Raw genomic sequence first — 55326 nt, forward strand, 5'->3', positions numbered from 1 at the left:
CCGTGGGCCTGCGCGATCTGGTCTACCGGCTGTACGAGCGCCGGTTGGAGGCCAAGCTGTCAGCTGACAGCGACAACTTCCCCCGCCATGTCGGGGTCATCATCGACGGCAACCGCCGTTGGGCGCGCGCGATGGGCATGCGCGACGTCAGCAAGGGGCACAGGAAGGGCGCCGACAAGATCTCCGAGCTGCTCACGTGGTGTCGTGAGGCGGGCGTGGAGGTCGTCACCGTCTGGATGCTGTCCAGCGACAACCTCAACAGGCCCAAGGAGGAGCTCGAACAGCTCCTGAAGATCATCGAGGACGTCACGCAGGAGCTCGTGGACGAGGGCTGGCGCATCAGCCCCGTCGGCGCGCTGGATCTCCTCCCAGCCAGGACGGCGAATGTCCTGAAAAACGCAAAAGAAGTCACATCACACCGTCCAGGGCTGATTGTGAACGTTGCGGTTGGGTATGGAGGAAGACGTGAGATTGCCGATGCGGTGCGCTCACTCCTTCAGGAGCACGCCAGCAAGGGGGCGAGCATCGAGGACCTGGTCGAGGTTCTCGATGTGGAGCACATCGCGGAGCATCTCTACACTCGCGGCCAGCCCGATCCCGACCTCCTCATCAGGACGTCGGGCGAGCAGCGACTGTCAGGCTTCATGCTCTGGCAGAGCGCCCACTCCGAGTTCTACTTCTGCGAGGCCTACTGGCCTGACTTCCGCAGGGTCGATTTCCTGCGGGCGCTGCGCGACTACGCCGCGAGACACCGACGTTACGGGTCCTGAGACAAGTTCACGAACAGCTCGTGAACAGACGCTTGGCCGCTTCGGTGGCGGGTATTCAGGACCTAACGTTGCAAGTGGCCGACCACAGGCCGGTCACTCCGGAGAGGGCCCGCCTTTGCGCATAGACCTGCCGAGGGGGGCCGGTACCCGGCGCCTCTCGCGGGTGCGGGTCCGGTCCGAATTCCCGCCTCGTCTGCAGGGCGCCCATTCCATGGGGCGCCCGGGGGAGAACGTGTGGCAGTGTCCTCGAGCAACTACCCCACCACCAAGCGCACCTACGTGCTGGACACGTCGGTCCTGCTCGCCGACCCGGCGGCGATGACCCGCTTCGCCGAGCATGAGATCGTCCTTCCGATCGTCGTGATCACGGAGCTGGAGGCCAAGCGGCACCATCCCGAGCTCGGCTACTTCGCACGCAAGGCACTGCGCTACCTCGATGACCTGCGGGTGAAGCACGGCAGGCTCGACGAGCCGATGCCGGCGGGCGAGGGCACGATCAGGGTCGAGCTGAACCACAGCGACCCGTCGATCCTGCCGGTCGGGTTCAGGCTCGGCGACAACGACACCCGCATCCTCACCGTGGCGCGCACGCTCGCGGCCGAGGGCAAGGACGTCGTGCTGGTGTCCAAGGACCTGCCGCTGCGGATCAAGGCCGCCTCGGTCGGCCTGTCGGCGGAGGAGTACCGCGCCGAACTGGTCGCCGAGTCGGGCTGGACCGGCATGGCCGAGATCCAGGTCACCGCCGATGACGTCGGGGCGCTCTTCGAGCACGGCACGGCCGACCTGGAGGAGGCGCGGGAGCTGCCCACGCACACCGGCCTGAGGCTGCTGTCCAGCAGGGGCTCGGCGCTCGGCAGGGTGCTGCCCGACAAGTCCGTACGGCTGGTCCGCGGCGACAGGGAGGCGTTCGGCCTGCACGGTCGCTCGGCCGAGCAGCGCATCGCCCTGGACCTCCTCATGGACCCCGAGGTGGGCATCGTGTCCCTCGGCGGAAGGGCGGGCACCGGCAAGTCGGCTCTGGCGCTCTGCGCGGGCCTCGAGGCCGTTCTGGAGCGCCGCCAGCACCGCAAGGTCGTGGTGTTCCGCCCGCTCTACGCGGTCGGCGGCCAGGAGCTCGGCTACCTGCCAGGCACCGAGGGCGAGAAGATGGGCCCGTGGGCGCAGGCCGTCTACGACACGCTGGGCGCGGTGACCACGCCCGAGGTGATCGAGGAGGTCCTCGACAGAGGCATGCTGGAGGTCCTGCCGCTCACCCACATCCGCGGACGCTCGCTCCACGACGCCTTCGTGATCGTGGACGAGGCGCAGTCGCTGGAACGCGGGGTGCTGCTGACGGTGCTGAGCCGGATCGGGGCCAACTCCCGGGTCGTGCTCACCCATGACATCGCCCAGCGCGACAACCTCAGGGTCGGCAGGCACGACGGCGTGGTGGCGGTGGTGGAGAAGCTCAAGGGCCACCCGCTGTTCGCGCATGTGACGCTGACCAGGTCCGAGCGCTCGCCGATCGCCGCGCTGGTGACGGAGATGCTGGAGGACATCACCCTGTAGACGGGCTCAGGAGGGCGCGCCCGCGGGGACCAGGTCGTGGAACTCCCCGCAGGTGCGCCTTCCCGTCGTCGACGACGGTGAGACGCTCCTGGTGATGTTCACCTGCACCTTGGCGACCTCGGGGCGCATCCGCGCCGTGCACACGATCTGGGCGAGCGCCACGCGGCTCAGCTCCCTCTCGCCCTGCAGGGTGACGTAGAGGACGAGGCTCTTGTTCTCCGGGTCCATGCGCTGCGTCCGCTGGCCCATGGGCTCGGAGTCGACGTCCTGGTAGCGCATGCCGTACAGGTCGGTGTCCTGGCCGGACTCCACAGGGTGGTTGGCGAGGTCCATCAGCGTGCGCATGAGGTCCTCGGTGGTCTTGCTCGCCACCCTGACCTCCTGCAGCGCCAGGCGGCCCTTCTTGATCAGGTAGATCTTGGCCCAGATCGGCTCGGTGCTGATCACGGGCGCCGACGTGAGGGTGGCGACCGGGCTGGGCGTGATGCCGCACCCGGGGAGCAGCAGCAGGGCGGCCAGAAGGAACGGCAGGCGTCTCATGGGTGGGGCAGCCAGACCGTGAAGAGGGTGCCGGGCTTCTGCGACCGCACCGAGATCGTGCCGCCGTGCAGGTGGGCGTTGGCCCGCGCGATGGACAGGCCGAGGCCGCTGCCCTGGCTGCGGACGCGGCCGGTGCCCGCCTTGAAGAACCGGTCGAAGACGTGCGGCAGCGCGTCCGCGGGGATGCCGTCGCCGTGGTCGCGCACCTTCACCTCCAGTCCGTTGGGCGTGCTGCGGGCGGTGACCAGGACGGGCGGGCCGCCGTGCTTGAGCGCGTTGCCGACCAGGTTGGCCACGATGACGTCGAACCTGCGGGGGTCGACGTTGACGACGACACCCGTGGGCGCCTGCACCCTGACGTCCTCGCCCCAGCCGCGCACCTCCAGGCTGTCGCTGATGGCGTCGGCGACGTCGACGGATTCCAGCGCCAGCGTGGCCGTGCCCGCGTCGAACCTGCTGACCTCGATGAGGTGCTCCACCAGCTCTCTCAGCCGCTCCACCTCCGACAGCACCAGCCTGACCGCCTGGGCGGGCTGCTCGGGCAGCCGGTCGGCCTCCTCGGACAGCATGTCGGCCACCGCGGTCATCGCGGTGAGCGGGGTGCGCAGCTCGTGGGAGACGTCGGCGACGAACCTGCGCGACATGGCCTCCAGCGCGCGCAGTTCGGAGACGCTCAGTTCGAGCGCGGCGGCGGCGTCGTTGAAATGCGCGGTGAGCTCGGACAGCTCGTCCTTGCCGTGGACGGGCAGCCGCGTGTCCAGCCTGCCGCGGCCGAGCGCCTGGGCGGCGGCGCTGAGCCTGCCGACGGGAAGGAGCACGTGCCTGGCCGACACCAGCGCCACCGTCAGCGCGATGAGCAGGGTGATGGCGCCCGCCTGCGCGAAGGCCTCCCTGAGGTTGGACAGCGTCCGCTGCTCCTCGCTCAACGACACGTACTCGAACACCAGCAGCCCCGTGGGCCTGGGGACGTCGTCGATGCCGGAGCGGTAGACCTGCGTGCCCAGCACGAGCCACAGCTCGCCGTCGATGATCCTGCGCTGGCTGACGAGCTTGCGGAGCGCCTGGCCGCGCAGCTCTCCCGTGACGTCGTCGGGGCCGAACGCGCCCGCCTCGTCGCGGTAGTAGAGACCCCGGTACTCCAGGAGCGCGTGCCTGTCGGGCCCGGACAACGAGTTGGCGAGGTTGTTCAGCTCCTCGCCGCTCGGCGGCACCTCGCCGGGGCGCAGCGCCCCGACGGCGAAGTCGATGCGACGCAGGTCCTTGGTGAGGTTGTCGACCGCGTCCCTGGTGGTCCTGTCGATCAGCGCGCCCTTGGCCAGTTCGAAGCCGATGCCGGCGACCAGGGCGGAGGCCGCCACGGCGACCACGGTGAAGGTGATGACGAGTCGGCCGCGCAGGCCGGTGAGGAACGCGATCACGGGGGGCTGAACCGGTAGCCGAAGCCGCGCACCGTGTGGATGAACGTCGGCTCGGCCGGCCTGGGCTCGATCTTCGCGCGCACCCGCTGGACGCAGGCGTCGACCAGGCGGGAGTCGGCCACGTGGGTGTGGTCCCAGACCACGCGCAGCAGGTAGCGCCGGTTGAGCACCTGGCCGGGATGGCGGACCAGTTCCAGCAGCAGGCGTAGCTCGGTGGGGGTGAGGTGGATCTCCTTACCCGCCAGGCTGACCTTCAACGCGCCCCTGTCGATGACCAGGTCGCCGAAGGTGATGCGGTCGGAGGTGCTCGACTCGGCCCTGCGCAGGATCGCCCTGATGCGCGCGTCGAGCACGCGGGGCTCGACCGGCTTGACCACGTAGTCGTCGGCGCCCGCCTCCAGGCCGACGACCACGTCGAGGTCGTCGCCCCTGGCGGTGAGGAGGATGACGGGCAACTGGTCGAGCCTGCGGATGCGCCTGCAGACCTCGACGCCGTCGATGCCGGGCAGCATGACGTCCAGGATGGCGATCTCGGGCCTGCGCGATCTGACGTGGTCGAGGGCCTCCTCGCCGGTCGCGTAGGAGGTGACGGAGTGACCTTGACGGGTCAGGGCCAGCTCGAGCGCGGTCCGGACGGACGGGTCGTCTTCGACGAGGAGGATTCCTGCCACCCGCACATTATTCTTCCAACCTGGGCACATACGTTCCGTGTCATGAAACTGTGACATGTCAGGCACAAGACCACAAAGAACACCGGGCAGCCTGAGGGGAGTCCTCCCCTCGGTGCGGGGGTTCGAGGGGCGGACCGCTTCTCCGCTGTGACGAAAATCACATGATCTGAAAAGCCCTGGTTGGTCAAGGGAAGTCCAACCGAATGCCATGTTTGGGTTGCGAACCACCCCCCAAGTCAGGGCAAGCTCATAGGTCGTGAACCCAGGTCCGCAGTTGAGTGAGCGCTCCGCACCCGAGGTGCCCCGCGGCCGGCGGCGCCCGGCCCGTTCCTCCAGGCTGTCAGCCAAGCGGGTTCTGATCATCGGCCTGACCCTCGTGGTCGTCTTCGGCGGCGGCGGCTTCGTCGCCTACACCGCCTACCAGAACGCCTCGTCCCCGCCCCCGCAGCAGCTCAGCCTCGCGGAGATGAACGGCCTGCTCGGCGGCGACCCCTTCGCCACCGACCCCAGCGCCGACGTGCTCAAGTCCGCCGCGGTCGACGCGATGCGCAAGGACCAGCTCGCCGCCAGCCGCAAGGGCAAGCCCAAGCTGAACCCGATCGAGGTCGTCGACCAGGGACCGGGCGGCGACGGCATCCCCGCCGCCAACTTCCCTCCCGGCAGCAACCCCTCGCCCGGCAGCAACAAGGCCGTGGCCAAGGGCATGCTGTCGAGCTTCGGCTTCGGCGACGACCAGTGGGGCTGCCTGGAGAAGCTCTGGCAGAAGGAGTCCGGCTGGAACGAGCGGGCCATGAACCGCTACTCCGGCGCCTACGGCATCCCGCAGTCGCTGCCGGGCAGCAAGATGGCCAGCGCGGGCGGCGACTGGCAGACCAATGCGACCACCCAGATCAAGTGGGGCCTGGGTTATATCAAGGGTCGTTACGGTACGCCTTGTGGCGCGTGGGGCCATTCCACGGCAACGGGCTGGTACTGACACCCCCAGTGATGGGCAAGTCCACTCGCCGACGGTGACGGGACGGCTCACGCTGGCCATGTGAAGGTCAGCGTGATCGTGAATGTTCACAATCCCGGCGACACCGCCGACGAGTGCATCCGCTCCGTGCTGGAGCAGACGCTGCCGCCGGACGAGTACGAAGTGATCTTCGTGGACGACGGTTCCACGGACGGGATCGCCGAGCGGCTCGACACCGTCGCGTCCGTCAGGCGCAACGTGCGGGTGCTGCACCTGCCGTACACCGGCACGCCCCTGCGCGGTCGCAACGTGGGCATCGCCAGCGCCAGGGGCGACTACGTCTACCTGCTCGACCAGGGCGACAGGCTGGAGCGGGGGGCGCTCGCCCTGATGCACGGGCGGGCCGTGGAGACGGAGGCCGACGTGCTCGTCGGCAGGCTCGTACGCGACGCGGGGCCGCCGATGGTCGCCTTCGAGGCCAACAGCGAGCGCGCCGACATCCTGCGCGACCGGCTGCTCACGCTGCTCACGCCGCACAAGCTCTACCGGCGGGCCTTCCTCGAGCAGGAGCGGCTCGGCTTCGCCGTGTCTGGGGGGAAGGTGGCGGAGCAGGCGTTCTCGCTCTGCGCCTACCTGAGGGCGAAGATCATCGCCGTACTCGCCGACGAGGTGTGCTGCCACCTGGGCGAGCAGGAGGAACGGGTCGACGAGCCCGCGGTCGTGGTCACCGAACTGCGCGCGCTGCTCGACGTCGTCGACGGCGGCACGGAGGAGGGGCGCCAGCGCGACCGGATCTACGCGTTCTGGTACCGCTCGATGGTGCTGCGCCCGTTCCTGACCCCCAGGTTCGCGGGGTCGTCGGTCGACAGGGGCCTCACCTTCACCATCTTCAGGGAGCTGGTGCTCGAGCGCTTCCCCGAGCGCCTGGACCGCTACCTGCCCGTCCACCTGCGCGCCGTCGCGTCCATGATGCGCGCGGGCCGCCTGGACCAGCTCGTCAGCTTCGCCAACGAGTCCCGGCGCGGCGAGCTGAGGGCCGAGCTGAGCGATGTGCGCTGGTCGGGGGAGGTGCTGGAGCTGGGCCTCGCGGTGGAGATCCACACCTCCGCGGGCGAGCCGGCCAGGTTCCGCGAGGAGGAGGACAGGCTGTACTGGCGTCCGCCGGGGTCGGTCGACCAGACGCTGCTGCCCGACGCGGTCACGGACGTCACCGACGCCGTCGCCAAGGCCCGCATCGAGGTCTACGTCAGGCAGGAGGAGACAGGCGACGTCTACTTCGTCCCCGTGGTCTGCGACATCGTGCGCATCAGGGAAGGCGGCAGGGTCAGGGTCCAGGTGCACGGGCAGGCGCGGATCGACGTCACCACCGCCGCGCTCGGCGAGGCGCTGCCGTCGGGCCTCTGGGCGGTCCACGTCAGGATGTACGGCGGAGCGCACCGCGCCGCCACCACGGTCAGGCACTCCGAAGGGCCGTTCACCTGCCTGGGCGTGCTGGCCGAACGGCCGAGGCGGCGCCTGGTCGTGCCGTGCTGGAGCGACGACGGGGAGCTCAGCCTGTGCATCGAGCCCAGGTCGTTCTCCCACTCGATCGCGCTCGTCTCCCGCGGAACGACCGTCACCAGGCAGAAGCGCCACATCTACGTGGTGGTGCCGGTGCCGTACGTGCCGCCGAGCGGCGGTCCCGCCATCGAGCTGGTGCTGCGCCACACCACCCGGCACCGGGAGATCAGCGCTCCCGCGCTGGTCGAGCCGGGGCTGCCCGGCAGGACCGCGGGGCAGCTGGTCGCCAAGGTGCCCGTCGCCCGGCTGCTGCCGGGCAAGGACCAGCTCGGTCCTGGCTCGTGGGCGTCGTCGCTGCGCACCGACGAGTCGGAGACGGGGCTGCGATTCGCGCTGGAGATGCGCGGCGGCAGGATCGAGATCGTGCCGATCACGGCGGTCGACCCCGAGCACGACCCGATGGGCCGCGACACCCCGCTGCGCAGGCTGGCCCGTCGCGTGCCAGGCGCACGGTTCGTCCTGCGGCTGGCACGCGCGGGCAGGCATCGCTACCTGCGCGACTGAAGGTGCTCCACGAGCAGCCTGCGGAACTCCTCGGGGTGTTCGAGGTGCGGGCTGTGTCCGCACTCGGCCAGCACGGCCTCGCGGTAGTGGCCGTAGCGCTCCAGCGCCGCCCTGGTCTGGGTGACCATGGGCTGCGCCTGGGTGCCGGGCGAGCCGGGCACGACGCCGAGAACGCCCAGGTGGGCGAGGTCGAACAGCGAGGTGTCGGAGACGATGACGTCGTCGGCGCCCCTGATCCACAGGATCGGCGGCCTGGGGTCGATCGTGTGGAGGTCGTCGACGCGGAAGTGGTTCGGCGCCATGGCGTTCAGGACGCCGCGGGTGCCGGGACGCACGCCGGGCCAGGCCTCGGACGTGGCGGCGTCGCCGGGGTAGTGGTCCTCGCCGACCTTCGTGGTCAGCATCGCGGCCACGTAGAAGTCCTCGTCGGCGACGGGCTTGGCGACGTAGGAGGAGCGGAAGACGCTGCGGGGGGACGTGGGCGCCTCCTCAGACAGGTCGCCCTTGGCGAGCCTGTCGAGGAAGTCGGGGTTCACGGCGCCCGCGCCCGACCCGGTGCCGTCGGCGTGGGTGAGGACGCCGTCGGCGCCCTCCGTGCCGCCGTAGCCGTACGGGGAGACGGGGTTGACGAGAGTGAGCGAGCGGACCAGGCCGGGCCTGTCACGCAGGAGCTGGGTGATGACGCCGCCGCCCATGCTCCAGCCCACCAGGTGGACAGGGCCCAGCTCCATGGCCTCGACCAGGGCGATCAGGTCGTCGGAGAAGTCGCGCAGGCCGCGCGTGGCGTCCACGGGGGCGGGGTCGCTGTCGCCGAAGCCGCGCAGGTCCACCGCGAGCGCCCGGTACGGCTCGGGCAGCGCGGCCAGGGTGTCGCGCCAGAACGCGGCCGACGACACGTTGCCGTGGACGAACAGCACGGGCTCGCCCTCGTCGCGTGGCCCGCTCAGGACGTTGTGGGTGAGCCTGGTGGTGGTGACCTTCATGCGCTGACCTTCCCTTCCGCGAGGTCGCTGCCCTGCGTCTCGCGGGCAGCGTAGACCGCGATGAGCGTGAGCGCCGCCGCCACCGCCAGGTAGACGGAGATCGGCACCCAGGTGCCGAAGTCCTGCAGGAGCTTGACCGCGATGATCGGAGCCAGCGCGCCCGCCACGATGGCCGACAGCTGGGCGCCGATCGACACGCCCGTGTAGCGCATCCGGGTGCCGAACAGCTCGGAGAAGAAGGCGGCCTGCGGGCCGTACATCATGCCGTGGAAGAGCAGGCCCACCGTCACGGCCAGCGTGATGGCCAGGAAGCCGCCGGTGTTGATGAGCGGGAAGAAAGCGAAGATCCACACGCCGATTCCCGCCGCGCCCGCCAGGTAGATCGGCCGGCGGCCGACGCGGTCGGACAGCGCGCCCCACAGCGGGATCGTGATGAAGTGGATCGCCGAGGCGATGAGCACCGCGTTCAGGACGGTCGGCTTGTCCAGCTTCACGACGGTCGTGCCGTAGGTGATGACGAACACGGTGATCAGGTAGAAGGAGATGTTCTCGGCCATGCGAGCGCCGATGGCGATCAGCACGTCGCGCCAGTGGTGCCGGAGGACGCCCGCGATCGGCGTCTTGTCCTCGAGGGGAGGGGCCTGCTGGAAGACCGGCGACTCGGTGATGGACAGGCGGATCCACAGCCCGATCAGCACCAGCACGCCCGACAGCAGGAACGGCACCCGCCATCCCCACGACAGGAACGTCTCGTCGGACTGGAAGGCGGCCAGCAGGGCGAGCACGCCCGTGGCGAGCAGGTTGCCGCCAGGAGCGCCCGCCTGCGGCCACGAGGCCCAGAAGCCGCGCCTGCCGGCATCGCCGTGCTCGGAGACGATGAGGACCGCGCCGCCCCACTCCCCGCCGAGCGCGAAGCCCTGCACCAGCCGCAGCGCGGTCAGCAGCAGCGGCGCGCCCGCGCCGATAGCGGCGTGGGTGGGCAGGCAGCCGATGAGGAAGGTCGCGACACCCATCATGAGCAGGCTGATGACGAGCAGCGTCTTGCGGCCGAGCCGGTCGCCGAAGTGGCCGAAGACGAGGCCGCCGAGGGGGCGGGCGACGAAGCCGACGGCGTAGGTGAGGAAGGCCAGCAGCGTGCCGGTCAGCGGGTCGGAGTCGGGGAAGAACAGCTTGTTGAACACGAGTGCGGCCGCCGAGCCGTACAGGAAGAAGTCGTACCACTCGATGGTCGTGCCGATCAGGCTCGCGGCCACGATCTTTTTGATGCTCATGCGCTTTCGCCTGTCTGATGGAGTGGGGGGTTGCGCCCACGGTAAAGAGTGACCGGTGTCACTCATATGGGCGCACACCCCACACTCGGGGGCGGTGATATGTGGGTCAGCCGCTGAGCCGGTGCAGGCGGAGCGCCAGCTGGATCTCCAGGGCGCGTTCGGGCTCCTGCCAGCCGTCGCCGAGCAACTGGGCGACGCGGTCGAGCCGCTGGGTGACGGTGTTGACGTGGATGTGCATGACCTCGGCGGTGCGTGAGGGCGAGGAGCCGGAGCCGAAGTAGGCGGCCAGCGTCTTGAGAAGCGCGGTGCCCCTGCGCTCGTCGTAGCCGATCACGGGGCCCAGCGTGCCGGTGACGAAGGCGCTCACGTCGCGGCCCTCGCCGATCAGCAGCCCGACGAAACCGAGCTCGGTCGCGCTCGCGCCCTCACCCGCCCGGCCGAGCGCCAGGAGCGACTCGGCGCAGCGCAGCGCCTCCTTGTGCGCCCGCGGGACGTGCGTGGGGTCGGTGATCGGGCCCGTCGCGCCCGCCGTGGCGGGGGAGCCGAGCGAGATGGTCAGCTCGGCGGCCACACGCTGGGCCGCCGCGCCGGGGTCGGCGCCGGGCAGCAGCAGCACCGCCTCCTGTCCGCGGGCGGCGGCCAGGCCGCCGGAGAGCGTGGCCTGCGAGGAGGCCCAGAAGGCGGCCCGCTCTCGCTGGCCCTCGTGCCTGGCCACCACGACCACGTGCGGGGCGGTCAGGTCGACCCCGAGCCTGCGGGCGCGGTCGGTGAGGCCCTGCGGGTCATCGGCCGCGCGGGAGATGAGGTCGTCGAGCAGTTCGCCGCGCACCCTGCCCTCGGCCTCGGCCACGCTCCTGCGGAACAGCAGCAGCAGCGCGCAGACCAGCGCCGCCCGCTCCAGGATCCGCTCGTCCGCGGCGTCCCTTCTGTGCGGGTCGCTCCTCAGCACCAGCGTGCACAGCGGGGCGCTCGCCGTGATCATGAGATCGCCCCTGCGGACGGTCCTGCCCGGCACGGCCGCGTCGAGGACGCCCGGCTCCACCTCGCCGACCAGTGGCCTTCCCGTCTCGTCGAGCACGGCCAGCGTGCCGCCGAGCACCTCGGTCACCACGGCGGCCACGTCCTCGATGCCGCCTCCGCGCAGCACCAGCGAGGTCATCCTGTCGTGGGCGAGCGCCGCGCGCTCCACCGCGTCGCTGTGCTCCCTCGCGATCCTGTGCGCGTGCGAGAGCTCCTCCAGGGCGTTGCGCGTCTCCTGCAGCAGCCTGGCGTTGTCGATCGCGACCGCCGCGTGCGCCGCCAGGCTGGCCAGCAGCGCCACCTCCTCCTGAGCGAACGGCCGCGCGCTGCGGTTGGCGGCCATCAGCACGCCGATCACGCGCTGGCCCAGGCGCAGCGGCACGCCGAGGATGGCCACCAGGCCCTCCTCCTTGACCGCCTCGTCGATGACGGTGGTGTGGCGGAAACGAGCGTCGGCGAAGTAGTCGGCGGTGGAGTACGGCGTCGCGGTCTGCGCCACCAGGCCGCCGAGCCCGGCGCCCATCGCCAGCCTGAGCGCCCGGAAGGCGGCGGAGATCGAGCCGTCGGTGACCCGCATGTAGGTGTCGCCGCGCTCGGGGTCGTGCAGCGTCATGTACGCGGTGTCGGTGCCGAGCAGCTGCCTGGCCCTGTGCACGATCGCCTCGAGCACGGCGTCGAGGTCGCGCAGCCCCGCCAGGTCGCCTGCGGTGTCGTAGAGCGCGCTCAGCTCGGCCTCGCGGCGCGCCCTCCGCCTGAGCAGCGCCCGGACCTTGAGCGCGGCCAGCTTGGCCTCTTCGAGCTCCTCGATCGTCCGCGCGCTCGCGCCCTCGGCCCTGGCCTTGAGCGTCGGTCCCTCGAACTCGACCGCCGACGCCTCGCGCGCCAGCAGGTCGAGGAACGCTAGCGAGCCGTCCATCCGCCGTCCACGGGGAGGGAGACGCCCGTGATGAACGAGCCCGCCGGCCCGCACAGGTAGGCGACCAGCTCGGCGACCTCCTCGGGCTCGATCAGGCGCTTGATCGCGGCGGGGGCGAGCATGATCTGCTCCACGACCTCGGACTCGGGGATGCCGTGGGACGCGGCCTGCGCGGCGATCTGCCGCTCGACCAGCTCGGTGCGCACGTAGCCGGGGTTGACGCACGTCGACGTCACGCCCTTGCCCGCCCCTTCGAGCGCGATCACCTTCGACAGCCCCTCGAGCCCGTGCTTGGCGGCCACGTAGGCCGCCTTGTACGGCGAGGCCCTGAGGCCGTGGACGGAGGAGATGTTGACGATCCTGCCCCAGCCCGCGGCGTACATGCCCGGCAGTACCCGCCTGGTCAGCAGGAACGGCGCTTCCAGCATGACCTTGACGATCTTGGCGAACGTCTCGGGAGGGAACTCCTCGATCGGCGCGACGTGCTGGAAGCCCGCGTTGTTGACCAGGATGTCGACAGGCTGGTCGGGCAGCTCGTCCAGGAAGCGGGGGTCGGACAGGTCGGCGACGACCGCGACGCCGCCCGTCTCCTTCGCCACCCGCTCCGCGGACTCGGCCGACATGTCCACGGCCAGCACCCTGGCGCCGGCGGCGGCCAGCCTGACGGCGCAGGCCCTGCCGATCCCGCTACCCGCCCCCGTCACCAGGGCCGTTCGCCCGGTCAGCTCGTCGGTCATGCCTCGGACCCTAGACCCTTCCCCTTCCGAGGCACATGGAGCCCGGCCACATACCTCTATGGATCACTATGTGGACATCTTGATGAGCCCGCCCGCGAACGCCTTCTGGCTCAGCGCGCCCAGCTTCACCACCGAACTCGGGTAGACGCTGCCGCAACTGGTGTCCTTGGCGACCAGGTCGGGTCTGATCACCGCGGAGTCGATGACGCCCTGGCCGTAGCCCATGAGGAAGGAGCGCAGCTCGACGGGGGTGGGGTCGACGCCCTCCTCCTCCAGTGACCTGTCGATCTCGGCGACCTCCCTGGCGATGGCGTCGGACAGCGTGCGGTCCTGGGCGGCCTGAGCGAGGATGTCGCGTCCGAAACGGGCGTAGATGTGCTCCAGTGGTGTGGCGGACAGGTGCCTGGTCAGGTCCTTGGTCCTGGCGTCGCGCATGGCCTGCATGAGGCGGAGAAACAGGATCTTCATCTGGTCGGTGACGCCGGCGTCGGCGCCACGCCTCCTCTCGCTCCTTCGGGGGACGTTGTCGTAGAGCTGGCAACCTCATGGAGCGACGGCGGACCGCGCTGCGCCGACCTGTGCTGTCCTGGGACGCTCACATCGCCTCCCTCGGCTCCCCGCGGGCGCGGGACGGCCACACCGGCATCGATACCCCGGTCGCCGGCGCCGTTGACCACCGAGCGCGAAACGCAATCCGGTTGTTGCACGGGGCCGTCCTGCCTTTCGCCAGAGGGTTGACGACTTCCTCTGACGACGTGATGGGTCGTTCGGATGGCGGCGTTGGCGAATCGTTATCGCAGGCCGGGCAGAACGTTGGCATATGCCGGGAATACCTTTGCCGGCCCCGGCCAAGGCAGCACCCTCGGGCGGCCGATCACCCCGAAGGCCCCGGCTCCGCGCGTGGAGCGCCTCAGGGGGAGGGCTTCGTCATGGACAGCACGTCCAGGATCGCGTCGAGCTCCTCCTCCGAGATGGTGCCGTTGGCGACGTGCCCGCGCTCGATGACCACCTCGCGGATGGTCTTGCGCTCGGCCAGGGCCTGCTTGGCGATCTTCGCGGCCTCCTCGTAGCCGACGTGCCGGTTGAGCGGCGTGACGATCGAGGGCGAGGACTCGGCGTACTCGCGCAGCCGCTCGGTGTTGGCGGTGATGCCGGCGACGCAGCGGTCGGCCAGCAGGCGGGAGACGTTGGCGAGCAGGCCGATCGACTCCAGGACGTTCCTGGCGATGACGGGCAGCATGACGTTCAGCTCGAAGTTGCCGGAGGCGCCCGCGAAGGTGATGGCGGCGTCGTTGCCGATGACCTGGGCGGCGACCATGGCCGTGGCCTCGGGGATGACCGGGTTGACCTTCCCCGGCATGATCGAGGAGCCGGGCTGGAGGTCGGGCAGGTTGATCTCGCCGAGGCCCGCGCGGGGCCCCGAGCCCATCCACCGCAGGTCGTTGGCGATCTTGCTCAGGGAGACGGCGACGACCTTCATCTGGCCGGACAGCTCGACGATCGCGTCCTGGCTGCTCTGGGCCTCGAAGTGGTCCTCGGCCTCGACGAACCGGATGCCGGTCGCCTCGCTGAGCTTCTCGATCGCCTTCGCCGCGAAGCCCGGCGGGGTGTTGATGCCGGTGCCGACGGCGGTGCCGCCGAGCGGGAGCTCGACCACGTGGGCGAGGGCCGACCTGACGCGGTTGACGCCGTGCTCGATCTGGGAGGCGTAGCCGCCGAACTCCTGGCCCAGCGTGACCGGGGTGGCGTCCATGAGATGGGTCCTGCCGGACTTCACGGTCCGGTCGAACTCCGCCGCCTTCGCCCGCAGCGCGACCGCCAGGTGCTGTAGCGAGGGGATCAGATGGAAGACGACCTCGGTGGCGGCGGCGACGCGGATCGAGGTGGGGAACACGTCGTTGGACGACTGCGAGGCGTTGACGTGGTCGTTCGGGTGCACAGGCCGGCCGAGCCGCTCCTGCGCCAGCGTGGCGATGACCTCGTTGGCGTTCATGTTCGAGGAGGTGCCCGAGCCGGTCTGGAACACGTCGATGGGGAAGTGCGCGTCGTACTCGTTCTCCGCCACGTCGGCGGCGGCCTGCGCGACGGCCTCCGCCACGTCCTTGTCGAGGACTCCGAGTTCGGCGTTGACCTCGGCGGCCACCGCCTTGATCAGGCCGAGCGCGGCGATGTGAGAGGGCTCCAGGCGGCGTCCCGAGACGGGGAAGTTCTCCACGGCTCGCTGCGTCTGTGCGCGCCACCGGGCGTCGGCGGGGACGCGGACCTCACCCATGGAGTCGTGCTCGATCCGGAATTCACTCATGTGTCCAAGTCTGTGCGATCCGGATCGAGCGCGGCGTGCCGGGGTCAGGAGATGGCGGCGATGACGAGAATCGCGATCACGGCGAGGGCCACGATGGCGACGCCGATGAGGATGAGGACGCCCGCCCTGTTGCCCTCCTTCTCCGGAGTCTTCGCTCCCGCGATGGCGAACAGGTCGGTGCCCAGGCCCGGCTGCCGGTCGGGGTGGTCGGTCCCGTAGCCGCCGGGCTGAGCCGGTACGGCCGGGCCGCCGCCCTGTCCGGGGGGCATGCCGTTGTAGGGGGCGGCGGGCGGCGGACCCGCGTATCCGGGGAACCCCGGCCCGCCGGCGTGCCCCTGCTGGGCACCAGGCCCCTGCTGAGCACCTGGACCCTGCCGGGGACCGGGCCCCTGCTGCTGCGCGGGACCCGCGGGCGCGCCGGTAGCGGGCCCCGCCGGGCCCCCGAAGGCGCCTCTGCCGTCCTGGCCCATGGGTCCCGAGAACGCGCCGGGCCCCTGCTGCCCGGCGGGCCCTGAGAACGCTCCAGGGCCGCCCGGCTCGCCGTGCGGGCGCGGGCCCTGGGGGGCCCCGGCGCCGGGCGGCGGGAAGACCGGCTTGTCGGCACGCGTGTTGGGGAGGGTCAGCCGCGAGGTCACGATGGCGCCCTCGTCGACCGGTTCGACCGGCGTGGGCCGCGCCGGCTTGGGTCGCTGCACCGCCATCGTCCTGTCGGGGTCGAACGCCTCCATCACCTTCGGGATGTCGCTGGTCGGCGTGTCGGCCACCATCCGCAGCAGGGTCTCGGCCTTGGCCGCGGTCAGCCGCAGGCGGTGGTCCTTGTGGAGCATCCCTTCGAGCACGGGGCGCAGCGCCCCCGCCTGCGTGGGCGGATCCGCGCTCTCCGTCATCAGCGCGGCCAGCGTCTCGGCCACCGTCGCGCGCTCGTAGGCGGGCCTGCCCTCCACGGCGAAGTACAGGGTCGCGCCGAGCGACCAGATGTCGGACTCCGCGCCCGTGTACTCGCCGCGCGCCCGCTCGGGCGCCGTGTAGCCGGGGGAGCCGATCACCATGCCGGTCTTGGTCAGGCGGGTGTCGCCCTCGGCCTTGGCGATGCCGAAGTCGGTGAGGACGATCCTGCCGTTCTCGGTGATGAGCACGTTGCCCGGCTTGACGTCGCGATGCGTGACGCCCTGGGCGTGGGCGGCGCGCAACGCGCCCAGCAGGTCGACGCCGATCTCGGCCACCAGCCGCGGCGGCAGCGGACCCTCCTCCTCGATGACCTGCTCCATGGAGCGGGCCTCGACGAGCTCCATGATGATCCACGGACTGTCGTCCTGGATGAGGACGTCGTGGATCGAGGCCACGGAAGGGTGGCTGATCCGCGCGGCGGTACGGCCCTCGCGGACCATGCGCTCGCGCAGTTCGACGCGCTGCTCCTCGGTGAGCCCTGGATCCTGGCGGATCTCCTTGATCGCCACCTCGCGGCCGAGGGCACGGTCGTGGGCCCGCCACACGGTTCCCATCGTCCCTCTGCCGATCGGAGTGATCAGCTCATAGCGTTCCGCGAGCAGGCGCTTCTGCTGTTCCGGCATGAGAAGAAGATATCTATTCTCGCTTGGAGAACGCTTTACCCACGCTTGCGAAGTTCACGCGGCCAGAAGCGTCGTGGAAGGAACAACTTTATCACCGTGGCCATAAATCGGGCGTAGGCCGATGGATTGGGCCGCTGCTCGACGACCTTCCTGTGCACGCCCTCGCCCGGCCTGCGGTGCGCCCTCGGAAGCGGGACGACGGGAGTCGGCGCGGTCGTCTCCGCCCTGTGCAGGCCGCGATGGGTGGGTCTGCGCGCCGGGCCTGGACGCGGGATCCTGCTGGTCCTGGTGGCCAGCGGGTCCTCCGCCGCCCCTCCGGCCGCGACGCGGGCCAGCATGAGCGAGGCGCGCACCGAGTCGAGCCTGGTGGCCGGGTCGATCCTGAGCAGGGCGTCGAGCACGGGGGCCAGCGGCCCCGCCTTGACCATGGGGATGGGCTCGCCGCTGGTGAGCGCGGCCAGCGCGGCGGCGGCCGTACGCCTGCCGTGCAGGCCCCTGCCCTCGACGGCCGTGTAGAGGGTCGCGCCGAGCGACCACAGGTCGGCCGCGGGACTGGCCTTCGCGCCGAGCACCCGCTCGGGCGCGATGTAGCCGGCCGAGCCGAGCACGATGCCCGCCTGCGTGATCGAGGCGTCGCCCTCCATGGCGGCCAGGCCGAAGTCGGTGAGCACCGCCCTGTCGTCGGTGACCAGCACGTTGCTGGGCTTGACGTCGCGGTGGAGGATGCCCTTGGCGTGGACGGCCCGCAGCGCGCCGAGCACCTGCCTGCCGATCTCCGCGGCCCTGCGCGGCGGCAGCGGGCCCTCCTCCATGATGAGCTGCTCCAGAGACCGGGCCTGGAGCAGCTCCATCACGATCCATGGACGTTCGTCCTCGGTGACGACGTCGAAGACGGTGATCACCGAGGGGTGCGCGACCATCGCCGTGGCCCTGCCCTCACGCTCGGTGCGGGCACAGAGTTCGGCCCTCAGCTCCTCGTCGAGAACCGTGGGCAGGCGCACTTCCTTGACCGCTACGTAACGGTCGAGCAACTCATCGTGCGCTCGCCAAACCGTGCCCATACCGCCGCGGCCGACCGGCTCCATGAGCCGATAGCGCGCGGCAAGGAGGTAACCGGACGGCGCACGCATGGCAGGCAGCTTACCTATTTGCGGAAACCGACCAGTAGAGGCCGGGCCGATAAAAAGTTGCGAACTTCTGTCAACCCGTCTGACTCGTGACGTCAGCGAAGCGCTTCGCGACGTCGTCCCAGTTCACCAGGCCCCAGAGCTTCTCCACGTAGTCGGGGCGCACGTTGCGGTACTGAAGGTAGTAGGCGTGCTCCCAGGCGTCGAAGACCAGCAGCGGCGTGGTGTTCATGCCGACGTTGCCGTGGTGGTCGTAGACCTGCTCCACCACCAGGCGCCCGCCGAGCGGCTCGTAGGCCAGCACGCCCCACCCTGAGCCCTGCACGCCGCTGGTGGCGGCGCTCAGCTGCTTCTGGAAGGCCTCGAAGGTGCCGAAGTGCTCGTCGATCGCGTCGCGGAGCGCGCCGTCGGGGCGGTCGCCGCCGTCCGGGGACAGGTTCTCCCAGAAGATCGAGTGGAGCACGTGGCCGGACAGGTGGAAGGCGAAGGTCTTCTCCAGGCCGACGAGGCCGCCGAACTGGCCCTTGTCGCGGGCCTCGGCCAGCTGCTCGAGGGTGTCGTTCGCGCCCTTGACATAGGCGGCGTGGTGCTTGGCGTGGTGCAGTTCGAGGATCTCGCCGGTGATCGCCGGCTCGAGCGCCGCGTAGTCATAGGGCATGTCGGGCAGGGTGTAGCCACCCATGGTCCACCTCCAAGTGATCAATGCCCTCCGACACTATTGCAAGGAGTTCGCAGCTGCATCAGACCATGGACTTAGGACTTCCCCTTGTTGCGAATTTCTCGCAACTACCTCATGATGGCAGTGTCAGATTGATCCTGTGTGCGGCGGGCGGAGGCATCCCGCCCGCCGACGCACACGGGCTTGACTCTTCCGGCCCTTCATCGCGTCAGCGGATTGCAAGCTAGCTGTCAGCGGCTCGACGCACTCTGAATCCATGAACCTATCTGCCACAAAATGCATCGAATCTGTCGGTGCCGATCGTCATCATGAAGGTAGAGAGGTTCAGCGGAACCAGGAAGGCACCCGACGGCGTTGGGATGGGAAAGGGATCATCTCCAGCGCGCAGGGGGCCCGACAGGGCGACGATGCCCACCAAGTGAAGAACCCAGGAGAGTCATCTGAGAGGTGCATGATGTGCAGTCACCGACCCGCTTGCCCCGCCGCCGACGCGGCCGACCGTGAGGCCTCGCACGTGATCGCGGCCCACCCCGACCAGGGCTGGAGCCTGCTGTGCAACGGGGTGGTCCTGTTCGAGGACACCGGTCTGCTGCTGCCCGACGGCTCTGTCGTCGCCCCCCACCGCGGCCTGGTCGCCGCCTGACTCACCGACCCAGGGTGCGGTCGTCCGAGACCGACCACACCTCGGTGAGCCGGCCGCGCGTCACCCGTAGAAGGCGCGCGCCCCGGAGACCGACCACACCTCGGTGATCAGTCCCTCCGACACGGCCAGGACGTCGACCCCGCTCTTGGACGCCTCGCCGAACGTCGCCTTGTAGGGACGGGCGACCAGCCCGGTCGCCGCCCCCTCGACCATCCTGAGGTCCACGACCGCTTCACCTTCGGCGAAGAAGCGCAGACCCGGATGGGACTCATGCCACCCGGCCACGATCACGGCCAGGTCGTCGGCATGCCGTACGTCGTCGAAGGCGTCCGTGCCCGCCTGCGCGTAGCGCAGCACGAACTCCGGCGCCATGATCTCCTTGGGGTGCAGCTCCCGGTTCCACATCGCCGTCCACCTGTCGAAAAGGTGGACGCCGGCCTCTCGGACGTTCATGCGAACACCCTAGGGAGCCGCACCGACAATTCAGCGGCGGCCGATGGACAGCACAGGCCCCGTCCTGTCGGTGAAGAAGTCGTCGCCCTTGTCGTCGACGACGATGAAGGCGGGGAAGTCCTCCACCTCGATCTTCCACACCGCCTCCATGCCCAGCTCCGGGTACTCCAGGACCTCGACCTTCTTGATGCAGTCCTGGGCCAGGCGCGCGGCGGGTCCGCCGATGGAGCCGAGATAGAAGCCGCCGTACTTCTGGCAGGCCTCGGTGACCTGCTTGGACCGGTTGCCCTTGGCCAGCATGACCATGGATCCGCCCTCGGCCTGGAAGCGCTCGACGTAGGAGTCCATGCGGCCGGCGGTCGTGGGTCCGAAGGAGCCGGACGCGTAGCCTGTGGGGGTCTTCGCGGGGCCCGCGTAGTAGACGGCGTGGTCCTTCAGGTAGGCGGGCATCTCCCCGCCGGCGTCGAGCAGCTCGGCGATCTTGGCGTGCGCGATGTCGCGGGCCACCACCAGCGGACCGGTGAGCGACAGGCGCGTCTTGACCGGGAACCTGGTCAACTCGGCGAGGATGTCGCGCATCGGACGGTTGAGGTCGATCTTCACGACGTCGTCGGACAGGTGCTCGTCGGTCGTCTCGGGCAGGAAACGGGCGGGATCGGTCTCCAGCTTCTCCAGGAAGACGCCCTCGGGCGTGATCTTGGCGAGCGCCTGCCTGTCGGCCGAGCACGAGACGGCGATGGCCACAGGACACGAGGCACCGTGCCTCGGCAGGCGGATCACGCGGACGTCGTGGCAGAAGTACTTGCCGCCGAACTGGGCGCCGATGCCCAGTTTCTGCGTCAGCTCGAACACCTTCTGCTCCATCTCCACGTCACGGAATCCGTGGCCGGAGGCCGAGCCCTCGGTCGGGATGGAGTCGAGGTAGCGGGCGCTGGCGTACTTGGCGGTCTTCAGCGCGTACTCGGCGCTGGTGCCGCCGATGACCACCGCCAGGTGGTACGGCGGGCACGCTGCGGTGCCGAGCGAGCGGATCTTCTCCTCGAGGAAGGCCAGCATGCGCTTCTCGTTCAGGACCGCCTTGGTCTCCTGGTAGAGGAACGACTTGTTGGCCGAGCCGCCGCCCTTGGCCATGAACAGCAGCTTGTACTCGTCGGGGTGCCCGTGGGGGTCCTCGGCGTACAGCTCGATCTGGGCGGGCAGGTTGTTGCCCGTGTTCTTCTCCTCCCACATGGTGAGCGGAGCCATCTGCGAGTAGCGCAGGTTGAGCTTGGTGTAGGCGTCGTAGACGCCGCGCGAGATCGCCTCGGCGTCGGCGCCGTCGGTCAGCACGTGACGGCCGCGCTTGCCCATGACGATCGCGGTGCCGGTGTCCTGGCACATGGGCAGCACGCCGCCGGCGGAGATGGAGGCGTTCTTGAGCAGGTCGAGCGCGACGAACCTGTCGTTGCCGCTCGACTCGGGGTCGTCGACGATCTTCCGCAGCTGGGCCAGGTGGCTCGCGCGCAGGAAGTGGGAGATGTCGTGGACGGCGGTCTCGGTGAGCAGCCGCAACGCCTCCGGGTCGACCTCCAGGAAGTTGCGTCCCGCAGCCTCGACCTTCCGCACCCCCTCGCTGGTGATCAGCCGATACTCGGTGTCGTCGTCGCCAAGCGGAAGCAGGTCGGTGTAGTCGAACTCGGGCATGTCCCTCGATCCTTTCGGTCCTCCTAGAGGGTACGGCTTGACGAACGCCAGGCAGAACCGCAGGTCGAACCGAGCGATTTTTCCGATTCATGGGGTTATGGAGGTGTCCCTGTGGGGTCGTTCGGACGAACCCTTAGAGAGGAGGACGTCATGGAACTGCCCATCTTTTTCGTGCTCGGATTCGCGCTCCTCGTCGTGGGGTTGCTCGGCCTCGCGGTCGTCGCCATCGTGCTGACGGGCATCAAGAGCGGCCAGTGGCCGGTGCAGGAACACCAGCCACATCGCCGGATCTGGCACCGCTGAGCCCGACGACGATACCCGCGATGACCAGCGCCGCCCCCGTAAGGTCGGCCGCGCTCGGCACCGCGATGCCGAGCGCGAGCCCCGTGACGATGGCACCGACCGGGATCAGCCCCGCGAACAGGCCCGCCGTGCCGGGGCCGAGCTTGGGCAACGAGGAGTACCACAGGAAGAAGGCGATCGTCGTCACGACCACCGCGAGGTAGGCGAAGCCGAGCCCCTCGGCCAGGGTGGGGACGCGCAGCATGGCCGAGCCCTCCACCGACAGCCCGATCACGGCCAGCAGGGGCACCGCCATCGCCGTCGAGTAGGCGGAGACGCGCATCGCGCCGAGCTTGGGCAGGAGGGGGATGGCCAGCATGGAGAAGCTGACCTCCCCCACGAGCGCGCCCAGGGACCACAGCAGCCCCGGCAGGTCGCCGCTGCCGAGGCCCGCGGCGAGGATGGCGCCCGCGACGACGACTCCCGCCCCCACCAGCAGTCTCGGGGCGGGCCGCCCGCTCATCAGGGCCAGAACGAGGGGTACGGTGCCCAGCACCGTGCCGGGAAGGGCGGGGCCCGCGTGCCTGGTGGCCTCGATGACGCACACGTTGAAGATGACCAGGCCGAGCACCGAGAGCCCGGCGAGCAGCAGCGTCTCCCTGGCGGTGAGCCGGACGAAGCGGAGCCCCGCCATGCGCGTGACGAGGAGCAGGATGACCGCCGCGGCCAGGTACCGGACGGCCTGCCCGCCGTACACGGGATAGTCCTGGATCACCCCCGACACCCCCGCGAGGGTGCCGACAAGGAACATGGCGGAGGCCGCCCCGATGACGCCGTTTCTCATGTACGGCATGCTAGGAATCGAATGGTTCGCCCAGACAGTCCAATGATGTGGCGAAAGAGGGGACCAATTGGCCGACCTCCATATCCCGATAAATCGTGATCGAGGGGCGATCGCCGGGCAGATCGCGGGTCACCTGCGCGAGTCGATCAGGCAGGGCAGGCTCGAGCCGGGCACCAGGCTGCCAGCCAGCAGGGACCTGGCGGGCGATCTCAGCGTCTCCAGGGGCGTGGTCGTCGAGGCCTACGAGCAACTGGTCGCCGAGGGCTTCCTGCTGGCCAAGGTCGGCGCCGGCACCGTGGTCGCGCCGATGGCGCGCAGGGAGCCCGAGCCGGTCCCAGCGCGCGAGTGCGCGCCCTACTACGGGCACCGGCCCACCTCGCCCGACCTGAGCGGCTTCCCCCGCGAACGCTGGCTGGCGGCGCTCAAGCACGTGCTGACCACCGTGCCGAGCGACGCCTTCGACTACTGCGACCCCGGCGGGGTCATCGAGCTGCGCGAGGAACTGGCGAGCTATCTCAAGCGGGTCCGCGCCGCCGACGTCAGCCCCGACAACCTGGTGATCGTCGGCGGGGTCGCCCAGGGGCTGAGCCTGATCCTGCACGTGCTGCGGAGTCCCAGGCTCGGCGTCGAGGATCCGACGAGCCACCGCCAGGTCCCGCTGCTGAGGAGAACGGGCGCGGAGCTGGTGCCGATCCCCGTCGACGAGGAGGGGCTCGACGTCGGCGCCCTGGACGGGGTCGACACCGTGCTCGTCACGCCCGCGCACCAGTATCCGACGGGCGTCGTGCTGTCGCCCGCGCGCAGAGCCGCGCTGATGGAGTGGGGCGGCCTGGTGCTGGAGGACGACTACGACGCCGAGTTCAGGTTCGACCGCGACCCCGTGGGCTGCCTGCAGGGACTCGCGCCCGACCGGGTGATCCTGTCGGGAAGCGTCAGCAAGTCCCTGGCTCCGGGGCTCAGGCTGGGCTGGCTCGCGGCCCCGCCCGACCTGGCCGATGCCGTACGGCGGGCCAGGGGCGAGTTCGACCTGGGCTCTCCCGTCATCGAGCAGTACGCCCTGGCCCACTTCCTGCGCTCGGGCGGCTACGACCGCAACCTGCGCAGGATGCGCAGGGAGTACAGGAGGCGCCGCGACGCCCTGGTCAGAGCGCTGGCCGAGCACCTGCCCGAGGTAAGCGTCCGCGGCATCGAGGCCGGCCTGCACGCCTACATCGACCTGCCCGAGTCGTGGGACGAGCGGGAGGCGGCGGCAGCGGCCGAGGCCGAGGGGCTGTCCGCGGAACCCGTCGGGCCGATGCGCTTCGCCGAGGGGCCGCCCGCGATCGTCGTCGGGTTCGCCCGCCTGCCCGCCCACCACGCCCCCGACGTGGTCAGACGGCTAAAGGTAAGAATGTCTGGACAAAGAAAGGGATAGAAGGTTAGAAAGGGATCCCCGACTCCTTGGAGGCGTCATGCGTGTCGGTCTGCTTGGTTTAGGCAGGATCGGAGCTTTTCATGCCGAAACCCTGACCGCGCACCCGCTGGTGGACGACCTGATCGTGTGGGATCCGGTGCGCAGCTCCCCCTACGGGAGGGAGGGCGACCCGTTCGAGGCCGACGCGCTGGTCATCGCCACGCCCACGAGCACCCACGCCGACCTGTTGATCAAGGCGTGCCGGCTCGGGATTCCGGTGTTCTGCGAGAAACCGGTCGCTCCCACGGTGGAGGAGACGCTGAAGGTGCTCAAGGCGAGCGCCGGCAACAGGGTGCAGATCGGCTTCCAACGCCGCTTCGACCCCGGCTACGTCGCCGCGGCCGAAGCGCTGCGCGCGGGTGAGCTCGGCGACCTGCACAGGGTCCACCTGCTGACCGCCGACCCCGCGCCCCCGCCCGCCGAGTACATCCCGATGTCAGGGGGAATCTACAGGGACTGCCACATCCACGACTTCGACATCCTGCGCTGGGTGACGGGCCGGGAGGTGGCGACCGTCTACGCCACGGGCGCCAACAGAGGCGCGGACTTCTTCAAGGAGGCAGGAGACGTGGACACCAGCGCGGCCCTGCTCACGCTCGACGACGGCACCCTGGTCACCCTCCAGGGCTCCAGGTACAACGGCGCGGGCTACGACGTCCGGATGGAGCTGGCGGGCACCCGCCGCACCCAGGTCGTCGGCCTCGACCCGCGGGCCCCGCTGACCAGCGCGGAGGGTCTGCAGCCGCCCGGGGAGCCGTGGCCCGACTTCGTCACCCGGTTCAGGGCCGCCTACGTGGCGGAGATCGACGGCTTCCTCACCGGTGACACGAGCCCCTGCACCATCGAGGACGCGCTCGCCGCTCTCTACATCGCGGAAGCCGCGGAGAGGTCACGCAGGGAAGGCCGTGTCGTCGCCGTCAAGGAGGTCAGCCGATGAAGATCGCCGGAGCACCGATCTCGTGGGGCGTGTGCGAGGTGCCCGGCTGGGGTCACCAGCTGGACCGTGAGCGGGTGCTCGCCGAGATGCGCTCGCTCGGGCTCACCGCCACCGAGCTCGGCCCCGAGGGCTTCCTGCCGCCCTCGCCCACGCACAGGAGGGCCTTGCTGGAGGAGTACGGCCTGCGGGCCGTCGGCGGGTTCCTGCCCTGCGTGCTGCACGAGCCGGGCCACGACCCGCTGCCGGGGATGCGTGCCCGCATGCGCGACTTCGCCGAGGGCGACGTCGAGGTCATGGTGCTGGCCGCCGACAGCGGTGCCGACGGCTACGACCAGCGGCCTGAACTCGACGCCACGGGGTGGAAGACGCTGCTGGAGAACCTGGACAGGATCACCGCCGAAGGACGCGACTTCGGCCGTAAGGTGACCCTCCATCCGCACGTCGGGACCATGGTCGAGACGCGGGAGGACGTCGAGAGAGTCGTGGACGGCTCGGCCGTGCCGCTGTGCCTGGACACCGGGCACCTGCTGATCGGCGGCACCGACCCCCTGGAGCTGACCAGAAGGGATCCGGGCCGGATCGCGCACGTCCACCTCAAGGACGTCGACACCACGCTGGCGGCGCGGGTCGCCGACGGCGGGCTCACCTACACGGAGGCGGTGACGCTCGGGATCTACCGTCCGCTCGGGCAGGGGGACGTCGACATCGCCGGCATCGTGGCGGCGCTGGACAAGAGCGGCTACGAAGGCTGGTACGTCATGGAACAGGACGTGGTGCTCTCGGACGACGGCGACGACCCGCTGGACGGGGTCCGGCAGAGCATCGCCTACCTGGAAGGCCTCGCATGATCGACGTCCTGACGATGGGACGGGTCGGGGTGGATGTGTATCCCCTTCAGATCGGCGTTTCGCTGCGGGAGGTCGAGACCTTCGGCAAGTACCTGGGCGGCTCGCCGACGAACGTCGCGGTCGCCGCCTCGAGGCTCGGCGAACGCGCCGCGGTGATCACCAGGACGGGCGCCGATCCGTTCGGCGCCTTCGTCCACGACGCGCTGCGCTCCTACGGCGTGGACGACTCGTTCGTGACGGAGGTGGACGGCCTGCCGACGCCCGTGACGTTCTGCGAGATCCGGCCTCCCGAGGATTTCCCGCTGTACTTCTACCGGTTTCCCAAGGCTCCCGACCTGGTGATCCATCCTGAGGAGCTGCCGTTCGACGCGCTCGCCGACGCCAGGCTGTTCTGGGCGACGGTCACAGGGTTGTCGGAGGAGCCCTCGCGGTCCGCTCACTTCGCCGCGTGGGAGGCGCGAGGGCGCAAGAGCCACACGGTGCTCGACCTGGACTACCGGCCGATGTTCTGGAGCTCGGCCCAGGACGCCGCGCACCAGGTGCGCAGGGCGCTCGGGCACGTCACCGTGGCCGTGGGCAACGTGGACGAGGTCGAGGTGGCGACCGGGACGCGGGAGCCGTACAAGGCGGGCCGGATCCTGCTCGAGGCGGGCGTCGAGCTCGCGGTGATCAAGCGCGGGAGCGCGGGCGTGGTGGGCATGACCGCCACCGAGAGCGTCGAGGTCCCGCCCGTCGAGGTCGAGGTCGTCAACGGGCTCGGCGCGGGCGACGCCTTCGGCGGCGCCCTCTGCCACGGGCTGCTCGCGGGCTGGCCGCTGGATCGGACGCTGCGCTTCGCCAACACGGCGGGCGCGATCGTGGCGGGGCGGCTGGCCTGCGCCCCCGCGATGCCCACCGTCGAGGAGGTGCTCGCGCATGGGTGACTACCGGCAGATCCAGGAGATCAGGGCCCGCCATCCCGAGCAGGTCGCGCAGGCGGCCGCGGTCCGCAGGCGCAGGCCGCTGCTCGGCGAACGTGACCAGCTCATGATCATCGCCGCCGACCATCCCGCGCGCGGCGCGCTCGGCGTCGGCGGCAGGCCGCTGGCCATGGGCAGCCGCGTCGAGCTGCTCGACCGCCTGCGCACCGCGCTCGCAAGACCGGGCGTGGACGGCCTGCTGGCCACCCCCGACATCGTCGAGGACCTGCTGCTGCTCGGCGAGCTCGACGACAAGGTGGTCATCGGTTCGATGAACCGCGGCGGCATCCAGGGCGCGGTGTTCGAGTTCGACGACAGATTCACCGCCTACGACACGGCCTCGATCGTGCGCATGCGGCTCGACGGCGGCAAGATGCTGTGCAGGATCGCCATCGACGAGCCAGGCACCGCGGCCACGCTGTCCGCCTGCTCCCAGGCGGTCAGCGAGCTGGCAGGGGAGGGACTCGTGGCCATGGTCGAGCCGTTCTGGTCGCGGCGCTCGGGTCACGACCTGACCCCCGAGGGCGTCATCAGGGCGATCAACGTCGGCCAGGCGCTCGGCACCACCTCGGCCCGCACCTGGCTGAAGATCCCCGTCGTCGAGGACATGGAGCGCGTCATGCGGGCGACCACGCTGCCGACGCTGCTGCTCGGCGGCGACCCGGGCGACACCCCCGACCTGGCGTACGCGGCGTGGCGCAAGGCTCTGCGGCTGCCCGGCGTGCGCGGGCTCGTGGTCGGCCGCGCCCTGCTCTACCCGCCCGACGACGACGTCGCCGCCGCCGTCGACACCGCCGTCGCGATGCTGGAGGTCTCATGACGTTCATCCCGGCAGGCAGCACCGCTCGCTCGCCGTGGGCACTGGAGATCACCCCGGAGTCGGCCGGATGGACCTACTCGGGGCTGCGCACGCTGAACCTGTCGGGGGAGACCGTCTCCTTCACGACGGGTTCGGAGGAGATGCTGGTGCTGCCGCTGTCCGGTTCGTGCATGGTGGAGGCCGACGGCGTCCGGCTGGCCCTCGAAGGACGGCGCTCCGTCTTCGCCTCCGTCACCGACTTCGCCTACCTGCCCATCAACGCCGAGGTCAGGATCGGCGGCGAGGGCAGGTTCGCGCTGCCGTCCGCGGTCGCCACCCGGCGTTTCCCCGTCCGGTACGGCCCCGCCGAGAAGGTCCCTGTCGAGATCCGGGGCGCGGGACAGGCCTCCCGCCAGGTCAACAACTTCTGCGCCCCCGACGCCTTCGAGTGCGACAAGCTCGTCTCCGTCGAGGTGCTCACGCCCGAGGGCAACTGGTCGTCCTACCCTCCGCACAAGCACGACACCGCCTCCGAGCACGAGGCGGTGCTGGAAGAGATCTACTACTTCGAGGGCGGCCCCGGCTACCAGCGCGTCTACGGCGGGCACGAGGTGATGGCCGAGGTGTCGTCGGGCGACGTGGTGCTGGTGCCGCGCGGCTACCACGGCCCGTCGATGGCGCCGCCCGGTTACGACCTCTACTACCTCAACGTGCTGGCGGGCCCCGCGCAGGAGCGCTCGATGGCCTTCTGCGACGACCCCCGTCATGCCTGGATCCGCGGCACGTGGGAGCAGCAGCAGGTCGATCCCAGGCTGCCGTTCGGGAGGAACAGATGAGACTTACGGTGGCCCAGGCGCTGGTGCGCTTCCTGGCCCAGCAGTACTCCGAGCGTGACGGCGTCGAGCACCGGCTGATCGAGGGCTGTTTCGGGATCTTCGGCCATGGCAACGTGGCGGGGATCGGCCAGGCCCTGGCCACGCAGGACGTCGCGCTGCCGTACTATCTGGCCCGCAACGAGCAGGCGATGGTCCACACGGCCGTCGGGTTCGCCAGGATGCGTGACAGGATGTCGACCTTCGCCTGCACGTCCTCCATCGGCCCCGGCGCGACGAACATGGTCACGGGCGCGGCCCTGGCCACCATCAACCGCATCCCCGTGCTGCTGCTGCCCGGCGACATCTTCGCCACCAGGGTCGCCAACCCGGTACTCCAGGAGCTCGAAGATCCGCGCTCCCTCGACGTCAGCGTGAACGACGCGTTCAGGCCGGTCTCGCGCTACTTCGACCGGATCAACAGGCCCGAGCAGCTTCCCTCCGCGCTCATGCAGGCCATGCGGGTGCTCACCGACCCCGCCGAGACCGGCGCGGTCACCCTCGCACTGCCCCAGGACGTGCAGGCCGAGGCCTACGACTGGCCCGACGAGCTCTTCGAGCGGCGGGTCTGGCACGTGGCGCGCCCCGCGCCTGAGCCTGCCGCGCTGTCCCGTGCGGCCGAGGTGCTGCGCTCCTCCTCGCGCCCGCTCATCGTCGCCGGCGGCGGCGTGATCTACAGCGGCGCGACCGACGCGCTGCGCGCCTTCGCCGCCGGTTACGGCGTGCCCGTGGCCGAGACGCAGGCGGGCAAGGGCGCGATGCCGTGGGACTCGCCGCTGGCCGTCGGCGCCGTCGGGCACACCGGTACGGCGGCCGCCAACGAACTGGCCCGCACGGCCGACCTCGTCATCGGCATCGGAACCCGGTACACCGACTTCACCACGGCCTCACGGACGCTGTTCGGCGAAGCCCGCTTCCTCAACGTCAACGTGACCTCGTTCGACGCGGCCAAGAACGGCGCGGTCATGCTCGTCGCCGACGCCCGCTCCGCCCTCGAGTCGCTGACCGTGCCCGGCTGGCGGGCCGACCCCGAGTGGACCAGCCGGGCGGGCTCGCTGGCCTCCGCCTGGTGGTCCTCGATCAGCGCGGACGCCTCGCTCACCCAGGAGGCGGTGCTGGAGGAGCTGTGGGAGGCCATGCACCCGACCGACGTCGTGGTGAACGCGGCGGGCTCGATGCCCGGCGACCTCCACAGGCTGTGGAGGCCGCGCGACGTGAAGGGCTACCACGTCGAGTACGGCTACTCCTGCATGGGCTACGAGATCGCGGGCGGGCTCGGCGTCAAGCTCGCGGCGCCATCGCGTGAGGTCTTCGTCCTGGTCGGCGACGGGTCGTACCTGATGATGGCGCAGGAGATCGCCACGGCTGTCCAGGAGGAGGTGAAGCTCGTCATCGTCCTGGTGGACAACCACGGCTTCGCCTCCATCGGCAACCTGTCGGAGTCCGTCGGGGCGAGGCGGCTCGGCACCGCCTATCGCATGCGGGGGCCTTCGGGGCGGCTCGACGGGGCCTACCTGCCGGTCGACCTGGCGGCCAACGCGGCCAGCCTGGGCGCCGACGTGCTCAGGGCCGACGACCGGGAGTCGCTGCGGGCGGCGCTGGTGAAGGCGCGGGAGGCGGCCAGGACGACGGTGGTGTACGTGGAGACCCTCCCAGGGGGGTCGGCGCCTCCGTCGGGGGCGTGGTGGGACGTGCCGGTCGCCGACGAGCCCGGCGAGATCCGTGACCGCTACATGGAGGCCAAACGCCACCAGCGCCCCTACCTGTGACCCGGCCACCGGAAGGGACCCGCGCCGGTCCCTTCCGGCCCTCGTCACCGTCAGGCCGTGGGCTGCGGTTGGGGGCGCGGTTCGAAGCCCCGAGCCAGCACCACGATCACCCCCGCCAGCAGCAGCGGCGCCCCGAACGCCACCCGCATGTCCGTGGAGTCGGCGATGCCGCCCACCAGCGCCGCCCCCACGATGAAGCCGACGTAGTTGAACAGGTTGACCCGGGCGATCGCCACCCCGGTCCCGGCCGGATCCAACCGTCCCGCCGCGGAGAACGACTGCGGCGCCACCACGGCGAGCCCCATCCCCGTGAGCCCGAACGCCACGATCGCCAAGGGCTGGGAGGGCGCGAACACCACTCCGGCGAACCCGAGCGTCGCGATCACGCCGCCGATGCGCACGATCGCCGCCGGGCCGTACCGCCGCACCGTGAGGTCGCCGCCGAGCCGTACGAGGAGGGTGGCCGCCTGGTAGGCCCCGTACGCCAGCGGCGCGACGCTGGCGCTCGCCGACAGGATGTTCTCCATGAAGACGCCGTGGAAGTTGGAGACGGCGGCGTCCCCGACGTACAGGAAGCCCATCGCGAGGCAGAGAGGGATGATCGGCCCCCATCGGACGCGGCCCGACACGGCCTTGGCCTCCGCCGGGACCTTCTCCTCGACGATCGTGCACAGGTGCGGCGCGGCCAGGAGCGAGCCCGCGACGGCGAGGGCCATCGGGATGGCCATCATCACGGGAAGCGTGAGGCCGAGCCCGTTGGCCAGCGACACCCACAGCGCCCCTGCCAGGCTGGTCGCGCTCCAGGCCGCGTGGAAGCCGTTGAGCACCGCCCTGCCGTAGAGCCGCTCGACGGCCACGCCCTGCATGTTCATGCCCGCGTCGACGGCGCCGACCGCCAGCCCGAACAGGACCAGTGCGGCCACCAGCTGCGGGACGTCGGCGGCGAGCCCGGCGGCGACCACGGACACGGCCACCGCGGGCTGTGCCAGCCGCAGCAGCCATTTGCTGCCCTTGCGCGCGGCGAGGGTGCCGGCCATGACGCTGCCCGCCCCTGCCAGCACGGGGACCACGAGCAGGAGTAGGGTGAGGTCGCCTTCGCTGAGACCGTGCTTGTTCTGCAGGGCTGCGACCTGGGTCAGGAGCGTCGCGAAGCTGAGACCCTGCACGGCGAAGACCGCGAACGTGGCCATTCTGGCCGAGCGGTGACGCACGGATACCTCCCTGCTCGGGGGGAAACATGAGGCTGCGTCAGGTTAGTCCCCGGCTCGTCCTCTTCGCTAGATCCCCGTCGATCGGTGGCGCGTTCTCCATACGCTCGAAAGCCAATCGGTCGGTAGGTTTTTGGCCATTTCGTGATCCTGTTAGGGTGTGCGGGTGCGGCGACGGGGATATGCGTCAGGCGAGGCGAGGCGCGAGCGGATCCTCGCCCTCGCTCTCCAGGAGTTCGCGGAGCACGGCTATCGCGGCGCCTCGCTCGCCAGGATCGCCGAGCGCGCCGAGCTCACGCAGGCGGGGCTGCTCCACCACTTCAAGAGCAAGGAACTGCTGCTCGTCGCCGTCCTGGAGTACCGCGACGAGGTCGACGCGCGCCGGTTCGACCTGGAGAAGGCGGGCGGGGTGGCGGCGCTGCGGGCGCTGGCCGACGTGGTCGACTACAACTCCAGGGTTCCCGGGCTGGTCCAGCTCTTCTCGGTGATCAGCGGGGAGGCTGTCACGGCCGACCATCCGGGTCACGCGTGGGCGCGGGCCCGCTATCGGCGGCTACGGCAGGCCCTGGCCGACGCGTTGCGGCGAGCGGCCGACAGCGGCGAGTTCCGCGCCGACCTCGACGCGGAGGCGCACGCGGACCGGGTGATCGCCATGATGGACGGCCTGCAGACGCAGTGGCTGATCGACCCCGAACAGGTGGACATGGCGACGCTCTTCAGAGGTTACGTCGACGACCTGATCGAGAGCCTGAAACCCGCCTGACCCCTACCCGCGGGCCTCGGTGGCGCGCCCCGCCGTGACATCGGCGGTCCTGAGGGGCGCCGGGCCGTTCGACACCGCCCTTGAGGCCGCCCACACTCCCAGTGCGATCAGCGCGCCCACCTCGGTGACCGCCAGTCCCCGCTCGACGAGGCCGAGCGGCATCACCCGCCACCATGCCATGCCGTTGCTGTTGCCGATCGCGATCATCGTCGCGATGCCCGCCACCCACAGCAGCGACGCGCCGCCCAGGAGGAACGCGGCCAGCGCGGCCCGAGGGCGCCTGCGCCAGGTCCGCGCGATCAGCATCGCCGCCACGGGCAGGCACAGGAACGCGACGAAACTGCCCACGCGATGGATGCTGCCGCTCACGCTGGGGCCCACCGACCAGTCGTGCTTCGGGAACCACGCCACCACCAGCAGGCCCAGGCTCCAGCCCGCGAGCGCGACCAGGCCGAGCGCGCCCGCCAGTCGTCTGCGCAGCAGCGACACCCCGATCGCCAGGGACCCCACGGCCAGCAGCGCCACCCCGAGGCCGAAGATCCAGCCCTGGTCGCCGAGCCCGTGCTCGCTGATCGTCCGGCGGAGCGGGTTGATCTCCCCGAGGTAGGCGACGTCCAGCCCGACGATGACGACGGCGCCCGCCGCCACGGCGGCCAGTCCTGCTCGTGCGGGTCCGTGCACGTCCGCTCCTTTCGGGGGTTGTGCCGGTTCCAACGGACGGGGATCGTGATCGATTCCCTCTACTTGAACTCTCAAGAAAGTCTCGCTAAGTTCCATGAGAGTTCAAGTAATTGAGGAGAGATCATGAACATCGATGGCGACCTTGACGTGACCCGCATCGGGTACGGCGCGATGCGCCTGGCGGACCCGGCCATCTGGCAAGGACCGGCTGACCGCCGGAGCGCCTTGTCGGTGCTCAGGCGCGCGGTCGAGCTGGGCGTGAACTTCGTCGACACCTCCGACGCCTACTCTCTGGGCGCCAACGAGGAGCTGATCGCCGAGGCCCTGCACCCCTATGCCGACGACCTCGTGATCGCCACGAAGGCCGGTGTGACCAGGCCGACCCCCGAGGCGTGGGTACCGCTCGGCAGGCCCGAGTACCTGAAGCAGCAGGCCGAGCTGAGCCTGCGCCGCCTGCGCCTCGACCGGATCGACCTGTTCTACCTCCACCGTGTCGACCCCCAGGTGCCGCTCGCCGACCAGATCGGGGCGCTGGCCGAGCTCCGGCAGGAGGGCAAGATCCGGCACATCGGCCTGTCGGAGGTGAGCGTCGGCCAGCTCGCCGAGGCCACCGCGATCGCGCCCATCGCGGCCGTGCAGAACATGTACAACCTGGCCACCCGCGAGCACGAGGACGTGGTCGACTACGCGGAGAAGGAGGGCATCGCGTTCGTGCCGTTCTTCCCGATCGCCACCGGCGACCACGCCCGCCCCGACAGCCCGCTGGCCGCGATCGCCTCCGCGGCGGGCGCCACTCCGGCGCAGGTGGCGCTGGCCTGGCTGCTGCGCCGGTCCTCCACGATGGTCCCGATCCCCGGGACGTCGTCGGTCGCGCACCTGGAGGAGAACGTCGGGGCCCTGCGGGTGACCCTGACCGACGCCCAGTACGACGAGCTCTCCACCCTCACCTGACCCCCACCCTCGAATGCGGTCCCACTCCGGGGGCGGGGGCTTCGGGCGGGCGGGTCTTCAGGACAGGGCGCGGTTGACGAGGGTGTCACTCAGCTCGCGCAGGCGGCGCCTGGCTTCGCGATGGTGCGCGAGGCGCGTGCGCCCTGCTCTCCCTGACCCCGTCGAAGTAACGCCCCGTCTCCCCGGCCGACTCGTCGATCAGCCGCATGGTCGCGTCGGCGCCCTCCGCGACGTCGCTCAGCACGGGCGCCCCCGCCTCGCGCACCATCGCGGTGTCCATGTACGTCGCGGGGTGGAGGGCGTTGACCGTCACCCGGTCGGCCAGGTCGAACGTGAACGCGATCTGCGCCAGCTTGCTCTGGCTGTAGGCGCGCTGCCTGCCGTACCCGCTGGTGATCATGGGGTCGTCGAAGTCGATGGGCTCCTTGCCGAGGTCGCCCCCGTGATGAGGATGGTGCGCATCAGGCCTTCAGCCCCCTTCCGCCGTCGACGATGAGAACGCTACTCGTCACGAAGGAGTTGCCCACCACGTAGGCGATCCCTGAGGCGTCAGTCGATCAGGCGGGCACGCATCTTCCAGACCGCCAGCGCCCACACGAGTACGGCATAGGCCACGAGCACCGCCGTATGCCCGAGATCGTCGAAGCCCAGCCGGCCGAACACCGCTCCGCGCACCAACTCGACGCAGTGGTAGAGCGGGTTGAGCTGGGCCACCGTCGCCACCCATGAGGGCAGCTGCGTCACGGGGAAGAACGTGCCCGCCACCATGAACATCGGGGTGAGAGCGCCGGTGATGACGTAGTCGAAGGTGTTGATCGACGGCACGATCGCCGACACCCACACCCCGAACAGCGCGAACACCAGCCCGGTCAGGAACCCGATGAACGGCACGAGCAGCATGCCCCAGCTCGGGTCGAGGCCGAAGGCGATGCCGACCAGCATGGGCGCGCAGCCGTACACGCCGGCCTTGACGGCCAGCCACGACGCCTCGGCCGTCACCAGCTCCCTGACATCGACGGGCGCGGCCAGCATCGCGTCGTAGGTGTGCTGGAACGTGCGGCGGATGAAGGTGTTGAACATGCCGCCGAAGGCCCCGATGAACAGCACCGCCGTCGCCACGACACCGGTCGCGACGAAGTCCCTGTAGTCGTAGCCGTAGAGCGCGCCGACCACGGACCCGAAGCCGTAGCCGAACGCCAGCAGGTAGATGGTCGGCTCGGTCATGGCGGCGAACGAGGTCGAGGCCCAGTAGCGGCGGTAGAGGGCCAGCTCGCGCCGCCAGACGGCCCGCACGGGCGCGAACTCCATCATTCGACCGCCTCTCCCGTCAGCACGACGAAGACGTCCTCCAGGTTCGCGGGGCGCCTGACGTTGGGGACGCCCAGCGCGTCCTCCAGCGAGCGGGGCAGCTGGTCGGCCTTCAGCAGGGAGATGGAAGGGCCCGTCCTGCGGGTCGGGACGCCGGCGGCGGCGGCCAGCGCGGCGATCTCGGCCTGGCGCTGCTGCGATGCGTAGTGCTCGGCGACCTCGGCGCCGGCGTGCTCCTTGATCAGCTCCTCGGGTGACCCCCTGGCCACGATGCGGCCGTGGGACATCAGCGCGCAGTCGTCTGCCAGCCGTTCGGCCTCCTCGATGTAGTGGGTGGACATCAGCGTCGTGACGCCCTCCTCGCGCAGCCGTACGACCAGTGACCACAGCTCCTGGCGGACCTGCGGATCCAGGCCCACGGTCGGCTCGTCGAGCAGCACCAGCCTGGGCTGGTGGACCAGGCCGCGGGCGATCAGCAGCCGCCTGCGCATGCCGCCGGACAGGTTGACGGTGCGGGTGGCGGCCCTGTCGGTGAGCTGGGCGATCTTCAGAGCCCTGTCGACGGCGGCACGCCGCTCCTGGCGGGGGACGCGGTAGAGGTGGGCGAACACCTCCAGGTTCTCCCTGGCGGTGAGCTCCTCGTCGAGGTTGTCGAGCTGCGGGACCACGCCCATGAGCGCCCTCGCCCGTTTCGACTCCTCTGGCAGGCGCAGGCCGAGCACCTGGATCTCGCCCTCGTCGGCCAGGGACTGGGCGGTGAGCAGGCGCATCGTGGTGGACTTGCCTGCGCCGTTGGGGCCCAGGAGACCGAGGCAGATGCCCTCGGGGACCTCCAGGTCGAGACCGTCCACGGCGGTCACGTCGGGGTAGCGTTTGGTCACACCGTGCAACACGATCGCGTGCATAGACGCCACGATAGGCAACGCCACCGACAGAATCCCGGGACCGACGGCATGGACAGGGCGTCGGGAACACCTTGGGGCGGCGTCGGCGGCCGGGCGCGGTTATGGTCGATGGTGTGAACGAGCGTTGGCTTCCCCGCCTGCAGGAGGTCGGTGAGCGGCTGGCCGAGGAGATCGTCTCGGCGCGGCGGCCGAAACCGGCCGAAGGACCGCAACCACACGAGCTCCGCGCATCCGACGCCGACCGCGACAGGGTGGCGCAGGTGCTGAACGAGGCGGTCGCCGACGGGCGGCTCGGCATGGACGAGTTCGAGGACCGTCTGACCGCCCTCTACAACGCGCGCACGCTGGGGGAGCTGGCACGGTTGACCGCCGACCTGCTGCCCGCCGACGAGCAACCGTTCAGGCTGGACGGGCGGCCCGTGTCCGCGATCTTCAAGCAGGAGCAGCGCGAGGGGCGATGGGTGGTGCCCGCCGAGCTGCCCGTCACGGCCATGTTCGGGACGACCAAGCTCGACCTGCGGGACGCGATCATGCAGAACCGGCGGGTGGTGATCAACGCGACGCTGATGTTCGGCGGGCTGGAGATCCACGTGCCGGAGGGGGTCGAGGTCATCCGGGTGTCGAAGGACAAGACGGTACGGCTGACGCGGGAGCAGGCCGACCCCGACTGCCCGGTGATCGAGGTGCGGACGTCGAACTTCCTGGGAGAGGTCAAGGTCAAGGAGCCTCCCAAGCGGAAGCGCCGCCGCTGACGTGCTGCGCCGCCGGCCCCTGGTTCGAGGCCGACGGCGCGCGGACGTATGGTTCAGCCCGCCGTGTCGAAGTTGATCGCGCTGTACGCGCGCAGCTTCCACAGCTGGTGCTCGCTCTCCACCTTGCGGATCGTGCCGGACCGCCCCCGCATGACCAGCGAGCTCGTCACCGCGACCCCGCCGCGGAAGCGGACACCGCTCATCAGCTCGCCCTGCGTGATCCCGGACGCGGCGAAGAACACGTCGTCCGAGGTGACCAGGTCGTTCGTGGTCAGCACCCTGTTCAGGTCGTGCCCGGCGTCGAGGGCCCGCTGCCGCTCGGCCTCGTCCTGCGGCCAGAGCTTGCCCTGGATGACCCCGCCCAGGCACTTGATCGCGCACGCGGCGATGACGCCCTCCGGCGTGCCGCCGATGCCGAGCATCAGGTCGACGCCCGTGCCCGCGCGGGCGGCCATGATCGCACCGGCCACGTCGCCGTCGGTGATGAACTTGATCCGCGCCCCGGTCTCCCTGATCTCCTTGACGATCTGCTCGTGACGGGGCCGGTCGAGGATGACGACCGTGACATCGGCGGAGGAGCAGCCCTTCGCCCTGGCCACGGCTCTGACGTTGTCGGCGACGGGCGCGTTGATGTCCACCACGTCGGCCGCCTCAGGCCCGGTGACCAGCTTCTCCATGTAGAAAACGGCGGACGGGTCGTACATCGAGCCGCGCGAGCTCACCGCGATCACCGAGATCGCGTCGGGCATGCCGAGCGCCGTCAGCCTGGTCCCGTCGATCGGGTCGACGGCCACGTCGCACTCGGGGCCGCTGCCGTCACCGACGTGCTCGCCGTTGAACAGCATGGGCGCGTGGTCCTTCTCGCCCTCGCCGATCACGACCACGCCGTTCATCGACACCGTGCTGATGAGCTGGCGCATCGCGTTGACCGCGGCTCCGTCGGCGCCGTTCTTGTCGCCACGGCCGACCCACCGGGCCGCGGCCATCGCGGCCGCCTCGGTGACCCTGACCAGTTCCAGCGCCAAGTTGCGGTCGGGTGCGTGCTCGCCCGTGGCAAGGGCAGGAGGAACGGACGTCTCGGACATGGTGATGAGCCTCCTCGTGGGACAACTGACTCGATCGTAGTTGCCCCTCCATGCCCGGTCAGCGGAGGATAATGTGCCTGCCATGAGCAGCGATGTGGAACGCCTGGCGACAGGACGCGGTGCCGCCACCCGCGCGGCCCTACTCGACGCGGCTCGCGAGGTGTTCGTCGAGAAGGGGTTCGCCGAGGCGGGCGTCACCGACGTGGTCGCCAAGGCGAAGGCCAGCGTCGGCAGTCTCTACCACCACTTCTCCGGCAAGGCCGACCTCTACCTGACGCTGTTCGAGGAGTTCCAGGCCCGTCAGGCCCAGCGCACCAAGCAGGCGGCGCGCGAGGTGCGCGCGGAGGGCGAGTCCGACCCGATGCGGGTGTTCCTGGCCGCCGCCCACGCCTACCTCGCGGGCTCGCTGGAGGAGCGCGAGCTGGCGGCGCTGTTCCTGCGCGGCGACGGGCCCCCCGGCTTCGAGGTCATCATGCGTGAAAGGCTGCGCACCTGGGCCAAGCGCAACGCGGCGCTGTTCGACGACGACGAGGGCGCCCTGGTCGTGGTCGTGACGGGCGCGCTCGCCGCCGCCGTGTCCGAGGTCGTGCTGTCGGAGGACGAGACCGCCGCGCGCCGCCTCGCCGACGACGTGCTGGCCATCATCGGGCGGATCAGGCCGGTCACTTCGGCGGGCGGCACCTCCACCGGGTAACCTCGCCATTCGTGCGACGGTTCACTCAAGGTTTCTACGGCTACGCGTTCGCCCTCTTCGTCTGCCTGGCGCTCGCCGTGATCATCGTGGTGACCGCGCCCACGGGCAGGGAGGGCCAGCACGTCCCCCGCCTCGACTACACGATCACGGTGGCCAACTACAACAGGTCGGTGCCGTACGAGGTGTGGGCGCCCGCCAAGGACCCCGCCGACTGGATCCCCAACAGCAACAGGATCGCCAAGGGAGCCAACAACTCGTCCGTGCTGTCGATCGGCTACGCCACCGCGCCCGACGCCGAGGACGAACGCCACCACGCGATGATCGTCCAGGGCGCGGAGAAGCCTCCTGCCGCGTTCGCCAGCCGGATCGCCAACTCCGACAAGTCCATCGGAACCGTGCAGATCGCCGGAGCCAACTGGGAGAAGCGGTTCCGCGAGGACAAGAACCAGCGCACGCTGGTCCGCTTCCTGCCCGACACCACGCTGATGGTCACAGGCACCGCCGACTGGCCCGAGCTCACCACGCTCGCGTCCACCCTGAAGCAGCAGCCCAAACCCGCCAACTGACACGCCTGTTCGGCGTGCCAGGGAATGTGCTCTGCTGAGCACATGAAGATCACCAAATACACGCATGCGTGTATCCGGCTCGAACAGGACGGCCGGGTGCTGGTCATCGACCCCGGCGTGTGGAGCGAACCCTTAGCGCTCGACGGGGCCGACGCGGTCCTCGTGACGCACGAGCACGGCGACCACATCGACGTGTTACGCCTGCTCGGGGCGGGCGTGCCGGTGTTCGGGCCGCGGTCGTTGCGTGGCCTGCCGTACACGCCGGTGGGGGTGGACGAGGAGTTCACCGCGGCGGGATTCAGGGTGCGGGCGGTCGGCGGGCGGCACGCGCTCATCTACGGCGGCGAACCGGACTGCCCCAACCTCGGGTACGTCGTCGAGGAGGCCGCCTACCACCCTGGCGACTCCGTGCACGTTCCCGAGGGGCCGGTGGAGACGCTGCTGGTGCCGTTGCAGGGCTCGTGGCTCAAGACGGCGGAGGCGATCGACTTCGTCAAGGCGGTACGGCCCGAGCGGGCGTTCGGCATCCACGACGGGCAGGTCAACGAACGAGGGCTCAGCAGCCTGAACGCGTGGCTGCAAGCGGAGACCGGCTGCTACCGCCGGCTCGCCCCCGGCGAGAGCGCCTGACCCTGTTCACGCCGCCGCCAGGCCTGTTCGGCGAAGGCGCGGGACGTTCACAGCAGGCGCAGCAGGTCGTCCATGCCCGCCTTGATCGCGTCGGCGGTCATCCCGCGCTCGGACTGCTGGTGGCTGATCAGGCACGCGTTGATCGGCGCGAGCAGCGCGTCGGCGAGGAAGCGCGCGTCCGCTTCGGGCCGGACCTGGGCGAGCAGCGTGGCCAGGTGCGTGTGGTGGAGCCTGTACGGCCCGCCGAACCGCGCCTTGGGCGGGCCCGCCTCCAACTGCAGGAACAGCTCACGCTGCGACACCTTCCTGTCGATCAGCGTGTGCAGGAAGGCGCGGATCCGCTCGGCGGGCGGCGCGCCGGGGCCGGCAGGCGGCGGGCCCGTCAGGAAAGCGGCCTGGAACTCCCGTTCTCCCGCGTCGATGAGCGCGTAGATCAGCCCCGAGCGGTCGCCGAAGCGGCGGTAGACGGTGCCGACCCCGACATTCGCCTCGCGCGCCACCTCGTCGAGGGAGAGGTTCTCCGCGCCGTGCGTCGCGATCATTCGCGCCGCCACCTCGATGATCTTCTGCCTGTTGCGCGCGGCGTCCGCCCGTTCGGCGGGGGGCTGCCCTGCGATCGGCAGTTCACGGGTCATCGCTGCATCCTAGTCCTTGTAAGTGGAGATCTCTCCGGTTATTCTACGGAACCGGAGAGATTTCCGCTTATGGGGAGGCTGCGCATGCCGTCTGAGTTCAACCAGAAGATCATTGAGGAGTTCCGCGCGAACGGAGGCCTGGTCGGCGGCCACTTCCAGGGCTCATCCCTGGTTCTGCTGTCCACAACGGGCGCCAAGAGCGGCAGGCGCGTCACGACGCCGGTGATGTACGTGCGCGACGGCGACAGGGTCGTCATCATCGCGTCCAACGCGGGCGCGGACAGCCACCCCGCCTGGTATCACAACCTGCTCGCCAACCCGGACGTCACCGTGGAACTCGGCACCGAGACCTTCGCGGCCACGTCCGAGCTGATCGAGGGCGACGAGCGGGACCGCCTCTACGCGGAGATGGTCGCCATCGCGCCCACCTTCGCCGACTATGAGGCCAAGACCGCGCGCCGCATCCCCGTGGTGGCACTCAACCGCGCCACCTGAGATCCCCGCTAGAAGGGGCGGTCGTCGTCCTGCGGCGTGGGCTCGGCCCTGCGCGCCATGGCGGCGGCCAGCTTCACCCTGGCACCCTGCAGCCACTCCTCGCAGATCGCGGCCAGCTTCTCGCCGCGCTCCCACAACTCGATCGACTGCTCCAGGGTGAGGCCGCCGGTCTCGAGGCGGCGCACCACCTCGGTCAGCTCCTCGCGGGCCTGCTCGTACGACGGCGTCTCGTTCTTAGCCACCGCACCACCCTAGGGCGCGCACCCGACAGAATCGCCCCACGACCCCACGCCGGGACGAAGAACGGCGAGGTCGGCTTGCTACCGCCGCCGCGTGGAAGGGCCCGCCGATCTCCCCTCAGCTCGACCCTGGGCGCTTCAGGGGAGGGCATGTGGAAGTTCCACCGACGTCCCTTCGGCGGTCCGGCGGGTCCCCTGGGTGCTCCGGAGGAGGGCGCGTGGGCGTGACTCGCCTGCGGCGCGTGCCGAGTCGGCCCTGGTGGGCAGGACTCGGCGGGGCCGACCCGGCCTGCCGCGCCTCCCGCGAGCGGTCTCGACGCTCGCCGGTTCCGTCGGGACCGCGGCGAGGCCCGTGGACTTCGTGAGATCGGCAGGCCGGGTCGGCTGACCCCGGCTGGGAGCGTGCAGGCCGGCCTGGTCGGGGGATCGGCCCTGTCCGCGGGCACGCCGGGGTGGGCCGATCCCGCCTGGGATGTCCGTCAGGTTTCGCCGGCGGGATCCGCGGGCTCGGTAGGGGGTGCGGGATCCGCGGGGGAGTCCGGGGTGGGGGAGCTCCCGTCGGAGGGGTCGGCGGTGACCGGGACTCGGCCGTCCGTGAGGCGGATCGTCAGCCGGTCGCCCGGCGAAACGTCGCGCGCCAGCCGTACGACGTCTCCCGACGGATGCTGCACGATCGCGTAGCCGCGCTCCAACGTCGCGGCGGGGGACAGCGCGACCAGCCTGGCGCGCAGGTGGGTGAGGTCGTCGGCGGCACGGTCGAGGGAGCCGCCCATCACCCTCCTGGCGCGCTCGCGCAACGCGTCGACCTGCTCGGCGCGCCGTTCGAGCTCGCGCACGGGGTCGGCGAGCGACGGACGGGACCGCACCGAGGTGAGCCACGCCATCTCCCTGTCGAGCCACCCGCCCATCACCCGCCGCCCGCGGTCGCGCAACTGCCGGATGAGCGTGAGCTGCTCGCCGACGTCGGGCACGACCTTCTTGGCCGCGTCGGTGGGTGTGGACGCGCGAACGTCGGCGACCAGGTCCAGCAGCGGGCTGTCCTGCTCGTGACCGATGGCGCTGACCACGGGGGTACGGCACGCCGACACCTCGCGCACCAGCGACTCGTCGGAGAACGGCAGCAGGTCCTCGAGCGAGCCGCCGCCACGCGCGATGACGATGACGTCGACCTCGGAGTCGGCGTCGAGCTTTCGCAACGACTCGGTGACCTCGCCGACCGCGTACGGCCCCTGCACGGCCACCTGCTCCACCTTGAACCGCACGGCGGGCCATCGGCGGCGGGAATTCTCCAGCACGTCGCGCTCGGCCGCCGAGTCGCGCCCGCAGATCAGGCCGATCGTGCCGGGCAGGAACGGCAGACGTCGCTTGCGGTCGGCGCTGAACAGCCCCTCGGCGGCCAGCACCTGGCGCAGCCGTTCGAGCCTGGCCAGCAGCTCGCCCACGCCGACCGGGCGGATCTCCAGCGCCGTGAAGGCGAAGGAGCCGCGGTTGACCCAGAAGTCGGGTTTGACGTTGACCACGACCCGAGCCCCGTCGGCCGGACGGGGCATCGCGGCCTCGTAGACCCCGCGCGGGCAGGTCACCCTGGCGGAGACGTTGGCGACGGGGTCGCGCAGCGTCATGAACACCGTGCCGCCCCTCGCGGTCAGCTCGGTGATCTGGCCCTCCACCCACACCGTGCCGAGCTTGCCGATCCATCCCGCGACCATCTGCAGGACCGTGCGGACCGGCAGGGGTTGCTCCGGCGTGGTTTTCGCGCTCATGACAACGAAGGCTATGGGTCGCTACCGACTATTCGGCGGCTTCCAGCTTGGCGAGGCGGTTCTCGAACATGCGGATGACGTCCGCGCGGGCCGTGGTGGCCTTCTCGTAGGCGAGCAGCTCCCCGATCTGGGCGACGGACTTGCCGCGCATCCTGGCGCGCAGCGAGGCGACGCTGAGGTCGGCGTACCCGGCCAGCGGCTCGGCGAGCTCGCCCGTCTCGACAGCCTCGGCGGCCTCGGCGGCGGAGGTGGTGGCCTTGGCCGCCTTCGCCAGCTCGCCGTCCTCGGCCTCCGCCTTGGCGGGCTCCATAGCGGCTTCCACCGAGGACTCGGCCGCCGGCTCGGCGACGGCCTCGGGCGCGGCGGCCTTCGGCGCCTTCGCGGACCTGGCCCTCGGCTTGGCGGGCTTCGCGGCGGGCTTCGCGGCGGGCTCGGCCTCGGCGGCGGGTTCGGCCTTCGCGGCGGACTTCGCCTTCGCCGGCTCGGACTCCGCCTTCGCGGGCTCGGGCTCCGTCTTCACGGGCTCGGCGACCTTGGCCGCGGGCTCGGCGGGCTCGGGTTCGGCCACCGGCTCGGCGGCCTTCACGGTGGACGCGGCGGCGCTCTCGGGCGCGACGGCGGCCGCGCTCGCGGGCTCGGCCGCAGCCTCGGGCGCGACGGCGGCCGCGCTCGCGGGCTCGGCCGCAGCCTCGGGCGCGACGGCGGCCGCGCTCGCGGGCTCGGCCGCAGCCTCGGGTGCGACGGCGGCCGCGCTCGCAGCCTCGGTCGCGACGGCGGCCTCGGTCGCGGGCTCGGAGCTCGGCGAGGCCTCGGGGGCGGGCTGCGCGGCGGGCGTGGCGGTCCTGGTGGCGGAGCCGTTCGCGGACGTCTCCTGCGACGGCGTGAAGATGACCGGCTCGGGGCGCTCCGCCTCGGTCTTGTCCTTGCGCGGCGCGAAGATGACAGGCTCCCTGCGCGCGGGCTTGTCCTCCTCGACCGTGTCCGTCGCGGACACCTGCTGCGCCGCCGCCGTGGGACGCTCGCTCTCGTCCTCCTCCTTGCTTCCCAGCCCCTTGACGGCGTTCTTCACACGGTCGGCGAGAAGCAGCGCCTGGCCCGCGGCGCTCAGCGTGGTCTGGATGAAGAAGAGCGGGATGTCCTTGGCCTTCTCCTTGAGCTCTTCACGATTGGTGACAGTTTTAGCGATGTTGCGGACAACGTCACTGAGAGACATGCCGGCTCCTGGGAGGTCTGTTGTGGGCGGCCAGTCTGGCAAACTTCCGCGCACGCGTGCACGGGCGGGCTGGGTGGCCTCTTCCACGTAGCATAGGAACATGGAGCCAAAGACCCCCGCCCGACGTGTACTCGTAGCCAAACCGCGCGGTTACTGTGCTGGAGTGGACCGTGCCGTCGAGGCGGTCGAAAAGGCCCTCGAACAGTACGGCGCGCCCATTTACGTGCGCAAGCAGATCGTGCACAACACCCACGTCGTCAAAACGCTCGAGGAACGCGGCGCGATCTTCGTCGAGGAGACCGCCGAGGTTCCCGAGGGCGAGATCGTGGTCTTCTCCGCGCACGGGGTCTCCCCGATGGTCCACGCCGAGGCAGAGCAGCGGCAACTACGCACCATCGACGCCACCTGCCCGCTCGTCACCAAGGTCCACAACGAGGCCAAGCGGTTCGCGAGCCAGGACTACGACATCCTGCTCATCGGGCACGAGGGCCACGAAGAGGTCGAGGGCACCGCGGGTGAGGCGCCCGACCACATCCAGCTCGTCGACGGCCTCGACTCCGTCGACCGTATCGAGGTGAAGGACCCGAGCAAGCTGGTGTGGCTCTCCCAGACGACGCTCTCCGTCGACGAGACCATCGAGACGGTCACCAAGCTCAAGGAGCGCTTCCCCACGCTCATCGACCCGCCGAGCGACGACATCTGCTACGCCACGCAGAACCGCCAGGTCGCGGTGAAGGAGATCGCGGACCAGGCCCAGCTCGTCATCGTGGTGGGCTCGGACAACTCCTCCAACTCCAAGCGCCTGGTCGAGGTGGCGAAGGGGTTCGGCGCGGCGTCCTACCTGGTGGACAACGCCTCCTTCATCCAGGACGAGTGGCTCGACGGGGTCACAACCGTCGGCGTGACCAGCGGCGCCTCGGTGCCCGAGGACCTGGTCGAAGGGGTGCTGGCGTACCTGGCCGGGCACGGTTTCGACGACGTCGAGGAGGTCGAGTCGGTGAAGGAGAGCATGCGCTTCGCCCTGCCGCACGAGCTCCGCAAGGACCTGCGCGTCGGCTGACGTTCCCGGGGCGGGGTGACCCCTTCGAGGGCGTCACCCCGACCGGTGAGCTTCAGAAGACTCGTGTCCCGGGTTCGTTCGGCCCTCGGCGCAGGCCGCCGGCAGGAGCGGGACGCGAGATCTCCGCGTGCGACCGTCCCTCCACGAGGCAGACGTCGGCCGTCCACAACCACGTGCGTACGGCGGGCCGTGTCGGAGGGGCGGTCACTCGTCGAGGGAGCGGGGCGTGCCGTACACCTTGGGTTCGAAGTAGCCCTCGGGCTCCGGCGCGAAGCTCTGGTCCTTGGGCGCGCGGGGGCGGGGGATGTCCACGCCGGTCCGCAGTTCGTCGCGCAGTTCCCTGACGTTGCCCGTCAGCCCGCGCTTCCACGCGATGGCGAGCACCAGCGCCGACCCCGCGAACAGCCACGGCGCCCCGGCGGACAGGGACGTGAACAGCCCGAGTGCGAGCGCCTGCGCCAGTGAGCCCTTGCCGAGCGCCCGCCCCAGCTCGACGATGAGCGTGGCGCCGAAGAACACCAGCGGCGGCGTGACCACCAGCGACAGCAGCTCGCGCGGGTTGACGAGGAGGACGGCGACCAGGCACGAGCCGATGAACGCGAGGCCGACCAGGATCGGCATGATGAGCAGTGCGGCGAGGATGTACCCGGCCAACGTGCCGATGAGGACGAACGCGATGGCGCCGCGGGCGGTCAGCCTGACAGCCGGACGCCTGCCTTTGTCACCCATGAGCCCGCCCCCTTTACCGGCGACCTACCTTCATCGTGCGTCAGGACAGGTCGCCAGCCAACTTACCGTTCGCGTGAGTTATCAGAGATGAGGTTTCGAGCAGTTCGGGTGAGGCGAGCGGCCTCGGGAGGCCTTCCAGCATCTCGGGGGAGTCGAGATCTCCGTCCACGACGCCCAGATCGTGCAGTTTGCGGGCCGTGACCAGCACTCTGCTCTCCAGCGAGCCGACCGTCTTGTTGTAGCCCTCCACGGCCCTGCTGAGCGCCTTGCCGAGCGACTCGACGTTGCGGCCGAGGGAGGACAGCCGCTCGTACAGCTCCTTGCCGAGCTCGAAGACCGCGCGGGCGTTCTCGCTGAGCGCGGCCTGCTGCCACGCGTAGTGGGCGGTGCGGAGCATCGTGATCAGCGTGGTGGGGGTGGCGATGTGGACGCGCTTGCTCATCGCGTACTCCAGCAGCCCGGGGTCGCGTTCCAGAGCAGGTGCGAGGAACGCCTCGCCGGGGATGAACAGCACCACGAACTCGGGTGAGGGGTTGAACGACTGCCAGTAGGCCTTGGCGGCGAGGCGGTCGATGTGCTCGCGGACGTGCCTGGCGTGGGCGTCGAGGCGGACGGTGGCGAGGCTCTCGTCGCCGGCCTCGGCCGCCTCCAGGTAGGCGGCCAGGGAGACCTTGGAGTCGACGATGATGTTCTTGCCGCCCGCCAGCCGTACGACCATGTCGGGCCGATGGGGCCCTTCGACGACCTGCTCGTCGAAGTCGCAGAAGCGCTGCATCCCCGCGATCTCGGCGACCCTGCGCAACTGGAGCTCGCCCCACCTGCCTCTGGCCTCGGGCCGCTGCAAAGCCCTGACCAGGGCGGTCGTCTGGGAGCGGAGCTGCTCGTTGCTCTGGCGCACGAACTCCATCTGCTGCGCCAGCTCGGCCCTGGCGGCGCGCTGGCCCGACTCGGTGTCGCGCAGCTGGGCCTCCACCCGCGCCAGCAGGTCCTTCAGCGGGTCGACCAGGTGCTCGACCGCCTGCCTCCGCTGGTCGAGGTCGCCGGTCGCCTCGGCGCGGCTGGCGGCCATGCGGGTCTCGGCCAACTCCAGGAAGCGGATGTTGTTGACGTCGAGCGCCCGCGTCGACAGCGCCTGGAAGCGCTCGGCCAGCTGTTCCTCGACGTAGACGAGCTTGTCGGCGGCGGCCTTGGCGCGGGCGTCGGCCTCCGCCACGCGTACGGCCGCGCGGGTCCTTGCCAGCAAGAAGCCGATCGCCAGTCCGAGTGCGAGGCCGATGAGCAGCGAGACGACATCCATTGTTCGCATCTTTCCAGGGGGCGGCCGCACGGGTCCTGCCGACACGCCTGCCGCATTCCGCTTGTGCCGACGGTCCGCGTCACTCACAGTACCCATATGGTTACGGGTTCGAGGATGATGGTCGCACTCGCCGCCACGGCCGTCGTCGCGGCGCTCGTGGTCGCGGCGGCAGGGGCGGTCATCGCCGCCCGCGGCCGTGACGGGGCGCGCACCGTGGCGTCGAACTCGTCCGTGCCGCACGCGCTGGTCTGGAGGCCCGGCGCGTGCGTGAGCAAGGCCGGAGCGAGGTTCGACCTCACGGCGTGCAACGGCGGCCATGCCGAGGTGCTCGCCATGGAACGCGGGCCGCGGGACTGCCCCGCCGACACCGACGAGATCGCCCGTGTCGGCAGGGGCAGGATCGCCTGCCTGCAGTACTTCGTCGAACCCCACCCGGGCGCCCGTGGCGCGGGCGGCGGGCTGCTCCGCGCCGGCGACTGCCTCGACCGTGCCGGCCGCGAGCTGCCGTGCTCCACCTCCGGCTGGTACGGCAAGGCCCTGGCCGTGGTCTCGCGCATGGGCGACTGCCCGCGCGGAACGGTCGACGCGCTCGCGATGGAGGGTCAGGTGGCGTGCCTGGGCTCCGGTGGCGGCGTGCTGGCCGAGGGCGCGTGCGTCGATGAGAAGGTGCGCAGGGTCGCCTGCGGGTCGCGCGCGTCGTGGGCCCGCGTGACCGCTTTCGGCAGGTCGGGTGGTGACTGTCCTTCGGGTTCCGATCGCTATGTCACGGCCAGGGGGGCGTATCGGCCGGTGACCTGCTTGCATCTCATGGCCAGGTAAACTCGGGCCACGTGAGCCTCAGTATCGGCATCGTCGGCCTGCCAAACGTCGGCAAGTCCACCCTCTTCAACGCGCTGACCAAGAGCGCCAACGCTCTCGCGGCCAACTATCCGTTCGCCACGATCGAGCCGAACGTGGGCATCGTGGGCGTGCCTGACGACCGCCTGGCCAAGCTGGCTGAGATCTTCGGTTCCGCCAAGATCCTGCCCGCGAAGGTCGAGTTCGTCGACATCGCGGGCCTCGTGCGCGGCGCGTCCGAGGGGCAGGGCAGGGGCAACCAGTTCCTGGCCAACATTCGTGACACCGACGCGATCTGCCAGGTCATCCGTGTCTTCAGCGACCCCGACGTCACGCACGTCGACGGCGAGATCTCGCCCAGGCGCGACATCGAGACGATCAACACCGAGCTGATCATGGCCGATCTCCAGACGGTCGAGAAGGCCATCCCGCGCCTGCAGAAGGAGGCGCGGGTCAACAAGGACAAGAAGGCGGCGCTCGACGCCGCCGAGACGGCGCTCAAGGTGCTGGAGACCGGCAAGACGATCTTCGAGAGCGGGCTCGACCGTGACGAGCTTCGCGACCTCCACCTGCTGACGGCCAAGCCGTTCCTCTACGTCTTCAACCTCGACGCGGACGAGCTCGTCGACACCGCGCTCAGGGATCAGCTTTCGGAGCTGGTGGCGCCCGCCGAGGCGGTGTTCCTCGACGCCAAGATCGAGTCGGAGCTGGTGGAGCTCTCCGACGAGGAGGCGCTGGAGCTGCTGCAGTCGGTGGGGCAGGAGGAGTCGGGGCTGTCGCAGCTTGCCCGGGTCGGGTTCGAGACGCTGGGGCTGCAGACCTACCTCACGGCGGGGCCCAAGGAGACGCGGGCGTGGACGATCCGCAGGGGAGCCACGGCCCCCGAGGCCGCCGGCGTCATCCACACGGACTTCCAACGCGGGTTCATCAAGGCGGAGGTCGTGTCCTTCGACGACCTGGTCGGCGCGGGGTCCATCGCCAACGCCCGGTCGGCGGGCAAGGCCCGCATCGAGGGCAAGGACTACGTGATGCGTGACGGCGACGTCGTGGAGTTCCGCAGCGGACTAACCTCTGGTTCCAAAAAGTAATCTTGTGACAGGGCTCGTACGCGCCCATAGGCTCCTGAGTGCCCGTGTACAAACTGATCGTCAGGGCGACTTGGGAGAGGCGGATCGCGCGAGCCGTCGTCCCATGAGGATGATCATCGCCCACAGGACCATGGCCTCGTGGTGCTCGGATAACCGTTCATAGTCACGTACACACCGCCTGCGCTGGGAGATCCACGACAGCGTCCTCTCCACCACCCACCTGCGGGGCAGGACCACGAAGCCGCTGACGTCGTCGCTGCGTTTGACGATCTCCAGGGTGAGCCGGACGTGCTTCCTGGCCCAGGTGACAAGCTTGCCCGCGTAGGCGCTGTCGGCCCAGATCAGCGCGATCCGCTCGTACCAGTCGCGCAGGCGTTCCAGCGCGGGCTTGGCGCCGTCGCGGTCCTGGACGCTGGCGGCGGTGACGATGACGACCGGCAGCAGGCCCAGGGTGCCTTCCGGTTGGCGATGGGGCTTCGATCACCACCGTTGCTACTGGAAGGTCGCTCTATGTCGCTGAAGATTCGCGCTATGTCGCCATTTTGCCCATTTGCCGCCTCATGCACCGGGCTCAGGGATCAGTTTGTACACGGGCACTAAGACAGGAAGACCTGGTCACGCGGAGCCGGTCGGAAGGAGACAGGCGCAGATCGTACTTGCGCCTGCGTCCGTCGGGGAAGTTCGACGAGGACGGCAACCCGATCCCCGCCCGACGGCATCACCCGACCAAGCCACGCAGGACCTGGCGACTGAGCTGGTCACGGGCTTCACGCCGTAGGGCTTTACACGGATACCTACTGTCGAAGGTCCTGTCGAAGGTCGGCCGTCGCGGGACCGGCTGGGACGGCGGGGGTTCGAGGCCAGGTCCAGGCGGAGCGCAGGATGAAGGCCAGGAGCAGCACCTCGATTCCGATGGAGAGGCCGTAGAAGGAGGCCCAGTCCCAGGACTCCCCTGCCGCGTTGACCGCCGAGTAGGGGATGTAGAGCAATGCAACGACGAGGTTCGTGGCGCGGTTCACCCGGGCGGGCAGCGTCATGGAGAGCATCACCATCAGGGCCGGGATCGCCACGGACGCGAGCATCATGGTCAACAACGTCGGGCTGATGTCGAACTCAAAGACGACGCCGGCGCGGAGCTTGTCGATGACGCCGGGCTTGTGGAGGTGGAAGTAGTCGACGTAGATGTAGAGGAACATGAAGCTGGTCCACGCGGCGGCGAGCTTGGCCTGCACGGGGACCGGCGGGTTGTCGAGCAGGTTCGGGGTTTTCGTTCGGATGGTCATCGGTTCTTCTTTCGAGAGGAGCGGTCCCTCCGCCGGAGTGGCGGCAGGGATGTACCGAGGCCGCGCCCACCTGGACGAGCACATCGCCTCGACCGGGCAGCGGTAGCCCGGACCTCGGACGACTCGAGCGCTGAGGGCAGGCCGTAGCGGTGCTGGTCGGCGGCCCGCATCGTCGTCGCCCCGGCCGGACTCGCCCCCCGGCACCAGGCGTGCTCCGGCATTCGATCGCTGTTCGATTCCCACAGAAGCCTCCTCACGTCCGAGCTACGACTCTCGCTGGTTCGTACATAGTACGTCGTACGCTGTACTACGATCGTACGCTGTACCATGACCGTACGCTGGACGATTGTCAAGACGTTCGAGCGAGCGAGAGGAGACCCGTGTCTGCGAGGGAACGACGCCAGGTCGCGTCAGACGCGGGGCTGAGCAAGCAACGGGTGGTGGTCGAGGCGGTCCGGCTCGCCGACCGCGAGGGGGTCGACGGGCTGAGCATGCGCCGGCTGGCTGGCGCTCTCGGCGCGGGCGCGATGTCGCTCTACTACTACGTGGCGAGCAAGGAGGAGTTGCTGGACGCCATGATCGACGTCGTGTTCGAGGAGATCGAGCTCCCGCCCGAAGAGACCGACTGGCAGTCAGCGATGCGACGTCGGGCGGTATCCGCCCGACGGGTTCTCGCACGCCACCCGTGGGCGATCGGCCTGATGGAGTCGCGGACATCGCCGGGGCCCGCGAACCTCCGCCACCGCGAAGCGGTCACCGCCTGCCTGCGGAGGGCTGGCTTCTCGGTCTTGATGGCGACGCACGCCAACTGGTTGCTCGACAGCTACGTCTACGGTTTCGCCCTGCAGGAAGCCAGCCTGCCGTTCGACACCGCCGATGAGCTCGCGGACATGACCGAGGACGTCTTCCTGCCCCAGCTTCCTCCTGACGAGTTCCCCTACCTCAACGAGTCCGCCGCGGCGCTCGTCGCTGCCGGCTACGACCCGGCGGAGGAGTTCATCTTCGGCCTCGACCTCGTCCTAGCCGCCCTCGAGCCCCTGAGAGCCTCCGCATAGCGACGCTCACGGACCGTCGCGCGGCCCTCTGCACCGCAGGCTCCGCAGTTAAGCACGAGACGTGGTGGAGTTCCGCTTCAACGTGTGACCCGGTCGCGGGCCGGCCGGTGAGCTCGCGCCGGCCTTGCGGAGTGCGGTCAGCGCGATCGCCGCGGTGATGGCGGCGATCACGGCGCAGACGATGCCGATGGCGTTCAGCCCACTGGTGTAGGCGTCCCGCGCGGCGGTCAGCGCCTTGGCTGCGGTCTCGGCGGGCAGCTGCCGAGCCGCCACGATCGCGTGCTCGAGACCGCCGCTGACGGCCTGCGAGACGTCGGCGGGCAGGCCGTCAGGGACGGTGACCACGCCACGGTAGACGGCGGTGCCCAGGCTGCCGAGGGCGGCGATGCCAAGCGAAGCGCCGAGGTCGCCGCTGATGGAGGAGAGCGCGGCCGCGGAGCCGCCCTTCTCCGGCGGGGCGGAGCCGACGACCAGGTTGGTGCCCAGCGCGCCGATGGGGCCGCCCCCGAAGAAGACGGTCACGAATCCGGCGACGATCAGTGGCATGCCGCCCACCGGCTCGACGAAGACGATCAGCAGATAGCCGACCATGCTGACGAGCAGGCCCACTCCGATGACGAGGGAGAGCGGGAAGCGCTTGGCCAGGGCAGGGGCGAGCTGGGCGGCGACGATCGACGCGATCGCCGACGGCACCATCCACAGGCCCGCCGCCATCGGCGGGAGTCCCTCCACCATCTGGAGGAACCCGGTGATGAACAGGTAGCCGCCCCCTGTGGCGACCATCGAGACCAACAGGATCACCAGCGCCGCCGTGAAGGCGCCGCTGCGGAAGAGTCCGAGGTCGAGCAGAGGGTGGGTGAGGTTGCGCTGCCGCCTGACGAACAGGGCGCCGACCGCCGCGCCCACGACGACGGCGACGAGCGGCAGCGGCTCCCAGCCGTGGCGGGTGAGCTCCTTGAGTCCGTAGACGATCGGCAGGATGGCGGCCAGCGACAGGACGACGCTCAACAGGTCGAGCTTGCCGCCGTCGGGGTCCTTGTACTCGGGCAGCAGGATCGGCGCGGCGATCAGCAGGATCAGCATGACCGGCACGCCCAGCAGGAACACCGAGCCCCACCAGAAGAACTCGAGCAGGACGCCGCCGACGACCGGGCCGAGCGCGGTGCCCGCCATGAAGCAGCCGGCCCACACCGCGATGGCTCGGCCGCGCTGCTGCGGGTCGTGGAACATGTTGCTGATCAGGGCGAGCGTGGACGGCATCAGCGTGGCCGCCGAAATGCCGAGCAGGGCCCGGGTGGCGATGAGCATCTCCGCGCTGGACGCGTAGGCGGCCAGCAGCGAGGTGAGGCCGACGGCGGTGGCGCCGATCATCAGGAGCTTGCGGCGGCCGATCCGGTCGCCCAGCGTGCCCATGGTGACGAGGAAGCCCGCTATGAGGAAGCCGTAGACGTCCATGATCCATAGCGTCTGTGTCCCGGTGGGGCTCAGCGCCTCCACGAGGTGCGGGAGGGCGAGGAACAGCACACTCTGGTCGAGAGAGATCAGCAGGGTGGGCAGAGCCAGCACGGCGAGCCCCATCCACTTCCTCGCTCCCGCCTGCGAAGCGTGGGCAGACATGTGTTTCCCTTCCTGGGTTCAGGGGGGGTGGGGCTCAACCCAGCATCAGGGTGGTCATGGCCGGGCCGAAGGCGGCGCCGAGCAGGTAGGCCAGGTTGTACAGGCCTATGGCCGCCGGCTCCTGCCCTCCGGGAACGGCCGCGCGAGCGCGGTTCGCGAACACTCCCTGCCCTGAGGCGGCGGCCAGCGAGGCGAGCGCCTGGGCAGACAGAAGCGCCAGCGGGGCGACGCTGAGGGCGGCGGTCACCGTCGCGATCCCCGCCAGCACCACGAAGAGCACGGCCGGGACGAGGAAGGGACTCCGCTCGGTCATCGCGATCACCGCGTACGAGACGAGCCCGCCGAACAGCAACGGCCAGGTGATGGCCAGCCCGACCTGTCCGCTGCTCCAGCCCGCGTTCGCGGTCAGCAACGGCGGCAGCGCGTAGATCAACCCGAAGTTGACCACCGCCAGCAGGAACGCCAACCCGGCCGCGATCAGGAAGGCCGGAGCGCGGACGACCGCCAGGGGGACGAAACCGTCGGGCCTGGCGCGCAGGCGCAGCGCCAGCAGCAGCCCGATGACCGCCGCCGCGCCCACGGCCGCCTGCCAGGAGTGCGGGACGAACACCAGCGCCGTGACCATGGCCGTCAGCAGCACCATGCCGGCCAGATCGAACCGCCTGCCGGACACCGGCGTGACCGGTCGCCTGCGCAGCACGAACGGCACACAGGCCACGCTGAGCACGGGCAGGGCCAGCGCGGCCCGCCAGCCCAGCTGATCGGACACGACGTCGCCGATCAACGGGGCGGCCGCGCCGATCGTCGCCAGTGAGGCCGTGACCAGGCCCATCGCGCGAGGCGAGCCGGTGAGGCTCATGGCGATGGTGGTGAGCCCGGCGGTCCCGAGACCCTGGAGCGCGCTGCCGGCCATGAGGAACGGCAGGGCGGAGGCGGTCATCACCAGGACCGCGCCCAGGAGCACCAGCGCCGTGGCGGTCAGCAGCGCCATGCGTGCGCCGCGACGATTCTGCAGGCCCGCCAGCAGCGGGGTGCCGACCGCGATGGCCCACCCGAACGCGGTGACCAGCCAGGTCAACGCCCCGACGCTGAGGGTGAGCTCGCGAGCCGCGTGGGGCAGGACCAACGTCGGCCCTGCGATTCCGAACGACATCGGACCCGCCATCAGCGCCAGCAACACCGCCGGGACGCCGCCGCGCGTGACGTCGCGCTCGTGCGGGGGCGCGCTCACCGGCACGTCACGGGATACGCCGGCCCGTGCGGCGCGCGGTCCGCTGTCCGGCGCCCCCAGACGGCCGGTGAGGGAGTCATCACTCATCGGGGATCCGTCATCGTCAGCGTCGGATAGTCGGTGTAGCCGCGATGGTCGCCGCCGTAGAAGGTGGTGGTGTCGGCCTCGGCGTACGGCCCCCCTGCCTCGACGCGGGCGGGCAGATCGGGATTGGCCAGCCAGAGCCGCCCGAAAGAGATCGCGTCGGCGAGCCCCGACCGGAGCGCCTCCGCCCCCTCCCGCACGGTCGCGGGCTCGCCCCCACCCCTCGGGTGCGGATTGAGCACGAGCGTGCCAGGCCATTCGGCGCGCAGCAGCTGTGTGATGCCGCGCGTGTCGTTCTCCGAGACGTGCAGATACGCCAGCTCGTACGGCGCCAGCGCGCGCGCCAGCTCGCGATAGAGGATCTCGGAGTCGCTCTCGTCCATGCCGTTGTAGGTGATGCCCGGCGAGAGGCGGATCCCGGTGCGTGCCGGGCCGATGGCGTCGGCGACGGCCTGTACCACCTCCATGGCGAACCGGATGCGCCGCTCCACGGATCCGCCGTAGGCGTCGGTGCGCCGGTTGGTGTTGTCCGACAGGAACTGGTGAATGAGGTGGCCGCTGGCGCCGTGCAGCTCCACCCCGTCGAATCCCGCGTCCATCGCGTATCGGGCCGCGGTCACGAATTCCTCGATGGCGCAGGCGATGTCGTCCATGGTCATGGGGCGCGGAGTGGGGTGGTCCAGCGGACCCTGCGGCGTGTAGAGGCATTCCCCGGAGGGGACGGCTGAGGGCCCCATGGGCAGTGCGTCACCGGGATAGAGGCAGGGGTGGCCGATCCGGCCCGCGTGCATGAGCTGGACGAAGACACGGCCACCACCACGGTGTACCTCGTCGGTGACCGTCCGCCAGGCCGCCGCCTGCTCCGGCGAGTGCAGCCCGGGAGTGTCGATGTAGCCCTGGCCCAAGACGCAGGGCTGGGTTCCCTCTGTGATGATCAGTCCCGCGCCGGCGCGCTGGCCGTAGTACTCCGCCGTCAGCTCGTCCACCAGGCCGCCGCGAGCGCGGCTGCGGGTCATCGGTGCCATGACGAGGCGGTTGGGCAG

Annotated in this window: 56 protein-coding genes (1 of these 56 only partly in view); 24 read left to right on the forward strand and 32 right to left on the reverse strand. The window is 70.3% G+C overall.

All coding sequences use genetic code 11. The features are described 5' to 3' along the window. Positions 1-2 precede the first annotated feature (2 nt). Both ACFSKW_RS52475 and ACFSKW_RS52480 read left to right on the forward strand, forming a co-directional pair. Positions 3-770 (forward strand): isoprenyl transferase, encoded by a 768-nt coding sequence (locus ACFSKW_RS52475; RefSeq protein ID WP_379583014.1) that lies wholly within the window; start codon positions 3-5, stop codon positions 768-770. Between the two features lie 279 nt (positions 771-1049). Then, a complete protein-coding gene (locus ACFSKW_RS52480; RefSeq protein WP_379583434.1) occupies positions 1050-2318 on the forward strand; it encodes a PhoH family protein in 1269 nt (422 codons plus the stop codon). Between the two features lie 6 nt (positions 2319-2324). On the opposite strand, the gene ACFSKW_RS52485 is transcribed toward ACFSKW_RS52480, so the two are convergent. The 3 genes from ACFSKW_RS52485 to ACFSKW_RS52495 are packed head-to-tail and all read right to left on the reverse strand — an operon-like array spanning position 2325 to position 4947. Further along, on the reverse strand, positions 2325-2858 hold the full coding sequence (locus ACFSKW_RS52485) for a hypothetical protein (protein WP_379583016.1): 534 nt from the start codon (positions 2856-2858) through the stop codon (positions 2325-2327). Then, complete coding sequence (locus ACFSKW_RS52490) at positions 2855-4276, reverse strand: ATP-binding protein (RefSeq protein WP_379583018.1); 1422 nt, start codon at positions 4274-4276, stop codon at positions 2855-2857. The genes ACFSKW_RS52485 and ACFSKW_RS52490 overlap by 4 nt, the downstream gene beginning before the upstream one ends. Further along, on the reverse strand, positions 4273-4947 hold the full coding sequence (locus ACFSKW_RS52495) for a response regulator (protein ID WP_379583020.1): 675 nt from the start codon (positions 4945-4947) through the stop codon (positions 4273-4275). Before ACFSKW_RS52495 ends, ACFSKW_RS52490 begins: the two co-directional genes overlap by 4 nt. A 274-nt stretch (positions 4948-5221) precedes the next feature. Between ACFSKW_RS52495 and ACFSKW_RS52500 the strand changes: the two genes are divergently transcribed. Both ACFSKW_RS52500 and ACFSKW_RS52505 read left to right on the forward strand, forming a co-directional pair. Beyond that, positions 5222-5923 carry an aggregation-promoting factor C-terminal-like domain-containing protein gene (locus ACFSKW_RS52500; protein ID WP_379583022.1) on the forward strand — a complete coding sequence of 234 codons (702 nt, stop codon included), beginning with the start codon at positions 5222-5224 and terminating at the stop codon, positions 5921-5923. Positions 5924-5995: 72 nt separating this feature from the next. Continuing rightward, the gene (locus ACFSKW_RS52505) at positions 5996-7966 is read left to right on the forward strand and encodes a glycosyltransferase family 2 protein (RefSeq protein WP_379583024.1); all 1971 of its coding nucleotides are present in this window, start codon (positions 5996-5998) and stop codon (positions 7964-7966) included. Here the strand turns inward: ACFSKW_RS52505 and ACFSKW_RS52510 are convergent. The 9 genes from ACFSKW_RS52510 to ACFSKW_RS52550 all read right to left on the reverse strand — a co-directional run bounded on the left by ACFSKW_RS52510 (position 7951) and on the right by ACFSKW_RS52550 (position 18575). After that, positions 7951-8949: an alpha/beta fold hydrolase gene (locus ACFSKW_RS52510; RefSeq protein ID WP_379583026.1), complete on the reverse strand. Its 999-nt coding sequence runs from the start codon at positions 8947-8949 to the stop codon at positions 7951-7953. The two genes, ACFSKW_RS52505 and ACFSKW_RS52510, sit on opposite strands and share 16 nt — an antisense overlap. Further along, positions 8946-10220 carry an MFS transporter gene (locus ACFSKW_RS52515; protein ID WP_379583028.1) on the reverse strand — a complete coding sequence of 425 codons (1275 nt, stop codon included), beginning with the start codon at positions 10218-10220 and terminating at the stop codon, positions 8946-8948. Before ACFSKW_RS52515 ends, ACFSKW_RS52510 begins: the two co-directional genes overlap by 4 nt. Positions 10221-10326: 106 nt before the next feature. Beyond that, a complete protein-coding gene (locus tag ACFSKW_RS52520) occupies positions 10327-12156 on the reverse strand; it encodes a helix-turn-helix domain-containing protein (protein ID WP_379583030.1) in 1830 nt (609 codons plus the stop codon). Next, positions 12141-12893, reverse strand: coding sequence for a 3-hydroxybutyrate dehydrogenase (locus tag ACFSKW_RS52525; RefSeq protein WP_379583032.1), 753 nt, complete (start codon positions 12891-12893; stop codon positions 12141-12143). The genes ACFSKW_RS52520 and ACFSKW_RS52525 overlap by 16 nt, the downstream gene beginning before the upstream one ends. A 66-nt stretch (positions 12894-12959) precedes the next feature. Continuing rightward, positions 12960-13361 carry a hypothetical protein gene (locus ACFSKW_RS52530; protein WP_379583034.1) on the reverse strand — a complete coding sequence of 134 codons (402 nt, stop codon included), beginning with the start codon at positions 13359-13361 and terminating at the stop codon, positions 12960-12962. A 442-nt stretch (positions 13362-13803) separates the two neighbouring features. Beyond that, complete coding sequence (locus ACFSKW_RS52535) at positions 13804-15195, reverse strand: class II fumarate hydratase (protein ID WP_379583036.1); 1392 nt, start codon at positions 15193-15195, stop codon at positions 13804-13806. 44 nt (positions 15196-15239) lie between these two features. After that, positions 15240-16766, reverse strand: a complete 1527-nt coding sequence (locus ACFSKW_RS52540; RefSeq protein ID WP_379583038.1) for a protein kinase domain-containing protein — start codon at positions 16764-16766, stop codon at positions 15240-15242. 35 nt (positions 16767-16801) lie between these two features. Next, complete coding sequence (locus ACFSKW_RS52545; RefSeq protein WP_379583039.1) at positions 16802-17896, reverse strand: serine/threonine-protein kinase; 1095 nt, start codon at positions 17894-17896, stop codon at positions 16802-16804. Positions 17897-17966: 70 nt separating this feature from the next. After that, positions 17967-18575 (reverse strand): superoxide dismutase, encoded by a 609-nt coding sequence (locus ACFSKW_RS52550; RefSeq protein WP_379583041.1) that lies wholly within the window; start codon positions 18573-18575, stop codon positions 17967-17969. Positions 18576-19026: 451 nt separating this feature from the next. On the opposite strand from ACFSKW_RS52550, the gene ACFSKW_RS52555 reads away from it, so the two are divergent. Continuing rightward, positions 19027-19215, forward strand: a complete 189-nt coding sequence (locus ACFSKW_RS52555) for a DUF5999 family protein (protein ID WP_379583042.1) — start codon at positions 19027-19029, stop codon at positions 19213-19215. Positions 19216-19275: 60 nt separating this feature from the next. Here the strand turns inward: ACFSKW_RS52555 and ACFSKW_RS52560 are convergent, their stop codons facing one another. Together ACFSKW_RS52560 and ACFSKW_RS52565 are read right to left on the reverse strand one after the other, a co-directional pair. Further along, positions 19276-19668: a hypothetical protein gene (locus ACFSKW_RS52560; protein ID WP_379583044.1), complete on the reverse strand. Its 393-nt coding sequence runs from the start codon at positions 19666-19668 to the stop codon at positions 19276-19278. 30 nt (positions 19669-19698) lie between these two features. Next, positions 19699-21351 (reverse strand): fumarate hydratase, encoded by a 1653-nt coding sequence (locus ACFSKW_RS52565; RefSeq protein WP_379583045.1) that lies wholly within the window; start codon positions 21349-21351, stop codon positions 19699-19701. A 150-nt stretch (positions 21352-21501) separates the two neighbouring features. Between ACFSKW_RS52565 and ACFSKW_RS52570 the strand changes: the two genes are divergently transcribed. Then, positions 21502-21654 carry a hypothetical protein gene (locus ACFSKW_RS52570; RefSeq protein WP_379583047.1) on the forward strand — a complete coding sequence of 51 codons (153 nt, stop codon included), beginning with the start codon at positions 21502-21504 and terminating at the stop codon, positions 21652-21654. On the opposite strand, the gene ACFSKW_RS52575 is transcribed toward ACFSKW_RS52570, so the two are convergent. Beyond that, positions 21593-22477 (reverse strand): DMT family transporter, encoded by an 885-nt coding sequence (locus tag ACFSKW_RS52575; protein ID WP_379583049.1) that lies wholly within the window; start codon positions 22475-22477, stop codon positions 21593-21595. The two genes, ACFSKW_RS52570 and ACFSKW_RS52575, sit on opposite strands and share 62 nt — an antisense overlap. Before the next feature lie 67 nt (positions 22478-22544). On the opposite strand from ACFSKW_RS52575, the gene pdxR reads away from it, so the two are divergent. From pdxR to iolD, 7 genes are read left to right on the forward strand one after another with little or no spacing between them, the layout of a single operon-like run. After that, positions 22545-23891: a MocR-like pyridoxine biosynthesis transcription factor PdxR gene (gene pdxR, locus ACFSKW_RS52580; protein WP_379583051.1), complete on the forward strand. Its 1347-nt coding sequence runs from the start codon at positions 22545-22547 to the stop codon at positions 23889-23891. A gap of 37 nt (positions 23892-23928) precedes the next feature. Next, positions 23929-24867, forward strand: coding sequence for a Gfo/Idh/MocA family protein (locus ACFSKW_RS52585; protein ID WP_379583053.1), 939 nt, complete (start codon positions 23929-23931; stop codon positions 24865-24867). After that, positions 24864-25715, forward strand: coding sequence for a TIM barrel protein (locus ACFSKW_RS52590; RefSeq protein ID WP_379583055.1), 852 nt, complete (start codon positions 24864-24866; stop codon positions 25713-25715). The genes ACFSKW_RS52585 and ACFSKW_RS52590 overlap by 4 nt, the downstream gene beginning before the upstream one ends. Further along, on the forward strand, positions 25712-26638 hold the full coding sequence (iolC, locus tag ACFSKW_RS52595) for a 5-dehydro-2-deoxygluconokinase (protein ID WP_379583057.1): 927 nt from the start codon (positions 25712-25714) through the stop codon (positions 26636-26638). Before ACFSKW_RS52590 ends, iolC begins: the two co-directional genes overlap by 4 nt. Next, a complete protein-coding gene (locus tag ACFSKW_RS52600) occupies positions 26631-27494 on the forward strand; it encodes a Cgl0159 family (beta/alpha)8-fold protein (RefSeq protein WP_379583059.1) in 864 nt (287 codons plus the stop codon). The genes iolC and ACFSKW_RS52600 overlap by 8 nt, the downstream gene beginning before the upstream one ends. Further along, the gene (gene iolB / locus ACFSKW_RS52605; protein ID WP_379583061.1) at positions 27491-28309 is read left to right on the forward strand and encodes a 5-deoxy-glucuronate isomerase; all 819 of its coding nucleotides are present in this window, start codon (positions 27491-27493) and stop codon (positions 28307-28309) included. The genes ACFSKW_RS52600 and iolB overlap by 4 nt, the downstream gene beginning before the upstream one ends. Next, positions 28306-30114: a 3D-(3,5/4)-trihydroxycyclohexane-1,2-dione acylhydrolase (decyclizing) gene (iolD, locus tag ACFSKW_RS52610; RefSeq protein WP_379583063.1), complete on the forward strand. Its 1809-nt coding sequence runs from the start codon at positions 28306-28308 to the stop codon at positions 30112-30114. The genes iolB and iolD overlap by 4 nt, the downstream gene beginning before the upstream one ends. 50 nt (positions 30115-30164) lie before the next feature. On the opposite strand, the gene ACFSKW_RS52615 is transcribed toward iolD, so the two are convergent. Then, positions 30165-31325 carry an MFS transporter gene (locus tag ACFSKW_RS52615; protein ID WP_379583065.1) on the reverse strand — a complete coding sequence of 387 codons (1161 nt, stop codon included), beginning with the start codon at positions 31323-31325 and terminating at the stop codon, positions 30165-30167. Positions 31326-31488: 163 nt separating this feature from the next. Between ACFSKW_RS52615 and ACFSKW_RS52620 the strand changes: the two genes are divergently transcribed. Further along, positions 31489-32085, forward strand: a complete 597-nt coding sequence (locus ACFSKW_RS52620) for a TetR/AcrR family transcriptional regulator (protein WP_379583067.1) — start codon at positions 31489-31491, stop codon at positions 32083-32085. Positions 32086-32088: 3 nt separating this feature from the next. On the opposite strand, the gene ACFSKW_RS52625 is transcribed toward ACFSKW_RS52620, so the two are convergent. Then, entirely contained in the window at positions 32089-32766 is a 678-nt protein-coding gene (locus ACFSKW_RS52625; protein WP_379583069.1) for a DUF998 domain-containing protein, read from the reverse strand. Positions 32767-32889: 123 nt separating this feature from the next. On the opposite strand from ACFSKW_RS52625, the gene ACFSKW_RS52630 reads away from it, so the two are divergent. After that, positions 32890-33717 (forward strand): aldo/keto reductase, encoded by an 828-nt coding sequence (locus ACFSKW_RS52630; protein ID WP_379583071.1) that lies wholly within the window; start codon positions 32890-32892, stop codon positions 33715-33717. A gap of 85 nt (positions 33718-33802) precedes the next feature. Here ACFSKW_RS52630 and ACFSKW_RS52635 read toward each other — a convergent pair whose 3' ends face one another. From ACFSKW_RS52635 to ACFSKW_RS52645, 3 genes are all read right to left on the reverse strand, one after another. Then, positions 33803-34117 carry a Rossmann-fold NAD(P)-binding domain-containing protein gene (locus tag ACFSKW_RS52635; RefSeq protein WP_379583073.1) on the reverse strand — a complete coding sequence of 105 codons (315 nt, stop codon included), beginning with the start codon at positions 34115-34117 and terminating at the stop codon, positions 33803-33805. 149 nt (positions 34118-34266) lie between these two features. Continuing rightward, positions 34267-35028 carry an ABC transporter permease gene (locus tag ACFSKW_RS52640; protein WP_379583074.1) on the reverse strand — a complete coding sequence of 254 codons (762 nt, stop codon included), beginning with the start codon at positions 35026-35028 and terminating at the stop codon, positions 34267-34269. Beyond that, positions 35025-35930 (reverse strand): ABC transporter ATP-binding protein, encoded by a 906-nt coding sequence (locus ACFSKW_RS52645; protein WP_379583076.1) that lies wholly within the window; start codon positions 35928-35930, stop codon positions 35025-35027. Before ACFSKW_RS52645 ends, ACFSKW_RS52640 begins: the two co-directional genes overlap by 4 nt. A 113-nt stretch (positions 35931-36043) precedes the next feature. On the opposite strand from ACFSKW_RS52645, the gene ACFSKW_RS52650 reads away from it, so the two are divergent. Then, positions 36044-36682, forward strand: coding sequence for a DUF1707 SHOCT-like domain-containing protein (locus ACFSKW_RS52650; RefSeq protein WP_379583077.1), 639 nt, complete (start codon positions 36044-36046; stop codon positions 36680-36682). A gap of 53 nt (positions 36683-36735) precedes the next feature. On the opposite strand, the gene glpX is transcribed toward ACFSKW_RS52650, so the two are convergent. After that, positions 36736-37767 carry a class II fructose-bisphosphatase gene (glpX, locus tag ACFSKW_RS52655; protein WP_379583079.1) on the reverse strand — a complete coding sequence of 344 codons (1032 nt, stop codon included), beginning with the start codon at positions 37765-37767 and terminating at the stop codon, positions 36736-36738. Between the two features lie 82 nt (positions 37768-37849). On the opposite strand from glpX, the gene ACFSKW_RS52660 reads away from it, so the two are divergent. Genes ACFSKW_RS52660 through ACFSKW_RS52670 form a run of 3 tightly spaced genes read left to right on the forward strand, consistent with a single transcriptional unit; the run spans position 37850 to position 39657 of the window. Continuing rightward, positions 37850-38461, forward strand: a complete 612-nt coding sequence (locus tag ACFSKW_RS52660; protein WP_379583081.1) for a TetR/AcrR family transcriptional regulator — start codon at positions 37850-37852, stop codon at positions 38459-38461. Between the two features lie 11 nt (positions 38462-38472). Then, positions 38473-39027, forward strand: a complete 555-nt coding sequence (locus ACFSKW_RS52665; RefSeq protein ID WP_379583083.1) for a DUF4245 domain-containing protein — start codon at positions 38473-38475, stop codon at positions 39025-39027. Positions 39028-39069: 42 nt separating this feature from the next. After that, a complete protein-coding gene (locus tag ACFSKW_RS52670; RefSeq protein ID WP_379583085.1) occupies positions 39070-39657 on the forward strand; it encodes an MBL fold metallo-hydrolase in 588 nt (195 codons plus the stop codon). A 47-nt stretch (positions 39658-39704) separates the two neighbouring features. Here ACFSKW_RS52670 and ACFSKW_RS52675 read toward each other — a convergent pair whose 3' ends face one another. Next, positions 39705-40292, reverse strand: coding sequence for a TetR/AcrR family transcriptional regulator (locus ACFSKW_RS52675; protein WP_379583087.1), 588 nt, complete (start codon positions 40290-40292; stop codon positions 39705-39707). An 84-nt stretch (positions 40293-40376) separates the two neighbouring features. On the opposite strand from ACFSKW_RS52675, the gene ACFSKW_RS52680 reads away from it, so the two are divergent. Continuing rightward, positions 40377-40787: a nitroreductase family deazaflavin-dependent oxidoreductase gene (locus ACFSKW_RS52680; protein WP_379583089.1), complete on the forward strand. Its 411-nt coding sequence runs from the start codon at positions 40377-40379 to the stop codon at positions 40785-40787. Between the two features lie 8 nt (positions 40788-40795). Here the strand turns inward: ACFSKW_RS52680 and ACFSKW_RS52685 are convergent, their stop codons facing one another. From ACFSKW_RS52685 to ACFSKW_RS52695, 3 genes are all read right to left on the reverse strand, one after another. Beyond that, the gene (locus ACFSKW_RS52685) at positions 40796-41029 is read right to left on the reverse strand and encodes an exodeoxyribonuclease VII small subunit (RefSeq protein WP_379583091.1); all 234 of its coding nucleotides are present in this window, start codon (positions 41027-41029) and stop codon (positions 40796-40798) included. Between the two features lie 476 nt (positions 41030-41505). Next, positions 41506-42789 (reverse strand): exodeoxyribonuclease VII large subunit, encoded by a 1284-nt coding sequence (gene xseA / locus ACFSKW_RS52690; protein ID WP_379583093.1) that lies wholly within the window; start codon positions 42787-42789, stop codon positions 41506-41508. Positions 42790-42817: 28 nt separating this feature from the next. Next, positions 42818-44002: a hypothetical protein gene (locus tag ACFSKW_RS52695; protein WP_379583095.1), complete on the reverse strand. Its 1185-nt coding sequence runs from the start codon at positions 44000-44002 to the stop codon at positions 42818-42820. 100 nt (positions 44003-44102) lie between these two features. Between ACFSKW_RS52695 and ACFSKW_RS52700 the strand changes: the two genes are divergently transcribed. After that, a complete protein-coding gene (locus tag ACFSKW_RS52700; RefSeq protein WP_379583097.1) occupies positions 44103-45062 on the forward strand; it encodes a 4-hydroxy-3-methylbut-2-enyl diphosphate reductase in 960 nt (319 codons plus the stop codon). 204 nt (positions 45063-45266) lie between these two features. Here the strand turns inward: ACFSKW_RS52700 and ACFSKW_RS52705 are convergent, their stop codons facing one another. Together ACFSKW_RS52705 and ACFSKW_RS52710 are read right to left on the reverse strand one after the other, a co-directional pair. Then, positions 45267-45791 (reverse strand): DUF6542 domain-containing protein, encoded by a 525-nt coding sequence (locus tag ACFSKW_RS52705; RefSeq protein ID WP_379583099.1) that lies wholly within the window; start codon positions 45789-45791, stop codon positions 45267-45269. Between the two features lie 40 nt (positions 45792-45831). Next, positions 45832-47088: a DNA recombination protein RmuC gene (locus tag ACFSKW_RS52710; RefSeq protein WP_379583101.1), complete on the reverse strand. Its 1257-nt coding sequence runs from the start codon at positions 47086-47088 to the stop codon at positions 45832-45834. A 114-nt stretch (positions 47089-47202) separates the two neighbouring features. On the opposite strand from ACFSKW_RS52710, the gene ACFSKW_RS52715 reads away from it, so the two are divergent. After that, on the forward strand, positions 47203-47907 hold the full coding sequence (locus ACFSKW_RS52715) for a hypothetical protein (RefSeq protein WP_379583103.1): 705 nt from the start codon (positions 47203-47205) through the stop codon (positions 47905-47907). A gap of 11 nt (positions 47908-47918) precedes the next feature. Then, positions 47919-49013 (forward strand): redox-regulated ATPase YchF, encoded by a 1095-nt coding sequence (ychF, locus tag ACFSKW_RS52720; protein ID WP_379583105.1) that lies wholly within the window; start codon positions 47919-47921, stop codon positions 49011-49013. 60 nt (positions 49014-49073) lie between these two features. Here ychF and ACFSKW_RS52725 read toward each other — a convergent pair whose 3' ends face one another. Further along, positions 49074-49463, reverse strand: a complete 390-nt coding sequence (locus ACFSKW_RS52725; protein WP_379583436.1) for a transposase — start codon at positions 49461-49463, stop codon at positions 49074-49076. A gap of 344 nt (positions 49464-49807) precedes the next feature. Next, positions 49808-50296, reverse strand: coding sequence for a DUF6326 family protein (locus ACFSKW_RS52730; RefSeq protein ID WP_379583107.1), 489 nt, complete (start codon positions 50294-50296; stop codon positions 49808-49810). Between the two features lie 380 nt (positions 50297-50676). Here ACFSKW_RS52730 and ACFSKW_RS52735 point away from each other — a divergent pair, with 380 nt between their 5' ends. Further along, a complete protein-coding gene (locus tag ACFSKW_RS52735; RefSeq protein ID WP_379583109.1) occupies positions 50677-51351 on the forward strand; it encodes a TetR/AcrR family transcriptional regulator C-terminal domain-containing protein in 675 nt (224 codons plus the stop codon). Between the two features lie 48 nt (positions 51352-51399). Here ACFSKW_RS52735 and ACFSKW_RS52740 read toward each other — a convergent pair whose 3' ends face one another. The 3 genes in view from ACFSKW_RS52740 to ACFSKW_RS52750 are tightly spaced (at most 34 nt apart) and all read right to left on the reverse strand, a layout consistent with a single transcriptional unit that may run on beyond the window. Next, positions 51400-52968 (reverse strand): MFS transporter, encoded by a 1569-nt coding sequence (locus ACFSKW_RS52740; protein ID WP_379583111.1) that lies wholly within the window; start codon positions 52966-52968, stop codon positions 51400-51402. Positions 52969-53002: 34 nt separating this feature from the next. After that, complete coding sequence (locus tag ACFSKW_RS52745) at positions 53003-54286, reverse strand: MFS transporter (protein WP_379583113.1); 1284 nt, start codon at positions 54284-54286, stop codon at positions 53003-53005. Then, on the reverse strand, positions 54283-55326 hold the 3' portion of the coding sequence (locus tag ACFSKW_RS52750) for an alkene reductase (RefSeq protein WP_379583115.1). The gene runs 42 nt beyond the window's last position; the window shows 1044 of its 1086 coding nt (coding positions 43-1086); its start codon lies beyond the right edge, outside the window — the gene reads right to left on this strand; the stop codon is at positions 54283-54285. The genes ACFSKW_RS52745 and ACFSKW_RS52750 overlap by 4 nt, the downstream gene beginning before the upstream one ends.

The sequence above is a fragment of the Nonomuraea mangrovi genome (genome assembly GCF_042681425.1).
In the GTDB taxonomy this organism is placed as follows: domain Bacteria; phylum Actinomycetota; class Actinomycetes; order Streptosporangiales; family Streptosporangiaceae; genus Nonomuraea; species Nonomuraea mangrovi.

Coding starts and splice junctions, on each gene's coding strand:
- ACFSKW_RS52485 (WP_379583016.1), bottom strand. CDS start 2,858: ATGAGACGCCTGCCGTTCCTTCTGGCCGCCCTGCTGCTGCTCCCCGGG.
- ACFSKW_RS52510 (WP_379583026.1), bottom strand. CDS start 8,949: ATGAAGGTCACCACCACCAGGCTCACCCACAACGTCCTGAGCGGGCCA.
- ACFSKW_RS52515 (WP_379583028.1), bottom strand. CDS start 10,220: ATGAGCATCAAAAAGATCGTGGCCGCGAGCCTGATCGGCACGACCATC.
- ACFSKW_RS52520 (WP_379583030.1), bottom strand. CDS start 12,156: ATGGACGGCTCGCTAGCGTTCCTCGACCTGCTGGCGCGCGAGGCGTCG.
- ACFSKW_RS52525 (WP_379583032.1), bottom strand. CDS start 12,893: ATGACCGACGAGCTGACCGGGCGAACGGCCCTGGTGACGGGGGCGGGT.
- ACFSKW_RS52530 (WP_379583034.1), bottom strand. CDS start 13,361: ATGAAGATCCTGTTTCTCCGCCTCATGCAGGCCATGCGCGACGCCAGG.
- ACFSKW_RS52535 (WP_379583036.1), bottom strand. CDS start 15,195: ATGAGTGAATTCCGGATCGAGCACGACTCCATGGGTGAGGTCCGCGTC.
- ACFSKW_RS52540 (WP_379583038.1), bottom strand. CDS start 16,766: ATGCCGGAACAGCAGAAGCGCCTGCTCGCGGAACGCTATGAGCTGATC.
- ACFSKW_RS52545 (WP_379583039.1), bottom strand. CDS start 17,896: ATGCGTGCGCCGTCCGGTTACCTCCTTGCCGCGCGCTATCGGCTCATG.
- ACFSKW_RS52550 (WP_379583041.1), bottom strand. CDS start 18,575: ATGGGTGGCTACACCCTGCCCGACATGCCCTATGACTACGCGGCGCTC.
- ACFSKW_RS52555 (WP_379583042.1), top strand. CDS start 19,027: ATGTGCAGTCACCGACCCGCTTGCCCCGCCGCCGACGCGGCCGACCGT.
- ACFSKW_RS52560 (WP_379583044.1), bottom strand. CDS start 19,668: ATGAACGTCCGAGAGGCCGGCGTCCACCTTTTCGACAGGTGGACGGCG.
- ACFSKW_RS52565 (WP_379583045.1), bottom strand. CDS start 21,351: ATGCCCGAGTTCGACTACACCGACCTGCTTCCGCTTGGCGACGACGAC.
- ACFSKW_RS52570 (WP_379583047.1), top strand. CDS start 21,502: ATGGAACTGCCCATCTTTTTCGTGCTCGGATTCGCGCTCCTCGTCGTG.
- ACFSKW_RS52575 (WP_379583049.1), bottom strand. CDS start 22,477: ATGAGAAACGGCGTCATCGGGGCGGCCTCCGCCATGTTCCTTGTCGGC.
- ACFSKW_RS52585 (WP_379583053.1), top strand. CDS start 23,929: ATGCGTGTCGGTCTGCTTGGTTTAGGCAGGATCGGAGCTTTTCATGCC.
- ACFSKW_RS52590 (WP_379583055.1), top strand. CDS start 24,864: ATGAAGATCGCCGGAGCACCGATCTCGTGGGGCGTGTGCGAGGTGCCC.
- iolC (WP_379583057.1), top strand. CDS start 25,712: ATGATCGACGTCCTGACGATGGGACGGGTCGGGGTGGATGTGTATCCC.
- ACFSKW_RS52600 (WP_379583059.1), top strand. CDS start 26,631: ATGGGTGACTACCGGCAGATCCAGGAGATCAGGGCCCGCCATCCCGAG.
- iolB (WP_379583061.1), top strand. CDS start 27,491: ATGACGTTCATCCCGGCAGGCAGCACCGCTCGCTCGCCGTGGGCACTG.
- iolD (WP_379583063.1), top strand. CDS start 28,306: ATGAGACTTACGGTGGCCCAGGCGCTGGTGCGCTTCCTGGCCCAGCAG.
- ACFSKW_RS52630 (WP_379583071.1), top strand. CDS start 32,890: ATGAACATCGATGGCGACCTTGACGTGACCCGCATCGGGTACGGCGCG.
- ACFSKW_RS52635 (WP_379583073.1), bottom strand. CDS start 34,117: ATGATCACCAGCGGGTACGGCAGGCAGCGCGCCTACAGCCAGAGCAAG.
- ACFSKW_RS52640 (WP_379583074.1), bottom strand. CDS start 35,028: ATGATGGAGTTCGCGCCCGTGCGGGCCGTCTGGCGGCGCGAGCTGGCC.
- ACFSKW_RS52645 (WP_379583076.1), bottom strand. CDS start 35,930: ATGCACGCGATCGTGTTGCACGGTGTGACCAAACGCTACCCCGACGTG.
- glpX (WP_379583079.1), bottom strand. CDS start 37,767: ATGTCCGAGACGTCCGTTCCTCCTGCCCTTGCCACGGGCGAGCACGCA.
- ACFSKW_RS52660 (WP_379583081.1), top strand. CDS start 37,850: ATGAGCAGCGATGTGGAACGCCTGGCGACAGGACGCGGTGCCGCCACC.
- ACFSKW_RS52670 (WP_379583085.1), top strand. CDS start 39,070: ATGAAGATCACCAAATACACGCATGCGTGTATCCGGCTCGAACAGGAC.
- ACFSKW_RS52675 (WP_379583087.1), bottom strand. CDS start 40,292: ATGACCCGTGAACTGCCGATCGCAGGGCAGCCCCCCGCCGAACGGGCG.
- ACFSKW_RS52680 (WP_379583089.1), top strand. CDS start 40,377: ATGCCGTCTGAGTTCAACCAGAAGATCATTGAGGAGTTCCGCGCGAAC.
- xseA (WP_379583093.1), bottom strand. CDS start 42,789: ATGAGCGCGAAAACCACGCCGGAGCAACCCCTGCCGGTCCGCACGGTC.
- ACFSKW_RS52695 (WP_379583095.1), bottom strand. CDS start 44,002: ATGTCTCTCAGTGACGTTGTCCGCAACATCGCTAAAACTGTCACCAAT.
- ACFSKW_RS52700 (WP_379583097.1), top strand. CDS start 44,103: ATGGAGCCAAAGACCCCCGCCCGACGTGTACTCGTAGCCAAACCGCGC.
- ACFSKW_RS52705 (WP_379583099.1), bottom strand. CDS start 45,791: ATGGGTGACAAAGGCAGGCGTCCGGCTGTCAGGCTGACCGCCCGCGGC.
- ACFSKW_RS52710 (WP_379583101.1), bottom strand. CDS start 47,088: ATGGATGTCGTCTCGCTGCTCATCGGCCTCGCACTCGGACTGGCGATC.
- ACFSKW_RS52715 (WP_379583103.1), top strand. CDS start 47,203: ATGATGGTCGCACTCGCCGCCACGGCCGTCGTCGCGGCGCTCGTGGTC.
- ACFSKW_RS52730 (WP_379583107.1), bottom strand. CDS start 50,296: ATGACCATCCGAACGAAAACCCCGAACCTGCTCGACAACCCGCCGGTC.
- ACFSKW_RS52740 (WP_379583111.1), bottom strand. CDS start 52,968: ATGTCTGCCCACGCTTCGCAGGCGGGAGCGAGGAAGTGGATGGGGCTC.
- ACFSKW_RS52745 (WP_379583113.1), bottom strand. CDS start 54,286: ATGAGTGATGACTCCCTCACCGGCCGTCTGGGGGCGCCGGACAGCGGA.